This is a genomic window from Streptomyces amritsarensis (assembly GCF_001953875.1).
Classification (GTDB): Bacteria; Actinomycetota; Actinomycetes; order Streptomycetales; family Streptomycetaceae; genus Streptomyces; species Streptomyces amritsarensis.
Genome location: NZ_MQUR01000065.1, coordinates 1 through 45,611, shown reverse-complemented (window position 1 = coordinate 45,611; position 45,611 = coordinate 1). Strand labels below are relative to the sequence as shown.

Below are 45,611 nucleotides of genomic sequence, written 5' to 3'. Positions count from 1 at the left end.
CCGGCTCGTGGACCCGCCACAGCGGCTCGTCGGCCGCGAGCCGGTCCAGCGCCTCCAGCCCGAGCGCGTACTCCCGCAGGGCGAGCGAGCGCTTGTGTCCGAGGAACCGCTCCCGCAGGCGCTCCAGCTGCTGCGGACGCGTGTACTCCGGGCCGTAGATGATCCGCAGGTACTCCCGTCCGCGCACCTTGACGCCGGGCTGGACCAGCCGGCCCTTGCCGTCGCGGGCGTAGGCCTGGAGCGGCTTGACGACCATGCCCTCGCCGCCGGCCGCCGTCAGCTCCAGCCACCAGTCGGTGCCGGCGCGTACGGAATCCTCGTCGCCGGTGTCCACCACGATCCGGCCGGTGCGGCGCAGCAGTCCGGTGCCGCCGGGAGTGCCCGGGTCGTCGGCCTCGACCAGCCGGTCCAGCCAGGCCAGCTGCCGGTCGTGGGGTACGGCGGCCAGCGACTGCCCGGCCGCGGCCAGCACCTGGAACGGCGCGAACCGTACGCCCTCCAGCCCGTCGGTGGCCCAGCAGTAGCGGCGGTAGGCGTCGGTGAAGGCCGCCGCGTCGGCGGCCCGGCCGCGCTGGCGCTCCAGCAGGGCGCCGGTGTCGACGCCGCGGGCGGTCGCCGCCTCCAGGGCGCCGACGGCGTCCGGGAAGACGGCGCGCGAGGCGGCGCCCACGGCGGCGTACTGGCTGCGCAGCAGGCCGCCCGACTTCAGCGACCAGGGCAGGAGTTCGCCGTCGAGGAGCAGCCAGTCGGTGCCCAGCTCCTCCCACAGCCCGGCGCCGGTGACCGCCGCGCGCAGCCGCGCCAGGACCTCCTCGGTGACCTCGGCGTCGTGGAAGAAGGGCCGCCCGGTGCGGGTGTACACGGAACCGGTCGGGCCGTCCACGCCGAACCGCTCACGGGCGGCGCCGGCGTCCTTGCAGACCAGGACGGTGGCGCGGGAGCCCATGTGCTTCTCCTCGCACACCACCCGGTCGACGCCGTCCTTGCGGTACTGAGCGAAGGCCTCGGCCGGGTGCTCCAGGTAGCCGTCCTCGCGGGAGGTCGCGGTCGGCGCCATGGTCGGCGGCAGGTAGGGGACCAGCCGCGGGTCCACCGCGAAGCGGCTCATGACCTCCAGGGCCGCGGCGGCGTTCTCCTCGCGGACGCCCACGTTGCCCAGGTGCCGGGTCTCGACGACGCGGCGGCCGTGGACGTCGGACAGGTCCAGCGGACGGCCGTCGTTGCCGCCCGGCACCTCGGTGACGAGCGGCTTGACCGGCTCGTACCAGACCTTCTCGGCCGGTACGTCGACCAGTTCGCGCTCGGGCCAGCGCAGGGCGGTCATCCGGCCGCCGAAGACGGCGCCGGTGTCGAGGCAGATGGTGTTGTTGATCCAGGCGGTGTTCGGGACGGGGGTGTGGCCGTAGACGACGGCGGCCTTGCCCCGGTAGTCCTCGGCCCACGGGTAGCGCACGGGCAGGCCGAACTCGTCCGTCTCGCCGGTGGTCTCCCCGTACAGGGCGTGCGAGCGGACCCGGCCGGAGGTGCGGCCGTGGTACTTCTCGGGCAGGCCGGCGTGGCAGACCACCAGCTTCCCGCCGTCGACGACGTAGTGGCTGACGAGGCCGCGGATGAACTTCCGTACTTCCTCGACGAACTCCTGCGGCTCGTGGGAGAGCTGCTCGATCGTCTCGGCGAGGCCGTGGGTCTGCTGGACCTTGGAGCCCTTGAGGTAGCGGCCGAGCTTGTTCTCGTGGTTCCCGGGCACGCACAGGGCGTTGCCGGACTTGACCATGCCCATCACACGGCGCAGGACGCCCGGGCTGTCGGGGCCGCGGTCGACGAGGTCGCCGACGAACACGGCCGTGCGGCCCTCGGGGTGGACGCCGTCCTCGTAGCCGAGCTTGGCGAGCAGGGTCTCCAGCTCGGAGGAGCAGCCGTGGATGTCACCGACGATGTCGAAGGGGCCGGTGAGGTGGGTGAGGTCGTTGAACCGCTTCTCCAGGACGACCTCGGCGGCCTCGGCCTCCTCGACGGAGCGCAGCACGTGCACCTTGCGGAAGCCTTCGCGTTCCAGGCCGCGCAGGGAGCGGCGCAGGTCGCGGCGGTGCCGCTGGATCACCGCGCGGGGCAGGCCGGCCCGGTCGGGGCGGGTCGCGTTGCGCTCGACGCAGACCTGTTCGGGCATGTCCAGGACGATGGCGATGGGCAGGACGTCGTGCTCGCGGGCGAGCGCGACCAGCTGCCGGCGGGCGTCGGCCTGGACGCTGGTCGCGTCGACCACGGTCAGGCGGCCGGCGGCGAGTCGCTTGCCGGCGATGTAGTGCAGGACGTCGAAGGCGTCCCGGCTGGCGCTCTGGTCGTTCTCGTCGTCGCAGACCAGGCCCCGGCAGTAGTCGGAGGAGATGACCTCGGTGGGCTTGAAGTGCTTGCGGGCGAAGGTGGACTTGCCCGAGCCGGTGGCCCCGATCAGGACGACGAGGGACAGGTCGGTGACGGGAAGGGTGCGCTTGGTCGCGGTGGTCATGCTGCCTCGCCCTCCTTCGGGGAGTCGGTGGTTGCGGTGGTCGCGCCGGGGGCGGTGGTGGCGGCGCCCGTGGCGTCGGTGGCGGTGGCGCCGGGTTCGGTGGCGGCCCCCTGGGTGAAGACGGCCATCTGGGTCGGCGGCCCGACCTCGGGGTCGTCATCGCCCACGGGGACGTATGCGACCGTGTAGTCGAAGCGCTCGGCGACCTGGCCGGCCCAGGCGCGGAACTCCTCTCGGGTCCACTCGAAGCGGTGGTCGCCGTGCCGGACGTGACCGGCCGGCAGGGTCTCCCAGCGGACGTTGTACTCCACGTTCGGGGTGGTGACGAGGACCGTGCGGGGACGGGCCGAGCCGAACACCGCGTACTCCAGCGCGGGCAGCCGCTCCAGGTCCAGGTGCTCGATGACCTCGCTCAGCACGGCCGCGTCGTAGCCGGCCAGCCGCTTGTCGGTGTAGGCGAGCGAGCCCTGGAGCAGCGTGACGCGCGACCTCTGCCGCTCGCCCATGCGGTCCAGCCGCAGCCGCCGGGCGGCGACGGTCAGGGCGCGCACGGAGACGTCCATCCCGACGATCTCGGTGTACGCCGGGTCCCCCAGCAGCGCCTGCACCAACTGGCCCTGGCCGCAGCCGAGGTCCAGCACGCGCTGGGCTCCGGCGGCACGCAGGGCGGCGAGGACGGCCTCGCGCCGACGCACCGCGAGCGGCACGGGCCGCTCCTGCGTGTCGCGCGTCTCGTCGACGGCGTTGTCGATCTCCTCGACCTCGCTGCCGTCGGACTCGGCGAGACGGAGCAGTTCCAGCCGCTCGACGGCGTCCTGGGTCAGCCGCTTGTGGCGGGCCAGGTAACGGGAGCTGATCAGCGCGTTCTCGGGGTGCGCGGCGAGCCAGCCGTCCCCGGCGCGCAGCAGCTTGTCGACCTCGTCGGCGGCGATCCAGTAGTGCTTGGCGTCGTCGAGGACCGGCAGGAGCACGTAGAGCTGGCGCAGGGCGTCGGAGAGGCGCAGCTCGCCCTCCAGCACGAGGCGTACGTAGCGGGAGTCCCCCCACTCGGGGAACTGTTCGTCGAGCGGTACGGCCTCGGCCTGTACGAGGTCCCAGCCGAGGGGGTCGAACAGCCGGTGCACCATCGCGGCGCCGCCGCGCGCGGGGAGTACGGGGATCTCGACGCGCAGCGGGCGTACCTGGTCCGGGAGTTCCGGGCGCAGGACGCAACTCCCCTTGAGGGCGGTGCGGAACACCGCGCCGAGCGCGACCGCGAGCAGCGAGGAGGCCGCGTACGGACGGTCGTTGACGTACTGCGCGAGTGCGGCGTCGGGCGCCCCGCCCCGGCCCTTGCCCTTCCCGCGGCGGACGAGCGCGACGGGGTCCACCTCCAACAGCAGGGCCGCCGTGCACCGCTGGGCGGTGGCCTCGGGGTAGAACACGTGGGCGGTGCCGTGGGACTGGTTCTCCACGCGGACCCGGTCCGGGTGCTTGTGCAGGAGAAAGCCCAGGTCAGTCGCCGGAGTCTCGGCCGTCCCGGTGGTGGTGATCGTAAGGAACATGCGGTTCAGCATGACTGCCGGATCATCCTCGGGCCAATGGATTTCAAGCGAAAACAAGTACGATCTTCAACCTTCTGGATAGGCTCGCGCGCTCCGCACCGGTTCGGCCTCCAGGAGCGCTCCATGTACCCGCCCCCGCACGCCTACGCACCCTCAGCCGCGCCCAGGCCGCCGCGCCGCTGGTGGCAGCACCCCGCCCTGATCATCGCGGCGCTCGTCCTCCTGCCACCCGCCGGAATCGCGCTCGCCTGGACGAGCCGGTGGGAACGGACGCGGAAGGTCCTCGCCAGCGTCCTGTCCGGCATCTGGTTCCTGATACCGCTGCTGTCCGACCCGCCGAAGGAGGCCGGGGCCGAGGCCAAGCCCCAGGCAGCCGCGGCGTCCTCCGCCTCGCCCACCCCGAGCGCGAGCCCGACTCCGACTCCGCCGGCTGCGGCGCCCGCGCCGAGCGCCGCACCGCAGATGCCGTCGGCCGTCGGGTGGCCCTATGCGCAGGCGGAGAAGGCGGTGGAGGAACTGATCGACGGCGAACTCAGTGCGTCGAGCGCCTACGCCGACGTCACCCTCCCGGCCGACCACGGGACGTGGCTCGTCTGCTTCCAGGACGTCGCGGCCGGCACCGGACTCGTGCCGCAGAGCGCCGCTCCGGTCGTACACCTGGTGGCGCCGGGCACCGCCTGCCCCGCGACGCCCGGCACCGACCTGCGCCCGAAGCCGCCCGCCCCGGCGCCCGCGCCGCCCACGACCGCCCGCACGACCGCCCCGGCACCCGACGACGACGCGACGGGCGGGAGCGGGGGCGGGAACGTCTCGTACGCGAACTGCGCCGCCGTGCGGGCGGCGGGCGCGGACCCGATCCGCCGGGGGGACCCGGGGTACGGCCGACACCTCGACCGCGACGGTGACGGCGTCGCCTGCGAACGCTAGACGAGTCATTCCGAAGTGATCAGTGGTCGTAGGCGATCAGGGACCGTCTGATTAGCTGTCCGGTCTTGTGGTGGCGGTTGCGGCGACGACCGCGTGTCCCTGTCCGGCCCGAAACTGCCCGGCCCCCGTCCATGTCCATGCCATCGATGTCATAGTCTGACGTTGTGTGGACAACGCTTGCGCCGCTCATCGGCGTCCTGCTCGGCGGGCTCATGTCGATACTGACCCAGCGCTCGGCAGGACACGCCTTGGAACGCGGCGAGGCACGCCGCAGTGCTCGTGAACTTGCCGAGGCGCGCCGTAGCGAGCGTCTCACTCACCTCATCGAATTTCTGTCTGCGGTGCAGGAAGCAGAACGAGTCGCGGTGGATCGGCATCACCACAACCTGGCTGACGAACAGTGGCAGGCCCGGGCACGGCAGGTCCTTGACAGGGTGTGGGTGACGCAGAAGACGATCCACGTACTGTGCGCGTCCGAGGTCAGCGAAGCGGCACGCAGCCTCGCCTGGGCAGTACAGGAGGTGGTCAGAAAGGGCCCCGAAGACCCGGAAGATCCGCAGGACGAGAAGGTCTGGGCGCACATACATCCGAGCCGACAGGCATTCCTTGATCTCGTGCGCGACCAGCTGAATTGAACCACGGGAGGGATTCAGCAGCTGTCGGGAGCGGCCCGGGACAAGCAGCACCGGCTCCGGCCTCCATTGTGCGGCGAGCGTCACCGAGCAGGGCTCCGGGTACGTGGGCGACGGTCACTCCGCGGCGGGCGGCGAGGCCGGCCAGGGTCTGGGCTCGTTCCCGGGCGGACTGCAGGCGGCGCTGGGCGGCCCGCAGTCTGGCCTGGGGGGAGGTCGCGATGATCAGGGCGAGGATGAGGACCACGACGACGGCCGCGGCACCGGCACCGCCGGCCGCGAACGCCGCGCCCCCTGTGAGCAGGGTCAGGCATCCGAAGCCCGAGGTGTTGCGGCCGCCCATGGCCCGCTCCTGCGCGGCGCGGACCTCGGCGTCGGAGGGTTCGGTGTAGACGGGCGGGCTCTGGGCGTCTCGGTGCGCGGGAGGTTCGGGGGGCGGGACGAACTCCCAGCCCCAGCGTTCGTCGCCGCTGAAGACGCGCAGGGCCAGTTCGGCGCCGGCCCGCTCCTCGGGGTCCTGGGACTGTCCCGGCTTGCCGTGGGCGTCCTGGGCGTCCTGGGCGCCGGGGCCGCTCGGGTCGGCGTCCGGGCCTTCGAGCTCGGTTGTGTTTTCGGCAGCGCTCATCACGACCCCCGTTCAATGTCGGAGCATCGTGCCCGCCCTGGTGGCACCTGTCAGCTCCCGCACCTGGAGGGAAGCCGCGTTGGCCGGAACTTTACGTAAAATGACGTGAGTTGACGCTTCGTCACATGATCGATTCGCCTGGTGGGGCGGTCTCGCGGGCCAGGTCCGCGATGCGGTCGGGGCCGATGCGGCAGCAGCCGCCGACGAGGCGGGCGCCGGTGCGGCGCCAGGCGGCCGTCGGCCAGGGTGGCATGGCGGCGGGGGTCCGCCAGGTGCCGGTGGCCGCCTCCCAGACGGAGCCGTCGTTGGGGTAGGCCAGCAGCGGTTTCGCGGTGACGGCGGCCGCCGCCTCCAGGGCCGGGAGGACGTCGGCGGGGTCGCAGCAGTTGACCCCGACGGCGATGACCTGAGGGGCCTGCGCGGCGAGGGCGAACGCTTCGGGCAGCGGGTGCCCCGACCGGGTCCGGCCTGCTGCCACGGTGTAGCTCAGCCAGGCCGGGGCGCCTGTCTCCGCGAGGACGGTGAGGACGGCCTCGGCCTCGTCCGGGTCGGGGAGGGTCTCCACGGCCAGGACGTCGGGGCCGGCGGCGAGCAGGGCCTCGATGCGGGGCCGGTGGAATGCCGCGAGCTCGCGCACGCCCAGCCCGTACCGGCCGCGGTACTCGGAGCCGTCCGCGAGGACCGCGCCGTACGGGCCGACGGAGGCGGCGACCCACACGTCGTGGTCGGCGGCCTCGGCCGCCCGCGCGGCGAGTACGACGCTGCGGTGCAGCAGCGCGGTGGTGGCGTCGCGGTCGCGGCCCTGGGCGGCGAAGGCCTCGTAGCCGACCTGGTAGCTGGCGGTGATCAGCACCTCGGCGCCGGCCCGGGCGTACGCCGTGTGGGCGGCCTCGACCTGGACCGGCCGCTCGTCGAGCACGCGGCCGGTCCACAGGCCTCCGGTCAGGTCGCAGCCCTGGGCGGCGAGCTGGTTGCTGAGCCCGCCGTCCAGGACGACGGTCCGGCGGGCCAGGGCCTCTGCGAGCGGGGCGGTTGCGCGGGGCATCGCTTCTCCCGGCCGTCAGGAGAGCTGGGAGAGCACCTGGGAGGAGATCAGCTCCAGGTGGTCCAGGTCGTCGAGGTCGAGCAGCTGGAGGTAGACGCGAGAGGAGCCCGCCGCGCCGTAGGCGCCGATCTTCTCCACGACCTGGGCCGGCGAGCCGGCCAGGCCGTTGGCCTTGAGTTCGTCCACGTCCCGGCCGATGGCGGCGGCCCGGCGGGCCACCTCGGCATCGTCCTTGCCCACGCACACCACGAGGGCGTTGGAGTAGACGAGGTCGTCGGGCCGCCGACCGGCCCGTTCGGCGGCCTCCCGGACCCGGCCGAACTGCCGCTCGCTGTCGGCGATCGACGCGAAGGGCATGTTGAACTCGTCCGCGTACCGCGCGGCGAGCCGCGGCGTGCGTTTGGTCCCGTGGCCGCCGACGAGGACGGGGATCCTGGCCTGGGCGGGCTTGGGGAGGGCGGGTGAGTTCTCCACGCGGTAGTGGTCGCCGGCGTAGTCGAAGGCGGCGCCGGGCGCGGTGGCCCACATCCCGGTGACGATGGCCAGTTGCTCTTCCAGACGGGCCATCCGGTCCGCCGGGAAGGGGATCCCGTAGGCCTTGTGCTCCTCCTCGAACCAGCCCGCGCCCAGACCCAGCTCGATGCGGCCGCCGGACATCTGGTCGACCTGGGCCACCTGGATGGCGAGGACGCCGGGCAGCCGGAAGGTGCCCGCCGTCATCAGGGTGCCGAGACGGATCCGCCGGGTCTCGCGGGCCAGTCCCGCCAGGGTGATCCAGGCGTCCGTGGGGCCGGGCAGGCCGTCGGCGGCTCCCATCCGCAGGTAGTGGTCGGAGCGGAAGAACGCATCGAAGCCCAGGTCCTCGGTGGCCTTGGCGACGGTCAGGAGGGTGTCGTAGCTGGCACCCTGCTGCGGCTCGGTGAAAATGCGAAGATCCATACCTCCCATCCTGCCCCTCCCGCCCCGCCAGGGTGAATCTTCGTCAACCGGACGTGTCGGGGCCCGGGGCGGCCAGTGACCGGCCCGGACGGGGATCGTTTGCCCGGACGGAGCCGGACCGCCCGGCCCGTGCGCCGGCGGCTTCCCGCCGGTGCGTCCACCGCCCCTTCCCCCCGGGAAGGGCCAGGGCCGAGGAGGCCGCCATGTCCCACGAGGCCGTGCCGGAGACCCCCCGACAGACCGGCTGGACCGGACAGGCAGCACACGACCCCGCACAGCGGGAGTCCGCCGCGCCCGCCCGCAGCGGCGGCGCTCCGAAGGGCCTGCTGCAGCAGATGGAGGAGCTGATGGCCGCGCTGAACGCCGACCTCTCCCAGCTCGACGCAGATCTGCAGTCCTCCGCGGACCGCACCACCGACGCCGAGAGTGAGCGCCCGGCCCACCGGTCCTCCTGACCGTACGGGTCCCGCCGCGCACGGCGGGACCCGGCCCGTGCCGCCCTCCGTACCGCCTGCGCCGCCCGGGCCGGGGCGCGCCCGGCTCAGGCCACGCCCGAGGCGGAGCCCCGCTCGCGCACCGCCATGCGGCGCAGGATCGCCCGCACCCGGTCGCTCGACTCGTCAGCGGCGTCGATCGACTCTATGCACTGCCAGTACAGGGCCTCGTCGTCCGTGCCGCAGGCCACTCCGACCAGGGCTATCCCCACTTCGCCCAGCAGCGCCTGGAGTCCGAGCAGCGCCTGACGGACATCCGCCACCACGCTCAGCTGTGCGGCTCGCGGCGGGTACTCGGGCGCGCTGCCCTCGCCGCGCAGGGCCGCCCGGTCCAGTACCCCGCATCCTCTGCCCCCCGCTTCCCCCAGTCCCCGTGCCTCCGGTCTCAGCTCCGGCGGCCCGGTGACCGCCAGCCAGCTCCCGATCCCCTGTGCGAGCGCCTGTGCCTGCCAGGCCTCGCCCACGATGTGCCACGCCGCCCCGCTCTGTGCCAGAGCGTGCCGGCCGGCCGCGATGAGCCGTACCGCATCCATATGCCGTCCCCCGTCCGCACGACACCCCGCCATCCTCACCACTACCCAGAGTGAGGGCAACGAGTCAGTAAAGCCAGGGGTATTCGGAAAATGTGGACAGAAACGTGATTGTTGAGGAGTCCATCACTCCGAAGAGTGACGATTCGGTGTCGGACCACCCGTTAGAGGGAAGCGCAGTTCATTCCTCTCGATCTTCGCGGCGAGCGCATCCAGCACATCCACCCCGAGAACCTCACAGAACTGCAGCAGATACGCGAGCACGTCGGCGACCTCATCGGCCACGCGGTGGGCGGATTCCGGCTTCTCCATGACCTTCGCCGACTGTTCCGGCGTCAGCCACTGGAAGATCTCGACCAGTTCGGCCGCCTCCACGCTCAGCGCCACCGCTAGGTTCTTGGGCGTGTGGTACGGCTCCCAGCCGCGCGCCGCCGCGAACTGCGCGAGCCTGCGTTGCAGCAGGTCCAGCCGTTCCTCGGGCCGCCGCTCGGGCTGCCGGGGCTCCTGCGTCTCGTTCATGGCGACAGGTCTACCACCGACACGCCCTCGATGCGGCGGGCGGCGGCCGCGGTCCCCTCCCCCACGGCCGCCACCAGCCGGACGTGGCCGCGGCCGCAGGACAGCATTGCCAGCCGCAGCAGTTCGCCGCCCTGCCTGCCGTCGAGGCCGCGGTCGAGGCCGTCGGCCAGCACCGTCAGCGCCTGCTGCGCGGAGAGCAGCTCGGCGGCGGGGTCCATGTCCAGCACCCCCGGGCCGGTGAGCAGGACCAGCGCCAGTGCCAGGAAGCGGAGTTCGCCCGCGCCGAGTCGGGCCAGCTCGGTGGCAGGCCGGCCGGGTCCGCGGTCCAGGACCGCGGCGACGGCGCCGCCCTCCGGGGCTCGTACGTCCAGGGCGGCGACGGGCCCCGCGCAGCCTGTACGGGCGGCCTCGGCCAGCAGCGCGTGGCGGGTTCCGCATTCGTGGCGGGTCCGGCGCAGTACGTCGGCCAGGTTGGCGCAGTCGCCCAGCAGCCGGCCGTCGCCCCGGGGGACGGGGGCGCGCATCCGGTCCGGGTGGGGGTCGCAGGAGAACACCGAGCGCAGGGCCACGACCACCTGTTCCGCGGCGGTCAGCACCTTGCGCTGGCCGGCGGTGGAGCCCGCGACCCGCAGCGGCAGCAGCGCCGTGCCGAGGCGGTCGTCGGGCAGCGGGGCCCGGGTGACACCGACGGCCCCGCCGGTCAGCCAGGCGGCCTGCACCGAACGCCGGCCGGGGTCGCGCAGGGCGGTGGCGAACAGGATCTGCCCGTCCTGCGACAGGCGTTCACCGGCGATCCGCAGGGCGGGTTCGGCCTGGACGGCGAGGTCGAGCCGGACCGGTCCGGCGGGGCCGTCGACCGTGCAGCCGAGGCGGAACCCGCGCCGCCGCTGGGCGTCGGGCAGGGCCATGTCGGGGATGCGGGCGCCGGGGTCGGGGAAGGCGTCCTCGAGGGTGGCGCCCGCGCCGAGCCCGGCCAGGGCCTCGTAGGCGGCCAGGACCTGGGACTTGCCGCTGCCGCTCGGACCGGCGAATAAGGTGACGGGCCCGATCGGGAAGGCGGCGCCACGGTGCCGCCCGAAGGCGGACAGCCGCAGTTCGGTGATCACGGGCCGCGCATGCGGCTGCCGCTGCGCGGGCTCGACGGGCCGGCCGGAGCCGCGGCGGGCCGCCTGGGCCGGCACGGCCGCCCCACCGGCCGCCCCGCCGGCCGCCACTGCCGGCGCAGGCGGAGCGGCGGCCGGCGGCGGGGTCGGGCCGGGGGCCGTCGGCGGCGCCGTCGCGGGACCGGCGGGCACCGCAGCCGCGGAGGCGACCCGTCCGCCGGACGGCGCGGGCACGGCCGGGTCCGGCGGTGGCCCGCCGGAGGGCCCGCCGGACGGTCCGGTCTCGGGGGAATCGGTACGGGCGTCGCCTAACGCGACGGCGGTGGCGGTGGCGTCCATGCGCCGGACGGTACGGGCCGCCGGGCCCCCCGCGGCCCCGGCGAACCGTTCCTTCGTACGGACCTTCCTACGATCGGGGGACGGCCGCGGCCGCGATCCCCTCGACCTCGGTCCCCACGGGCGCGAGCAGGAAGACGTTCCGGTCCACCCGGTGCATCCCGCTGCCCAGCCCGAAGACCACCCCGCTGCTGAAGTCGAGGATCCGCTTGGCCACTTCGCTGTCCGCGCCGGTGAGGTCGAGCAGGACCGGGATCTGCGCGATCAGGTACTCGGCCACCTCCCGGGCGTCCGCGAAGATCTGGACTCTGATCACCACGAAGCGCCGCTGCTCCGCCGCAGTCGCCCCGGGCGACTTGGGAATCGTGCGGTGGTCCACCCGGGAGGGCCATTCGTTGCGACTGCGCAGGGGTACCACCTGCGCGAGCCCCTCCCACTGTTCGTCGGTGACGTCGTACCTGCTCACCGGGCCGCCTCGGCCGCGCGCTTCATGTGCATCCCCCCATCCTCTCGTGTTTCACCCGTTCAGCCCAACAACGACACGAGTGGTGCCGGGTACTCTCCGGGACCAGGATGAGTTAGGTTAGGCATACCTAACCCACACGGACGATGGAGAGATCCGCATGCGCCTGTTCGGTGACCCCGCAACCTCGGCCGTCCTGCCCACCGCCGCCGAGCGGATCCGGTCGGTCCTGGCCGCCGCCCACTCCATGACGGTGGTCACCGACGGGCTGCGCCGCGAAGTCCGCCACCTCGACGGCGGCGACCCCATGGGCCGGCTGCACCTGCACCCCGCCGAGCCCGGCGGCCACGCCGAGCACCGGCCCGCGATCCGGCTGGAGTTCACCGACGTCGCACCCACCCCCGTACGGGACCGGGTGCGCGCCCGGGTCACCGTGCTGGGCCGGCTGCTCACGCCCTACTCGGACCTGTCCGCCGAGTCCGGCGCCGACTCCACCTGCATGGAGTTCGAGCGGGCCGAGCTCGAGACCGCCGAGGGCATCGCGTACGTCGGCCTGGAGGAGCTGGACGAGGCCGACCCCGACCCGCTCGCCGCGTACGAGGCGGGCATGCTCACGCACCTCCTCGACGAGCACCACGACCTCGTCACGCTGCTGCTGCGCCTGGTCCGGCCGCAGCCCGCGGCCGCGGTCGTGCGCGCCCTGCCGCTCGCCATGGACCGCTACGGGATCACGCTGCGGCTGGAGGAGCGGCGCGGCCACCGCGACGTCCGGCTGCCCTTCCCCTCGCCCCTCGACGACGTCGAGCAGTCGGGCGCGCAGATCCAGGCTCTGTTCAGCGCGGCGCGCAGGCGCTCGCACCGCAACACGCTGCCGGCCTGAGCGGTCCGGAACATCGGGAGCGGGAGCCGTGTTGGGGCGATCATGAAGGCCATCACATACAGCGCATACGGAACTCCCCCCTCCCTCACGGTCGTTGACGTGCCGCAGCCCAAGGTGGGGCCGGACGAGGTGCTCGTCCGCGTCAGGGCCGCCGGTGTCAACCCGGTCGACTGGAAGCTCGCAGCCGGCCACCTGGATTCCGTCCTCGAGGTCCGCCACCCCGTCATACCCGGCTGGGACGTGGCCGGTGTCGTCGAGGCCGTCGGCCCCGACACCTTCGACTTCGCCGTGGGCGACGAGGTGTACGGCTACGTCCGCAAGGAGTGGGTGGAGCTCGGCACGTACGCCGAACTGGTCGCCGCCCCCGTCCGCACCCTCGCCCGCAAGCCGCGCGAGCTGACCTTCGAGCAGGCCGCGGGCCTCCCGCTGGCCGGCCTGACCGCCTACCAGTCGCTGACCCGCGTCGGCGTCAAGGCCGGCGAGACCGTCCTCATCCACTCCGCGGCCGGCGGTACGGGCTCCTTCGGCGTGCAGATCGCGGTCGCGCTCGGCCTGCGGGTCATCGGCACGGCCGGCGCGCACAACCACGACTACCTGCGCTCGCTCGGCGCGGAGCCCGTGCTGTACGGGGAGGGGCTGGCGGACCGGGTCCGCGAGCTCGCGCCCGACGGCGTGGACGCCGCCCTGGACTTCTACGGGGACGGCGTCATCGAGACCCTCCAGTCGCTGGTCCGCCGGCACGACCGGGTGGTGTCCATCGCCGACTACGAGGCCGCCGCGAAGGGCGCACACCAGCTGTCGGTACGCCCGCACACCACCGACCTGGCCTTCCTCGCGGAACTGGCGGACACGGGGAAGCTCACCGTGAACGTGGAACACGCCCTGCCGCTCGCCGAGGCGGCCCGGGCCTGGGAGCTGAGCGCCGCGGGCCGCACCCGCGGCAAGATCGTCCTGACGGTCTGACCAGACCAGGCCGGATGCCGCCGGAGCAGCGGGCTCCGACGGCACGCGAGAGGCCGGCCTCACGGGCGCCGTTACGGGGCGCCGGGGGCGGGGTCCGTCACGAGGCGGTTCCCGCGTACCGGTTGGCCGGGCGGGGCAGGCCGTAGTTCTCGCGCAGGGTGCGGCCGGTGTACTCGGTGCGGAAGAGTCCGCGGCGCTGGAGGATCGGCACGACCTGGTCCACGAAGTCGGTCAGGCCGGTGGGCAGCACGGGCGCCATGATGTTGAAGCCGTCGGCGGCGCCCTGTGTGAACCACTGCTCCAGCTGGTCGGCGATCTGCTCGGGGGTGCCGGCGAAGACGCGGTGGCCTCGGCCGGCCCCGAGGCGGGCGATCAGCTCGCGCAGGTTGAGACCGTCACGGCGGGCGAGTTCGGCGACGAGCGTGAAGCGGCTCTTGTTGCCGTTGATGTCCCGCTCCTCGGGCAGGTCGGGGAGCGGGCCGTCGAGGGGCAGGCCGGTGAGGTCCACCCCCAGCATCCCGGAGAGCTGGGCGAGACCGTACTCCGGAACCTGGAGGTCGGTGAGCTCCTGCTCCAGGGCCTTCGCCTCGGCCTCGGTGGAGCCGATGACGGGGGCGATGCCGGGCAGAACGAGCAGGTCGTCCTCGGCGCGGCCGTACCGGGCCAGGCGGGACTTGAGGTCCTTGTAGAAGGTCTGGCCGTCGGCGAGGGTCTGCTGGGCGGTGAAGACGGCCTCGGCGTACTGCGCGGCGAACTCCTTCCCGGACTCGGAGGAGCCCGCCTGCACCAGCAGCGGGTAACCCTGCGGGGAGCGCGGGACGTTGAGCGGGCCCGCGACGCCGAAGTACTCGCCGCGGTGCGCGGCGGGGTGCAGCTTGTCGGTGTCGGCGTAGATGCCGGCCTCCTTGTCGAGGACGATCGCGTCGTCCTCCCAGCTGTCCCAGAGCTTGGTGGCGACGTCGAGGAACTCACGGGCCCGCTCGTAGCGCAGGCCGTGCTCCAGGTGCTCGTCCCGGTTGAAGTTGCGCGCCTCGTCGAGGGTGCCGGAGGTGACGATGTTCCAGCCGGCCCGGCCGCCGCTGATGTGGTCGAGGGAGGCGAACTTGCGGGCCAGGTTGAAGGGTTCGTTGAAGGTCGTGGAGACGGTGGCGATGAGGCCGATGTGCTCGGTGACGGCGGCGATGGCGGAGAGCAGGGTGAGCGGCTCGAACCCGCCGAGGGCGTTGTAGCGGGCCTTGCCCCACAGGGCGAGCCCGTCGGCGAAGAAGATCGAGTCGAGTCGGCCGCGCTCGGCGGTGCGGGCCAGTTCCTGGAAGTACTTCAGGTCGGTGACGCGTTCGGGGCGGCTCGCGGGGTGGCGCCAGGCGGCGTCGTGGTGGCCGGCGTTCATGAGGAAGGCGTTGAGGTGCAGGGTCCGGGGAGCGGTCATGGCGGGTCCTCGTGGTTCCGGAGTCGTGGCGTGGGGCGGGAAAGGCGTGCCGGCCCGCCCCGCCCGGGCAGGCCGGGCAGGCCGGGTGCGCGGGCGGGCGGGGCGGGCAGCGCGGGCCGGCAGGGCGACAGGGCGTCAGGGCGTCGGGACGTCAGGAGGGGACGCGCCAGGTGCTCAGGCGGCGTTCGATCGTGACCAGGAGCTGGTTGAAGGCCACGCCGATGGCGGAGATGGTGACGATGCCCGCGTACATCTGCGGGATGGCGAAGTTGAACTGCGAGGCGTTGATCAGGTAGCCCAGGCCCGCCTTCGCGCCGATCATCTCGGCGGCCACGAGGACGAGGATGGAGATGGCGCCGGCGAGCCGGATGCCGGTGAAGACGGCCGGTACGGAGGCCGGCAGGATCACCTTCTGGAAGAGCCTCGGGGTGGACAGGTCCATCGAGCGGGCCAGCCGGACGAGGGTGGGGTCGGCGTTCCCGACGGCGCTGATGGTGTTCAGCAGGATCGGCCACACGCAGGCGTAGACCACGATGGACACCTTCGAGGTCTCGCCGATGCCGAGCAGGAGCACGAACACCGGCAGCAGGGCCAGGGCGGCGGTGTTGCGGAACAGCTCCAGCAGCGGGCCGAGCAGGGCGGCGACGGGCCGGTACCAGCCGATGAGCAGCCCCAGCGGGACGGCCACGGCGACGGCGATGGCGAAGCCGCCGAAGGAGCGGACCAGGCTGGCCCAGGTGTGCCGGCCGAGTTGGCCGTTGCCCAGGAGCTCCCACCAGGCGGCGGCCACCTCGCTGACCGGCGGCAGGAAGGTCGGGTCCGCCAGGCCGAGCCGGGGCGCGGCCTCCCACAGGCCGAGCAGGGCGAGGACCGCCGCCGACCGCAGGGCGACGGCCCGCAGCCTGCGTCCCAGCGCTCTGAGGGGCTGCCGGGCGGCGCGTTGCGGTGGCCGGAGGTCGGGCACCGGACGCGGCGGGGGCGCGGAGTCCCGTACGTCCTCGGCGGGAGCCGGTGCGGCGGGCAGCACGGCGGGGGCAGCGGTATCGGTTCCGGTGCTCATACGGAGGCCTCCTCCTTCTCCAGTTGCTGGGCGCGGGCCACCTCGTCGTGGAGGAGGGTCCATATCTCGTGGCGGTAGCGGGCGAACTCCGGGCTGGACCGCAGGTCCTCGCCCTGCGGGCCGGCGGCGGACGCCGGGGCCGGGCCGGTGCCGTCTGCGGTGCCGTCTGCGGTGCCGTTTCCGGTGCCCGGGCGTTCGCCGAAGGTGACGGGGACGATCTCCTTGATCCGCCCCGGCCGGGAGGTCATGACCGCCACCCTCTGGCCGAGGTACACGGCCTCCTCGATGCCGTGCGTGATGAAGATGACGGTCTTCCCGGTGCGCTGCCAGATGCGGCGCAGCTCGTCCTGGAGGGATTCGCGGGTCTGGGCGTCGAGGGCGGCGAACGGCTCGTCCATCAGCAGCACGTCGGGGTCGTACGCCAGCGAGCGGGCGATGGCCACGCGTTGGCGCATGCCGCCGGAGAGCTGGTGCGGATGCCGGTCCTCGAAGCCCGTCAGGCCGACGAGGTCGAGGAACTCCCGCGCCCGGTCCTTGCGTTCGCGGCGCGGGACGCCGGTGGCCTCCAGGCCGAACTCGACGTTGCCGAGCGCCGTGCGCCACGGCAGCAGCGCGTACTGCTGGAACACGATGCCCCGGTCGAGGCCCGGCCCGGTGACCGGCTTGCCGTCGAGCAGGATCCGGCCGGCCGTCGGGGTCGACAGGCCGCCGAGGAGGTCCAGGAGGGTGGACTTGCCGCAGCCGCTGGGGCCGACGACCACGAGGAACTCGCCGCTGCGGATCTCCAGGTCGATGCCGTCGAGGGCCGTGAAGTCCCCGAAGGTCTTGCGGACGCCCTCGAACACGATCTTCGCCATGGCCGTCGTCACCCCTTCCCGTTTCCGTTGAACTCGTTGGTGTAGAGGTCGGTCGCCTTCAGCTGGCCCTCCTTGATGTCGCCGCGCTCGGCGAGCCAGTCCAGCCAGACCTGGAACTCCTTGTCGGATATCCGGCCGCCGGCCTCCGCGACGCCGTACGAGCGCCAGTACTTGAGGGTGGCGGTGTCCTCGTTGCGGCCGCGCTTGGTGACGATCTCCGTCATCCGGGCGGTGACCTGCTCGTGCGGTGTGGTGCGGGACCACTCGATGGCCTTGCCCACTGCGGTGACGAAGGTCCGGACGGTGTCGGGGTTCTCCTTGATGAAGCGCTTCGTCATCACGTAGCTGCCCGCGCTGAACGGGCCGAGCAGTTCGAAGTCGGAGAAGAGCGGGCGGATCCCGCCGGCGGCGAGGGCCTTGTCGCGCAGCACCCCGCCGAGTACGGCGACGTCGATCTGCTTCTGCCGCAGGACCTGTTCGGTGTTGACCGGCGGGACCACCAGGGATTCGACCTTGGCCGAGTCCGCCTTCGACACCCCGTTGCGCTTCAGGTAGATCTCCAGCATGGCCTGGGCGTGCGCCCCCAGGGTGTTCATGCCGACCTTCTTGCCGATCAGGTCGCGGGCGGTTCGCAGGGGGCTGTCCTCAAGGACGTAGTAGCCGCTGTAGGAGTGCTGGTCGGAGCCGTAGTAGGAGATGACGGAGGTGATCGGGGCCTTGCTGGCGGCCAGTTTGACCACGGCGCCGTTGAAGGCGCCGCCGAAGTGGATCTGGCCGGTGGCGGCGGACTGGATGTCCTGCGGGCCGCTGATGGTGTTGCCGATCCACTCCAGCTTGACGTCGCCGAGGTAGCCGAGGTCGGCGGCGAGTTCGGGGAGTGTGACGGCTCCCACGCTGCCCTGGTACTTGAGGGTGGTGACCTGGCTCGACGAACCGGAGCCGGATCCACCGCCGGCGGTGGCCGTGCCGCAGCTCACCGCGGCCGCCGAGATGCCGAGCAGGGTCAGGAACTGGCGCCGGGAGGTGGTGGTCGAGGTGAGGGCTGCGGGCATGACGGATCCTTGTCGGTACGGGTCGCGAGGGGCGGGGCGGGACTTACGGGGCGGCGGTGGCGGTGAGGGCGTCGGCCGCGGTCAGCGCGGGGGCGGGGGCCGGTGCGGTGGCGGGGGCCGGGGTGGTGGCCGGGGCCGGCGGGCCGGCGGCGGTCGGGGGGCGGCCGGCGACGCGCAGGGCATCCGCGAACTCGTCGACGGCCTGGAGGAGGTCGAGCTCCGCCTCGGGCCGCAGCCGGTCGGGGCCGGAGCCGCGCTCGACGGTGGAGTCCAGGACGAACCGGCCGGCGGTGACATGCCGGGCGCCCAGGGCGGCGAGCACGGGACGCAGCGCGTAGTCGATGGTCAGGACGTGGGCGAGGCTGCCGCCGGTGGCGAGCGGGAGAACCGCTTTGCCGACGAGGCCGTCCTGCGGCAGCAGGTCGAGGAAGGCCTTGAGCAGGCCCGTGTACGAGGCCTTGTAGACCGGGGTCGCGATGACGAGGCCGTCGGCCTCGGCGACGGCTTCGAGGGCGCGGCGGATCTCGGGCTCGCCGCGCCGGGCGGCCAGCAGGTCCGCGGCGGGAAGCTCGCGCACGGCGAGGCGGGCGGTCTCGAAGCCGGGATGGGAGCGGGTCAGGTGGCGCAGGGCGAGGTCGGCGACCACATCGGTGCGGGAGTGGGCGGAGGGGCTGCCGGTGAGGGCGAGCAGCTTGGGCACGGTGGCTCCTTGGGCGGCGTACGGTCTCTGCGGGATCGGGCCTGTGCCGGATCAGGCCTGTGCCGGATCAGGCGGCGGGGGCGTCGGAGGTGGACGCGCCCGAGGCGATGCCGAAGGCCGGGTCCGGGACGGTCTCCGGGCTGAGCAGGCGGGACGGGGCTCCGTCGGGGCCGACCGGGACGTCGCCGTCGACGGTGACGCGGCGCAGGGTGCGCTCGTGGTCGTCGGAGTCGTCCACGCCGTAGTGCTGGGTGGCGCGGTTGTCCCAGATTGCGACGTCGCCGGGCTGCCACTGCCAGCGGACGGTGTTCTCCGGGCTCTCGATGTGGGCCTGGAAGAGGTCGAGCAGCGCCCGGGAGTCGCGGCCGGTGAGGCCCTGGATCCGCTGGACGAAGTTGCCGAGCAGCAGGGTGCGTTCGCCGGTCTCGGGGTGGACGCGGACCACCGGGTGCTCCGTGAGGAACTTGGTGGAGGTGAACACCTCGCGGTACTGGGCCAGTGCCTCGGGGAGGGTGTCGGGCCGCAGGGCGGCGTAGTCGTACTCGTTGGAGTGGACCGCGCGCAGGCCGTCGGCGAGGGCGCGCAGCGGCTCGGGGAGGTGGGTGTAGGCGGTGGCCGTGTTGGCCCAGAGGGTGTCGCCGCCGTACGGGGGGATGGTCACCGCGCGGAGGATGGAGAAGGCGGGGTAGGCGGGGACGAAGGTGACGTCGGTGTGCCACTGATTGGCGCGGGCGCCGTGGTGGGAGTCGATGCCGAGGGCGTAGCGGCCGTCCGCGGAGGGAACGGTGGGGTGCGCGACCGGAGCGCCGAGCAACTCGGCGAAGGCCTCGTGGGAAGCCTCGTCGAGGTGCCCCTGGCCGCGGAAGAAGACGACCTTGTGGGCGAGGAGGGCGGCGCGGATGCCGGCGACGTCGGCCTCGGCCAGGTCGCCGCCGAGCCGGACGCCGCCGATCTCGGCGCCGATGCGGCCGCCGATCTTGGTGACGGTGAGGGTGGCGTGGGTGTGGGTGTGCGTGGCAGTGGCCATGGTGACTCCTGGGTGCGGCCGCGGTGGTTATTTCCGCAGCGGAAGAAATGGAGCGGTGAAGGACCGGACGACGGCTACGGGTACGGGGGTCGGTGCCCTGCGGCTACGGGGCGGGTGGCGTTCGGGCACGTGGGTTGGCAGTTGACGCGTACGGTCGGGGTCCGGGGCGTCGGACCGAGGTCGCGGAGGACCCCCGGTCCGGCGACCCGGCGGCCTGCGGGCCACCGGCCGGGCGACACAGACCGGCCGACCGGCCGGCCTCGGGCCGCAAGCCCCGGACCGACGGCTCACCGGCCCGGGCCGCTGGGGACGACGGTCCGGCCGCCGGCGGCCTACGGACCACCGGCGTGGACCCGCCGGGCCGGCCGGCCTGCGGGCCGTCGGGCCGACGGACCACCCAGCCGGTGGCCCCGCCGGGTAGCGCAGACCGGCCGACCGGCCGGCCTCGGGCCGCAAGCCGCGGGACCGACGGTCCGACGCCCTGCGGGCCACCTGCCTGGTGGGCCCGCCGGGTAGCGCAGACCGATCGACCTGCGGGCCGACGGATCACCGGCACGGGCCGCCGGGGACGACGGTCCGGCCGCCGGCGGCCTGCGGACCACCGGCCGGGGGCCCGCCGGGCGTCGCAGACCGGTCGGTCTGCGGGCTCCCGGGCTGCGGGGCTTCGGGCTCGTGATCCGGGGGCCATGGCCCGGGCCCGTCAACCGCCGCAGGCTGCGGACGGCTGACCGCGGTCGGTTCGACTGGCCGGCCGGTGGACGCAGGGCACGACCGCGGTCCGGCTCGGCAGCCGGCCCGTGCCTGCCGCCGGGCCGGTGACCCGGCGGTTTCGGCGGCCCGGGGGCGCGAGCGCCGTCGGTGAGGTCAGGGGCGACAGGGGGCCGGACAGCGGCCCGGACACTCGCCCGGCGTGGTGCAGGGGCCGGGGGTGCGGAGCCGCGGGGCGAGGAGTTCGTTCGCGGTCATGTCCCGGAGCGTGTCAGCGCCCCGGACCCCGGTCAACCCCCGTCCGCGGCCACCCCGCGCATGCCCCGCCGGCCTCCGCTTCCACCCCGTACACCCGCTCCGACCTGCCCTTTCCCTCGTACGCCGCCTCACCCGCCACCCACCTTCGGCGGCCGAAAACCGTGGCCGGATTTCACGGTGCCGCAACGCGGCAGCCACGCGTTCGCCGGGATCCGTACCGGAGGGCCCGCATACCGGACGGGCACCGGTTTCCGGCCCCGGCGTAGGGGCCCGGGCCAAGGCCCGGGGCAGGCACCCGGCCCGCCGACCCGCGCAGAGAGTCCGGCACGGGAACCCGGCGCCCTCCGGGACCCTGCCGTGCCGCTGCTGGTGGACGCGGCGGCGGCCGGGGACCCGCGCGGTGGGCCGTGCGGCGTCCCTTCTGTCGGATGTCTTCAATCCGGCGGTCATGGTCGTGACCGAGCCGGCGAGTGTCCTGCACGCGGGCCGCCTGGAGGAGCTGCGGGCCGCCGCGCCGGAGCTCTCGCACGTCTGCGACGACCCCGAACGGATCGTGGTCCCGCACGCGGGTCCGGCCGGGCTCCCGGAGGCCGCCGCAACCGTGCTGCTCAGCCGGGTGTTGCAGGACTCTCTCGGTACGGTCCGAGAGGGGGAGATCACACCCGTCGGTATGGTGCCACCTGAGCGCGCTCCCCTACATTCGAGCCATGACGGTCCTGCCTGACGACGGGCTCTCCCTGGCCGCCGAGTTCCCTGACGCGACGCATGAGCAGTGGCAGCGCCTTGTAGAAGGCGTACTGCGCAAGTCGGGCAAGGAAGCATCCGGCGAGGCCGCAGAAGATGCGCTGTCCACCCGACTCGAGGACGGGCTCACCACCCGCCCGCTGTACACCGCGCCGTCCGACGGGACGGTGCCCGACACCGGTTTTCCCGGCTTCGCCCCCTTCGTCCGCGGAGGCAGGCCGGAAGGCACCACCGCGAACGGCTGGGACGTGCGCCAGCGCCTCGCGGGCACCGATCCGCAGCGCCTGAACGAGGCGGCCCTCGCCGACCTGGAGAACGGGGTCACCTCCCTCTGGCTCACCGTGGGCGGCGGCGGCATCCCGGTCGACGGCCTCGCCCGGGCCCTGGACGGGGTCTACCTGGACCTCGCCCCGATCGCCCTGGACGCCGGCGCCGACTACGCCGGCGCCGCCCGTGCGCTGCTGGACCTGTTCGCCGAGCGCTCGGTGGCTCCGGAGGCCGTGCGGGCCTCCCTGGGCGCCGACCCGCTGGGCCACGAGGCGCGGACCGGCGAGGCGCTGGACCAGGCCGCCGCCGTGGAGCTGGCCCGGGAGGCCGCCGCCGGCCTGCCCGGGGTGCGGGCGCTGACCGTGGACGCCCTGCCCTACCACGAGGCCGGCGGCAGCGCCGCCGAGGAGCTGGGGCTGTCGCTGGCCACCGGCGTCGCCTACCTGCGCGCCCTCTCCGCAGGTGGGCTGGGCGTCGAAGCCGCGCTCGGCCAGCTGGAGTTCCGGTACGCCGCGACCGCGGACCAGTTCCTCACCATCGCCAAGTTCCGCGCCGCGCGCCGGCTGTGGGCCCGGATCGCCGAGGCCTCGGGGGCCCCGGAGGCGGGTGCCCAGCTCCAGCACGCCGTCACCTCGCCGGTGATGATGACCCGCCGCGACCCGTGGGTGAACATGCTGCGCACCACCGTGGCCTGCATGGCCGCGGGTGTCGGCGGCGCCGACTCGGTCACGGTGCTCCCCTTCGACAACGAACTGGGGCTGCCGGACGCCTTCGCGCGCCGCATCGCCCGCAACACCTCCACGATCCTGCTGGAGGAGTCCCACCTGGCCCGGGTGATCGACCCGGCGGGCGGTTCGTACTACGTCGAGCGCCTCACCGACGAACTCGCCCACGCCGCCTGGGAGTTCTTCCGGACGGTGGAGAAGGCCGGCGGCCTGGCCGCCGCCCTGCGCTCCGGCCTGGTCGCCGAACGCCTCGCCGCCACCTGGGCGGAGCGCTCCAAGAAGCTGGCCAAGCGGCGCGAGCCGATCACCGGGGTCAGCGAGTTCCCGCTGCTGTCGGAGAAGCCGGTCGTCCGCGAGCCGGCGCCCGCGGCTCCCACGGGCGGGCTGCCGCGCGTACGGCGCGACGAGGCCTACGAGGCCCTGCGGGCCCGCAGTGACGCGCACCTGGCGGCGACCGGCGCCCGGCCGAGGATCTTCCTCGCCGCGCTGGGCCCGGCGGCCGCGCACACCGCGCGCGCCACCTTCGCCTCGAACCTGTTCCAGGCGGGCGGGATCCAGTCCGTGCACGATCCGGTGTCGGTGGACGCGCAGACGGCCGCCGAGGCGTACGCGGCGAGCGGCGCCGACGGCATGGCCGTGCTCTGCTCCAGCGACGCGCTGTACGAGGAGCAGGCCGCGGCGGTGGCCGGGGCGCTGCGCGCCGCGGGCGCCACGACCGTCTTCCTCGCCGGCCGGCCGGGCACCGCAGAGGCTTCCGTGGACGAGTACGTCTTCGCCGGCTGTGACGCCGTCGCCGTGCTGTCCTCCGTACTCGACCGGATGGGAGTGCCCGCATGAGCATCCCCGATTTCTCCGAGCTGGCGCTCGGTCCCACCGCCGCCGCCGGGGTCTCGGAGGAGCAGTGGCGCTCCTCGGTGAAGGAGTCCACCGGCACCGCGGCCGCCGACCTGCTGTGGGAGACGCCCGAGGGCATCGGCGTCAAGCCGCTCTACACCGGGCGGGACGTGGAGGGCCTGGACTTCCTGCGCACGTACCCGGGCGTGGCCCCGTACCTGCGCGGCCCGTACCCGACGATGTACGTCAACCAGCCGTGGACGATCCGGCAGTACGCCGGCTTCTCCACGGCCGAGGAGTCGAACGCCTTCTACCGGCGCAACCTGGCGTCCGGTCAGAAGGGCCTGTCGGTGGCCTTCGACCTGCCCACGCACCGCGGCTACGACAGCGACCACCCGCGCGTGACCGGTGACGTCGGCATGGCGGGCGTGGCGATCGACTCGATCTACGACATGCGGCAGCTGTTCGACGGGATCCCGCTGGACAGGATGTCGGTGTCGATGACGATGAACGGCGCGGTGCTGCCGGTCCTCGCGCTGTACATCGTGGCGGCGGAGGAGCAGGGGGTCTCCCCCGACAAGCTGGCCGGGACCATCCAGAACGACATCCTCAAGGAGTTCATGGTCCGCAACACCTACATCTACCCGCCGAAGCCCTCGATGCGGATCATCTCCGACATCTTCGCGTTCACCTCGCAGAAGATGCCGCGGTACAACTCGATCTCCATCTCCGGCTACCACATCCAGGAGGCCGGTGCCACGGCCGACCTGGAGCTGGCGTACACCCTCGCGGACGGTGTGGAGTACCTGCGGGCCGGACAGGCGGTGGGGCTGGACGTGGACGCGTTCGCGCCGCGCCTGTCGTTCTTCTGGGCGATCGGCATGAACTTCTTCATGGAGGTCGCCAAGCTGCGGGCGGCGCGCCTGCTGTGGGCGAAGCTGGTGAAGCAGTTCGACCCGAAGAACGCCAAGTCGCTTTCGCTGCGCACGCATTCGCAGACGTCGGGCTGGTCGCTGACGGCGCAGGACGTCTTCAACAACGTGACGCGCACGTGCATCGAGGCGATGGCGGCGACCCAGGGCCACACCCAGTCGCTGCACACCAACGCCCTCGACGAGGCGCTCGCGCTGCCGACGGATTTCTCGGCGCGCATCGCCCGCAACACCCAGCTGCTGCTGCAGCAGGAGTCGGGGACCTGCCGGTCGATCGACCCGTGGGGCGGCAGCGCGTACGTGGAGAAGCTGACGTACGACCTGGCGCGGCGGGCCTGGCAGCACATCGAGGAGGTCGAGGCGGCCGGCGGCATGGCGCAGGCCATCGACGCGGGCATCCCGAAGCTGCGCGTGGAGGAGGCCGCGGCCCGTACGCAGGCCCGGATCGACTCCGGCCGCCAGCCGGTGATCGGCGTCAACAAGTACCGCGTGGACAGCGACGAGGCGATCGAGGTCCTCAAGGTCGACAACTCCTCGGTGCGCGCCCAGCAGATCGCCAAGCTGCGGCGGCTGCGCGAGGAGCGCGACGAGGCGGTCACCCAGGACACGCTGCGGGCGCTGACGAACGCGGCGGAGCGCGGCGACGGCAACCTCCTCGCGCTGGCGGTGGACGCGGCGCGCGCCAAGGCGACCGTGGGTGAGATCTCGGACGCACTGGAGAAGGTGTACGGGCGGCACGCGAGCCAGATCCGTACGATCGCGGGTGTGTACCGAAACGAGGCGGGCGAGTCCCCGTCGGTGGAGCGCACCCGTGCGCTGGTGGACCGGTTCGAGGAGGCGGAGGGGCGGCGTCCGCGGATCCTGGTCGCGAAGATGGGCCAGGACGGGCACGACCGCGGCCAGAAGGTGATCGCGACGGCCTTCGCCGACCTGGGCTTCGACGTGGACGTCGGCCCGCTGTTCCAGACCCCGGCGGAGGTGGCCCGCCAGGCCGTCGAGGCGGACGTCCACGTGGTGGGCGTGTCGTCGCTGGCGGCCGGCCACCTGACCCTCGTCCCGGCGCTGCGTGAGCAGCTGGCGGAGGAGGGCCGCGAGGACATCATGATCGTCGTGGGTGGGGTGATTCCGCCGGCCGATGTCCCGACGCTGCTGGAGATGGGCGCGACCGCGGTGTTCCCGCCCGGCACGGTCATCCCGGACGCGGCCCACGACCTGGTGACGCGGCTGGCCGCGGACCTGGGCCACGAGCTGTAGGCGGGCGCCGGTGCCGAAGATCGACATCGAGGCGTACGCGAAGGGGGTGCTCGACGGGAAGCGCGCGTTCATCGCGCGGGCGATCACCCTCGTCGAGTCCACCCTGCCCGCGCACCGGGCGCTCGCACAGGGCCTGTTGACGGAGTTGCTGCCGCACTCGGGCCGGGCGCGCCGGATCGGCATCAGCGGGGTGCCCGGGGTGGGCAAATCCACCTTCATCGACGCTTTCGGCACGATGCTGACGGGGCTCGGGCACCGGGTGGCGGTGCTCGCGGTGGACCCGTCGTCGACGCGCACGGGCGGCTCCATCCTGGGTGACAAGACCCGGATGGAGCGGCTGTCGGTGGATCCGGCGGCGTTCGTTCGGCCGTCGCCGTCGGCGGGGACGCTGGGCGGGGTCGCCAAGGCCACCCGCGAGTCGATGATCGTGATGGAGGCCGCGGGCTACGACGTGGTCCTCGTCGAGACGGTCGGCGTGGGCCAGTCGGAGACCGCGGTGGCGGGGATGGTCGACTCCTTCCTCCTGCTGTCGCTGGCCCGTACGGGCGACCAGCTGCAGGGCATCAAGAAGGGCGTCCTGGAGCTGGCCGACGTCCTGGCGGTGAACAAGGCGGACGGCCCCCACGAGCGGGACGCGAAGGCCGCCGCGCGGGAACTGTCGGGTGCGCTGCGGCTGATGCACCCGGTGGACGCGGCCTGGACGCCGCCGGTCCTGACGTGCAGCGCCCGGGAGTCGACGGGCCTGGACGAGGTGTGGAGGCGCCTGGAGCAGCACCGGACCCTGCTGGACGCGGGCGGCCGGCTGGCGGCGAAGCGGGCGGCGCAGCAGGTGGAGTGGACCTGGTCGATGGTCCGCGACGAGCTGCTGGAGCGGCTGCGCGCCGACCCGGCCGTACGGGAGCTCGCGCCGGACCTGGAGGACGCGGTGCGGGCGGGCTCGCTCACCCCGACGTCGGCGGCGGACCGCATCCTGTCGGCGTTCGGCGGCTGACAGCGGCGGACCGGGCGGCACCCCGGCAGGGGGGCCGTCCGGTCACTCGCAGAACACCGCGGTGGTCGAAGGCAGTCGCTCGGCGCCCCGGACCCGGCCGCGGCCCGCGAGGACGTGGACCTCCTTCAGGTCGGGGAGTGCGGCCATCGGCCCGATGTCGATGCCGAGGTCGCCCTCCGCGGTGAACTTCCCCAGGAAGCGGCATGCGCGGAGCCCCGGGAACGCCAGGGGCAGTCGGCGGACCACCATGCGCAGGACGGCGTCCGCCGCCTCGATCGGGGCCATGCCGGCGGGCATTACCCTCCCGGGCGTCACCGGCCTCACCCTCGACGGCGGCTGCGGGGAGAAGTGCGCGGGGCCCGGCCGCCGTGGCCGCGGCTACGCCTGGACGAGTACCGGGCTCTGCGGGGTCAGGGCCTCGCGGAGGATGCGGGCCTGTTCCGCGGCGTCCTCGGTGGCGAGGAGGGCGGAGAGGACCGCGATGCGGGCCTGGCCGGCGCGGAGGGTGCCCGTGGGGACGGCGCCGGCGGCGACGAGGTCGACGGCGCCGCCGTGCGTGTAGATCTCGGTGACCGGTCCGGCCATGACCCGGGTGGTCAGGGCGACCAGGACCCCGCGCGCGACGGCGGCCCGGACCGCTTCGGCGATCTCCGGGGTGGCGTTGCCCGCGCCGGTCCCGACGAGGACGATGCCGCGGGCGCCGGCCTCGACGGAGGCGTTCAGGAGTACGGGGTCGGCGTCGGCGTGGTGCATGACGACGTCCACGCGGGGCGGGAGTTCGGGCATCGCGGGCAGCGGGAGCGCGGCCGGGCGCTGGGGGGTGCGCAGGACGGTGACCTTGCCGAAGCCGATCTTCCCGAGCAGTTCCTTGGAGGGGTCCGCGAACGCGTCCAGCTCCACGGCCTGCGTCTTCACGGTGCCGCGGGCCGCGTGCACGCGGCCGGCGAAGGCGATGAGGACGCCGAGTCCCCGGGTGGTGGCGGCGGTGAGCAGTGCGTCGTACAGGTTTCCCGGGCCGTCGCCGTCGGCGGTGCCCATGGGCCGCTGCGAGCCGGTGAAGACCACGGGGCGCGGGTCGTGGTGGTGGAGGTCGACGAGGAACGCCGACTCCTCCAGGGTGTCGGTGCCGTGGGTGACGACGACGCCGTCGACGCCGGGGTCGGCGAGGACCTCGTGCACGGTGCGCAGGAGGGTGAGCTGGTGGGCCGTGGTGAGGCGGGGGCTGTTCACGCTGTAGAGGTCGACGACCTCGACGGTCATGCCCTCGGGCAGCGGGGCCGTGGCGATGACCTCCGTGCCGTCGGCGTCCGCCGCGAATCCGGAGCCCTGCCAGCGGCTGGCTATCGTGCCGCCGGTGCTGATGACGACGATCCGTCCCATGCTGCGTGGCCACCCTTCACTCGCACATATGTACTCAAAGCAGCAATGATAGAGCGATTGGGACGCAATATGCTTGCGTCTTCCACCGCGTTGACCGGGACTCCGTGGGTGATAATTGCGCCATGGACGCCATTGACCGCGATATCTTGCGCGAGCTTCAGTCCGACGGGCGGCTGAGCAACCAGGAGCTCGCCCAGCGGGTGGGCCTGACGCCGTCGCCCTGCATGCGGCGGGTGCGCCAGCTGGAGCAGGACGGGGTGATCCAGGGCTATCGGGCCGTGATCGATCCCGAGGCGGTGGAGCGCGGCTTCGAGGTGCTCGTCTCGGTGGAGGTGCGCCGCGACCGCGAGGCGGTCGAGGCTTTCGAGGCCGCCCTCCAGGACATCCCGGACGTCATCGAGGCCTACCGCCTCTTCGGGAGCCCCGGCTGCCTGCTGCGGATCGCCGTCGCGGACCTGCGCGCGTACGAGCGGCTGTGGATCGAGAAGCTGACCGCCCTCACCGGCATCACCGAGGTCAACTCGCAGATCATCATGAAGCGCATCAAGGAGCCGACCGGCCTGCCCGTGGACCACTGAGCCGCATGCCGGCCGACACGCCGGGTCGGGGCGTATGGCTGTCGGGGCCTGGGGCCCGCTCCTGCTCGGGCCGGTCCGGCACGCCGGCCAGGTCGAGCGGGGCCGGTCGGCGAGCGGTCCCGGCGCAGCGGGGCGGCGGGGGCCGCGCAGACGCCCGTACCCGGCGGCAACAGGGCCGTCGGGTACGGGCGTCCGGGTCGTGCGGCGGGGGTCAGCGCAGGGCGCCGGCCTCCTGCCCGCGGTGCTGCTGGGCGGGCACGGCGGGAGCGGTGCGGCTCAGCTTCTCGCCCTCGACGTCCATGTTGGGCAGCACCCGGTCGAGCCAGCGGGGCAGCCACCAGGCCGAGCGGCCGAGCAGGGCGAACAGGGCGGGCACGAGGGCCATGCGGACCACGAAGGCGTCGAAGAGGACGGCGATGGCGAGGCTGAAGCCGACCATCTTGACGAAGACGTTGTCCTCCATGATGAAGCCGGAGAAGACGCTGACCATGATGATCGCGGCGGCGCCGACCACCCGGCCGCCGTAGCGGAAGCCGGTGACCACCGCCTCCTTGGGCTGCGCCCCGTGGACGTGGGCCTCCCGCATCCGGGTCACGAGGAAGACCTCGTAGTCCATCGCGAGGCCGAACACCACACCGATCATGAAGATCGGCAGCGTGCTCATGATCGGGCCGGGCTGCTCGACGCCGAAGAAGTCTCCGAGCCAGCCCCACTGGAAGACGGCCACGACCGCGCCGAGGGCCGCGCTCACGGAGAGCAGGAAGCCGAGGGCCGCCTTGAGCGGGACGAGCAGCGAGCGGAAGACGAGGACCAGCAGGAGGAAGGCGAGTCCGACGACCAGGCCCAGGTAGGGCAGCATCGCGTCGTCGAGGGTCTGGGAGAAGTCGATGAACAGGGCGGTCTGGCCGGTCACCAGGATCTCGGCGCCGCCGTTGCCCGCCCCGAGGGTGCCCGCGGCGCCCCGGATGTGGCCGACGAGCTCCTCGGTCTCGGTCTCGGTGGGTCCGGTCTTCGGGATGACGGTGAGGACCGCGGTGTCGCCCTTGTCGTTGGGCGTGGCGGGGGTGACGGTGGCGACGCCCTCGATCTTGGCGAGCTCCTTGCCCACGCCGGCGGCGGCGGTAGCGGCGTCCTTGGCCTGGACGGTGACCATCAGCGGCCCGTTGAACCCGGCCCCGAAGGACTCCGACAGCATGTCGTAGGCCTTGCGCTGGGTGGTCTCCGGGGCCATGGTGCCCTCGCCGGGCAGGCCGAGCTGGAGGCTCGCGGCCGGCACCGCGACGGCGCCGAGGCCGACGACGCCGAAGAGGAGGACGACGAGCGGGCGGCGGACCACGAACCGCGCCCAGCGGGTGCCCAGGTTCGGCTTCGGACCCTTGGCGGCCCGCTTGTCGGCCTTGCGCTGCTGGCGCTCGGTGAGGGGCTTGCCGCTGTACTGCTTGCGGTCCCGGCGGGGCATGACCTTGACCGGCGCGAAGCCGAGGAGGGCCGGAACGAAGGTGACCGCGATGAGGACGGCGACGGCGACGGTGCCGGCCGCGGCGAGGCCCATCTTGGTGAGCATCGGGATGTTCACCACGGTGAGGCCGGCGAGGGCGACGATGACGGTGAGGCCGGCGAAGACGACGGCGGAGCCGGCCGTGCCCACTGCCCGTCCCGCCGCGTCCTGGCGCTCACGGCCCTCGGCCATCTCGGAGCGGTAGCGGGAGACGATGAAGAGGGCGTAGTCGATGCCGACCGCGAGGCCGATCATCAGCGCGAGGGTGGACGTCGTGCTGGACAGGCCGAGGGTGCTGCCGAGCGCGGTGATGGCCGCGCCGCCGATGGCGACGCCGAGGATGGCCGTGAGCAGCGGCATGCCCGCGGCGATCATCGAACCGAAGGTGAGGACCAGGACGATCGCGGAGACGAGGATGCCGATGCCCTCGGCGCCGCCGCCCGGCGCTCCGTCGACCTTGACGGCGTCACCGCCGGCCTCGACGACGAGACCGGTGGCCCGGGCGTCCGCGAGCGCCTTGTCGAGGCCGTCGTGGGCCTCGTCGGTCAGCTTGAGCGCGGTCAGCTTGTAGGTGGCGACGGCGTAGGCCGTGGTGCCGTCCTGGCTGATGGCGTTGGTCTTGAAGGGGTCGGACGCGGAGACCACGTCCGGCGCCTTGGCGAGAGCCCCGACGAGGGTCTCGACCTTGGCCTTCTGGGCGGGGTCGGAGAGCTTCTCGCCGCCGGGCGTACGGACCACCACGCGGGCGGTGGCCCCGTCCACGCTCATGGCCGGGAACTTCTCCTTCAGCAGGTCGAAGGCCTTCTGGGACTCCGTACCCGGCATCGAGAACGTATCGGCGGGCGGAGCCGGCGCGGTGGAGGCGGCGAACCCGACCCCGACCAGAACGGCGACCCACAAGAGTGCGACCAAACCGCGTCGCCGGAAGGCGAATCGTCCCACTTTGTAAAGGAAGGTGGCCATAGCGAAAAGAACTCCTGTTTGAATCGGTGGTGCGAGCGGGGTGATTCCGGTCAGGGCGGTCGGCGCGGCCGGCCAGGGGCCTGGACCCGGGGCGGGCCGGTGGGGCGAAGTCCGTGACGGCGGGATCAGGGAAGGCGGGTCGGGGTGGCGGCGCCGGGATCGATCGGCGCCGCTTCCGTGACGCCATCATGGCACATCCATGGCGCCACTGTCGCGCCATTTCTGAGCCACGTGGCGGGAGCGGCTGAATAGAGTCGGTTGCGCGACGTCCGGACGGGGCGCTCGGCGGCGCCGCCCGGACCGCACCGACCTGGGCGTGCGAGGCCGCGGACGGACCCGATTCCGGTGACCGGCCGGGCGCCGCAGGGTGGTTGGTATCGGCCACGCTCCCTCACGGGCCCCTGCCCCACAGGGTGGCGCCGGGTGAAGCCATGAGGAGCCACAGTGGCGCCACCATGGCGGGCCGGTAACCGGTCCCGAGCGGCCGACCCGCTCACAGCCGCATCCCCGCGCGGTCCCGATCCGCCCGATCCGCCCGGCCCGGCTCCGGGGTCGGCTCCGGGGCCGACTCCGGCTCCGGGTCCGGCACGATCACCGTGCCCACGCCCTCGTCCGTGAACATCTCCAGCAGGACCGCGTGCGGTACCCGCCCGTCGATCACGCGTGCGGTGCCGACACCGCCCCGCACGGCGTGCAGGCAGCCGGTCATCTTGGGGACCATCCCGTCGGCGAGCTCCGGCAGCAGCTTCTCCAGCTCGCGGGCGGTGAGCCGGGCGATGACCTCCCCGCCGGCCGGCCAGCCCGCGTACAGGCCCTCGACGTCGGTGAGCATCACGAGCGCCTGCGCGCGCAGCGCGGTGGCCAGTGCGGCCGCCGCCGTGTCGGCGTTGACGTTGTAGACGTGGCCGTCCTCGGCGCTGCGGGCGACGGAGGAGACGACCGGAATGCGACCGTCCGCGAGCAGTGCCTCGATGGCTCCGGTGTCCACCCGGGTGATGTCGCCGACCCGGCCTATGTCCACCGGTTCGCCGTCGACCCACGGCACGTGCCGGACCGCGGTGAGGGTGTCGGCGTCCTCGCCGGTCATTCCGACGGCCAGCGGACCGTTCGCGTTGATCAGTCCGACGAGTTCGCGCTGGACCTGCCCGGCGAGCACCATCCGGACGACGTCCATCGCGGGAGCCGAGGTGACCCGCAGGCCCGCCTTGAACTCGCTCGCCAGGCCGCGCCGTTCGAGCTCGGCTCCGATCTGCGGGCCGCCGCCGTGGACGACCACGGGCCGCAGCCCGGCGTAGCGCAGGAAGACGACGTCGCGGGCGAATGCGGCGGTCAGCTGCTCGTCGACCATGGCGTGCCCGCCCAGCTTGATGACGACGGTGCGGTTCTGGTGGCGGGTCAGCCAGGGCAGCGCCTCGCAGACGGACCGCGCCTTCTCCAGGGCGGTCCACCGGCTGGGCATCGTGAGAACCTCGTGCGCAGGGGGAAGAGAACGGCCGGCCGCGCTGGCGACGCTCATCGGCACCACTCCTTCTGTGGAGGACTCGGTTCCCGGGGACGTGAAGGACCACGGCACGGGGCCGTGGTCGCCCGTCCAGCATTGCGCGCGAGAAGCCGCGAAAGGAAGCCCGTTTCCCGGAACTCAGGCAGAACGCCGGAAATTTGGGGCAGGGTGTTCGGAGCCGTCCCGTCAACAGGACGGCGGGCGAAGCGCATCGACGGGACCGGTGGGTGCCGCAACGGCACACCGGTCTCCACGGGGCGCCCGAAAGGTGCCATGATCGGGCACGGCGGTCTCGCCAACTCCATCCCCATTAATGGATGACGGTCCGTTTCCCGTCCGGGAATCGGAGCGTGAACGGCTTGAATTGGAGTGGATGCATGAGCAGCAACCCGTTCGACGACGCCGACGGCCGGTTCTACGTCTTGGTGAACGACGAGGAGCAGCATTCGCTGTGGCCGTCGTTCGCCGAGATCCCCGCCGGCTGGCGCGTCGTATTCGGCGAGGAAAGCCGCCAGCTGTGCCTGGAGCACGTCGAGGCGAACTGGACCGACCTGCGGCCGAAGAGCCTGCGCGAGGCAATGGCCGCGGACCGGGTTTCCGCCGACGCCGCATGAAGTGAATCCGGTGTTCCGCGCATTGCGCGGAAGGGCCGGTGAAAGCCGAAGGGTGGGCCCCGGTGCTGGACGGACAGCACCGGGGCCCACCCTTCGGCCGTGCCGGGGGAGAATCCGGTCAGGCCCGGACCGCCGCGCCCGCGGCCTCGACGGCTCGCTCGCCGGCCAGTTCCTGCTCGGCCCTGCGCAGGACGATGGAGTCGGCGATCTCCCCGCTGCGCACGGCAATGTTCGACAGCAGGGACGACGACAGGCCGTGGGTGTGCTCGGTGCCGCCCTGAAGGTAGATCCCGCAGGTCAGCCCCGACGCGGTGACGAGGCGGTAGTCGCGCTCCACCCGGTGCCGGCCGGCCTCGTCCCGCAGGAAGTGCCGGTCGAAGTCGCCGAGCAGGCCGGCCGGGTCCATGCCCTCGTAGCCGGTCGCGAAGACGAGCGCGTCGACGTCCAGCTCCTGCGGCTCGCTGTCGAGCAGCGACGTGAGGGTGAGCCGCGTCTCGTTGCCGACCCTGGCGACGTCGGCCACCCGGGTCAGGTTGAGGAAGTGCAGCCGCTTGTGGCCGCGCACCTCCTCCTCGTACGAGCGCTGGTGCAGGTCGCGGATCACCTCGTCGTCGACGACGGAGTAGTTCGTGTTGCGGTGGTAGTGCCAGAAGGCCTCCCGCGCCTGGTCGGTGCCGAAGTAGTACTCGTCGACGGCGGCCGGGTCGAACACCTGGTTGGCGAAGGGTGTGTCGTCCGCGACGGAGTAGCCGTAGGACGGGATGACCGCGCTGACGCGCGCGTGCGGGAGCATGTCGTACAGGAACCGGGTGATCTCGGCGGCGCTCTGGCCGGCGCCGACCACCGCCACGCTCTTGAGCTCGTTCGGGTCCAGGCCGCGGAACCGCTCCAGGAACTCGGAGCTGTGCCAAACCCGTTCGTCGGCGCTCACCCCGGCCGGCAGGCGGGGCACCAGGCCGGTCGATATGGCCACGTTGCGCGCCCTGACCACCCTGACGCCGCCACCGGCGCCCCGCACCTCCAGGAGGAGGTGGTCGGGGGATCCGGACCCGGTGTCCCCGGCGGGCCGGATCGCGGTGACCTCGGATCCGTAGGACACGCGGTCGGCGAGGCCCGCCGCCGCCCATTCCAGGTACTGGTGGAATTCCTGCCGGGTCGGGAAGAAGTCCTGGTTGTTGACGAACTGCACCAGTCGCCCGGCCGCGTGCAGATACGAAACGAAACTGAACCTGGACACCGGATTGCGGAAGGTGGCCAGGTCCTTCAGGAACGAGATCTGCATGGTCGTCGACGGCAGCAGCATATTGCGGTGCCAGCCGAACGACGCCTGGCGCTCGAAGAACGCGGCCTTGACCGGACGGTCCGGAACGTTGGCCCGGTGCTCTTCCAGAGCGATTGCGAGCGACAGGTTGGACGGGCCGAAGCCGATGCCCACCACGTCGTGAATCTCGTGTTCATGCGTACTCGTTGTACCCATAGACAATTCTCCCGCTAGCGTCTTGGAATCTCGACCGGTGTTCCGGGAGACCTTTATTCAGTATTGCGCCGGAGAACGTCCCGGCGCCAACCTGAAGTCACCAACAAAGCAATCCGAACGGCCTTTGCGCGAACCGAATACCGAAGACCCGTGTCCCGGTGACAGGACGGATGTACGGTCGGTCCGGATTTCCATGTGTTCGCGCGCGGCGCCGACTGAAAGGGTGAATCCCGGATGTTCGTCCCCAGTAACTACCGTGAACCGGACCGTTCATGGATGACAGATCTGATGCGCGACAATCCCTTGGCGCTGGCGGTGATCAACGGGACCGCCGAGGACGGCCCGTTCGCCACGCATCTGCCGGTCATCGCCGATCCGAGGGCGAACGAGGAATGGGCGCCGGACCTTTCGGGTGCCAGGCTGCTCGGACACATGAACAAGGCCAATCCGCACTGGGCGGCCATGAAGACCGGCGGCGTCGTCCTGCTGACCTTCACCGGCCCGCATTCCTATGTCTCCCCGACGGTGTACGAGAAATCACCGGCGGCCCCGACGTGGGATTTCACCTCGGTGCACGTGCGCGGTGTGGTGGAGAAGATCGAATCGAGCGAGGAGACGATGGACGTCGTGCAGTCCACCGTGCGCGCCTTCGAGGAGGCGAAGTTCGGTTCGGGCTGGGACATGACCGACTCGATCGGCTACTTCCACCAGCTCCTGCCGGCCGTGGGCGCCTTCCGGATCACGGTGACCGGAGCCGAGGGCATGTTCAAACTCAGCCAGGAACAGCCCGCCGAGGTGCGCGGGCGGGTGCTGGACTCCTTCACCCACAGCGGGTGCACGCGCCAGCGCGACACGGCCGACCTCATGCGGCAGCTGCCCTGACCGGCCGGACGGGGCCCGGGGGCCTCGGCTCCCGGGCCCCTCAGGGCCCGCACTCCCCCGCGGAGTGCGGGCCCTGCGGGCCGTGCGGGCCTGCGTCGTGCGCGCGGTGCTCAGGCATCGAGGGCCGGTCCTTCGCGCTCCCCCGTCCCCGCGGGCGGCTTCGGCCCTTCGATCTCCAAGGGCCCCCCGGTCCCCGGCCGCCCGCCGGACGCGGCCGCAGCCATGAGCTCCGCCGGCCCGTCCGCGGCGGCCTCCAGCCTGCCGAGCTCCGCCAGGGCCTGCTTCGCCGCGCTGTCCAGGGTGACGAGCACCCACCGCTCGAAGTCGACGCCCGCCTGCTCGGCCGCCTTGTGCCACCACTCCAGGCGGCTGCCCGGCACTTCCAGCCTGCGCGTCGGCTCCGCGGGGACCCGGACCCGGTCCTGGCTCTCGCGCGCGGCACGGATGGCGCTGCGCAGCTGCTTGGTGGTCCACCGGCGCTGCTCGGCGCGATCGAGCCAGGTCTCCTGCTCGTCGTGCGGCAGGGACGCCAGCTCCGCGTGGTGCTGGAAGCTGAGGGAGCCCCGCCGTCGGCTGAAGTCGAACCGGCGCGAGACCCAGGCGTAGTTGCGCAGGGTCTGGTACTGGAGCCCCGCGGCCCGGATCCCGCGCTGGTAGCGGTCGGTGTAGTGGTCCTTCCCGTACACGAGCCAGTCGCCCAGCCACCACGAGGAGGAATCCACGATTCCGGACAGTTGGCGGCCGGCCTTCTCCCAGTCGTCGAAGGACATCCCCGCAGGCATCTGCAGTCCCACCTTGGTGGTCAGCACCTGGCCGCGCCGCGGATCCTCGCCCACGCCCCTGCGCGCCCTCGGTGTCGCCTCGGGGCCCGTAGGGGGCCGACCCGTTCTCGATCCCTCGATGTCGCCGACCTGAATCGCCATCGTGCCTCCACGTGAAGGGGCCAACAGAACAGGTGTGGAGGCTCGCAGCACGTGCTAAAGGCGCGCCAAAGCCGCCCGCGCCGCACCTCGCCGCGCCCTTGCCGTCCCGTCGACGGGACGGGAACAAGCGACCCATCGAACAACTGAACAGCCTTTGTCCGCTGTCGGTTGCCGTTCTGTTCTCCGCCTCCCGGGCGGCAGGTATGTTCATTCTCGGCCAGAGTTTCTCCGCAGCGGCTCGGCAGAATTCCCATCGCCGCCGGCTCGGCTTTCCACGAGGCACCAGAGGTAAAGCGGAACGGCTACGGCCATTTTCTCCGCGTCCGCACTGCGCCTCCCTATTCATCTCATTCAGTCGATTCGGCATGAGCAGGAGGATCGGAAATGACGCACTCACGGGCCCACAGGCCGCCCGTCTCGTCGCGTGCGGCGAGGCTCAAGGGCAGCGGGCTGACCGAGGTGTTCATGCTGGCGCGGACCCGCGACGCCGTCGATCTGGCGGTCGGCACCCCCGGCCATCCCGAGACCTCCGCGGACATGATCGAGGAGGCGGCCCGCGCCATGCGGGCCGGCCACAACCAGTACGAGCACCCCAACGGGGACGCGGCGCTGCGGCAGCGGATCGCGGAGTCCCTCGGCGGCCCCACCGACCCGGACACCGAGATCACCGTCACCGCGGGCGCGACGGAGGCCCTCTTCGTCGCACTGCTGGCGACCGTCGATCCCGGCGACGAGGTCGTCCTCCTCGACCCCGGCTTCGACCACTTCACCGCAGCCGTCGAACTGACCGGGGCCGTACCCCGCTACGTACGGCTGCACGCGCCCGAGTGGCGCTTCGACCCCGCCGAGCTGGCCGCCGCCTTCTCCCCCCGGACCCGGGCCGTCGTCCTGAACACCCCCGGCAACCCGACCGGACGCGTCCTCACCCGCCAGGAACTGGGCGAGATAGCCGAGTTGTGCGAGCGGTGGGACGTCACCGTGATCTCCGACGAGGTCTACCGCGCCTTCGTCTTCGACGGCCGCACGCATCTGTCCGTGGCCGACGTACCCGGGCTGGCCGAGCGCAGCATCGTCGTCGGATCCCTGTCCAAGAGCCACGCCGTCAGCGGATGGCGCCTGGGCTTCCTGCGCTCCGACCCCGTGCGCACGGCTGCCCTGCGCCAGGTGCACGAGCTCACCACGCTGGGCGCCGCGGTCCCCCTCCAGGTGGCCGCCGGACGCACCGCCCACGGCATCGACCTGGCGGTCGCCGCGGCCGAGATGGCCGACCGGCGCGACCTCGCCCAGGACGTCTTCTCCCGTGCGGGCATGAAGTTCACCCCCGCGGAGGGCGGTTGCTTCCTCTTCGCCGACATCTCCCCGCTCACCGGCGGCCGGCAGGGCAGCCTCGGCTTCGTCCGCGAACTCCTGGACCGCACGGGGGTGCTGGTGGTGCCCGGGACACCTTTCTTCGCCGACCCCGCCGCCGGTGAGAGCTACGTGCGCATCGCGTTCAACCGGCCGATCGCGGTGCTGCGCGAGGCCGAGCGCCGGCTTTTGAGCACCTGACCGCCGACCACAACGGGGAGGAAAGGCATGAAGCACCGCAGCGCTGGCCCGCTGGGCCCGCTTCCGGAGTTCCTCGGTCAGTACGTGGCCGCGGAGGGGCACGTTCCGGACGGCATCGACGTCGTCCCGTTCTTCACGCCCGCCGGCGACAAGATGTGGCTGGTGTGCGACTACGCGCTGGCCCGCCGGGTCCTGACGGACAGGAGGTTCAGCCGTGCCGAGGCCGTCGCGCCGCAGGCGCCGAAGCTCAACGACGCCCAGCCCGTGCCGAATTCCATGATGAGCATGGACGGAGCGGATCACTCCAGGCTGCGGCGCGTCGTGACCAAGGCGTTCACCACCGGCCGCACCGCCGCCATGGCACCGGCCGTCGAGGAGCTCGCCGACCGCCACCTCGACGCCCTGGAGGCGTCGGGCCCCGGCACCGACCTCATCGAGGCGCTCGTCGCACCGCTGCCGCTGGCCGTCCTGTGCTCGCTGCTCGGCGTACCGCCCGAGGACGCCACCCGCTTCCGCGACTGGGTCGAGGTGCTGTTCGACATCTCGGCCAGCACCCCGCAGGAGAAGGCCCGCCGCCGCCTCGAACTCATCGACTACATGGCCGACCTGATCGACCGCAAACGCCGCCGCCCGCAGGACGACCTGCTCACCTCCATGATCGCGGCGCACGAGCAGGGCGACCTGTCCATGGGAGAGCTGCTCACCATGGGGCTCACCCTGCTGATGGCCGGCTACGAGACCGTCGTCGGGCAGCTCGGCCTGTCCGTGCACGCCCTGCTCCACGACCCGGCCGCGTACGGGGAGGTGTGCGGGCAGCCCGACCGGCTGGCGCCCACGGTCGAGGAGCTGCTCCGGCTGACCCCTTCCACCCCGATCAGCTTCCCCCGGGTGGCGGTGGAACCCGTACCGCTCGGCAGCGTCACCGTCCAGGCCGGGGAGGGCGTCATCGTCTCCCTGCTGCACGGCAACCGCGACGGCAGGACGTTCCCGGAGCCCGGGCTGCTGGATCCGCAGGGGCGCGACGCCGCCCACCTGACCTTCGGCCACGGCGTCCACCGCTGTCTCGGCGCCCCGCTGGCCAGGCTCCAGCTGCAGATCGTGCTGGGGCGCCTCACCCGGCGGTTCCCGACCCTGCGGACGGCCGCGGGGCCCGACGCCGTGGTGTGGAAGGACGGCCTCGGCACGCGCGGTCTGGCCCGGCTGCGCGTGGAGTGGTAGCCGCCGCGCGCGGTCCGGTCGTACAGGCGGGTCGCCTCCCGGGTGTTCCGGGCGGCCCCCTCGAAGTGCTGCTCCCCGGAACACCTTTGGACTTGGAGTGAGGATCCGCATGTCTGTCGAGACCACCCGCCGCGAGGCCGAGTTCGCCGGGACCGCCGGGACCGGTGGGACCACCGGGGAGCCCGTCGCCGTCATCGGGCTGTCCTGCCGCATTCCGGGAGCGGGCGGGCCCGCCGAGGGCTTCGACCCGGCGTTCTTCGGCATCGGACCGGAGGCGGCCGCATCGGTGGACGCGCGGCAGCGGTCCCTGCTGGAACTGTGCTGGGAGGCTCTGGAGGACGCCGGGATCGTACCGGCCTCGCTGCGCGGGGCCGCCGGTACGGGGCTCTTCCTCGGCCCGGACGACGAGGGCGGGGCCGGGGCCGAGTGCCTCGCCGGGAAGGTCGCGGCCGTGTTGGGCCTGGACGGTGTGCACCGGACCGTCCGTGCGGGCGCCGCGTCCGCGCCGGAGGCAGTGCACCTCGCGGCCGAGAGCCTGCGCTGCGGGGAGAGCACGATCGCCCTCGCGGGCACCGCGGACGGCACGGTCGTCGTCCTCAGGCCCCTGCCCCGGGCGCAGGCGCACGGCGACAGGATCCTCGCCGTCCTCGGCGCCACCGGCCCGGCGCCCGATGCCGACGCCGGCCCGGAGGCCGGATCCGGGACCGCTGTCCCGGGCCGGACGGTCACCGAAGGCGAGGAGGCCCACGGACCGGACGCCCCGGGCGCGGGCCCCGCCGAGCTGCCCGGTACCGAACTGCCCGCAGCCGAGCGGCCCGCAGCCGACGGTGACGGCGGCCCCGCCACGACCGCAGCGGGAGCCGGCGGCGCCGGGACCCGGCTCGGCGAGGTGGTGCGGGCGGCCGCGGCCGGGCGGGCCGGGCTGGTCCGGGCGGTCGACGGGGACGGGGTGGTGTGGGCCGTGGAGGTCGGCGTGACGTCCGGCGGCGGTGCACGCGAACGGCTCGCCGACCGGCCGGCCGCCTTCCGGGCCGGTGTGCTGCCGTGGGTGGTCTCCGGGCACACCGCGCAGGCCGAGCGCGCCCGGGCGGGGCAGCTCCTCGCACAGCTCGCCGAGGGCGCCGGCGAACACGCCGACGTCGCCGGCATCGGCCACTCGCTGGCCGTCTCGCGCACCGCGTTCGCCCACCGCTCCGTCCTGCTGGCCGCCACCGGCGCGGAGTTCACGCAGGAGCTGGCCGCGCTCGCCGAGGGCCGCCGCGGACCCGGACGCGTCGGCGGCACCGCCGTGCCACGCGACCGGGCCGTGTTCGTCTTCCCCGGACACGGCGCGCAGTGGCCCGGCATGGCCGCCGACCTGCTCGACGCCTCGGACGTCTTCCTCGCCAGTGTCCGGGCCACCGCCGACGCGCTCGCCCCGTACGTCGACTGGTCCCTGGAGGACGTGCTGCGCGGGGCGCCCGGCGCGCCCGCGCTCGACCGCGTCGACGTCGTCCAGCCCGTCCTGTTCGCGACCTCCTTGGGCCTGGCCGCCCTCTGGCGCTCCTTCGGCATCGAGCCGGCCGCGGTCGTCGGCCACAGCATCGGGGAGATGGCCGCGGCCGTCGTCGCGGGCGGACTGACCCTGCGGGACGGCGCCCGCACCAGCGCGCTCTGCGGCAAGGCCCAGGCCCGGCTCACGGGCCGCGGCTCCATGCTCTCGATCCTGCTGCCCCTCGACGAGGTGCGGGCGAGGATCGCCCCGTACGGCGGACGGCTGGCCGTCGCGGGCGTCAACGGGCCGCGCTCGATCACCGTGGCAGGCGACCTGGACGCCGTCGAGCGGCTCCAGGAGGAGCTCACCGCCGAGGGCGTGCGGGTCAGGCGCGTCGCCATCGACTACGCGGCGCACTCCGCGCACGTCGACGAGATCCACGAGGAGCTGCTGACCGCGCTGGCCCCGATCCGCCCGCGCAAGGGCGGCATCCCCTTCTACTCGGCGCTGACGGGCGCGCTGCTGGACACCCGCTCGCTGGACGCCTCGTACTGGTTCCGCAGCCTGCGCGAGACCGTGCTGTTCGAGAGCTCGGTCCGGTGCGTGGCCGACCACGACCTCTTCGTGGAGATCGGCCCGCACCCGGTGCTGACGCTGCCCCTCGAACAGACCCTGGAGGCAGCCGGGTCCACCGCCGCCGTGGTCGGTTCGCTGCGGCGCGGCGCGGACGGCCCGCACCGCTTCCTGTCCTCCGCGGCCGAGGCGTACGCGCACGGCGCCCCGGTGGACTGGAGCCCCGTCTTCCCCGCGGACACACCGGTCGTCGCCCTGCCCACGTACCCCTTCCGGCTCGACGACGCCGCCACCGGGGCCCCCGCCGGGGCCGGCGGGGGCCCCGAGCGCACGGCCCGGTTCCTGATGGACCTGGTGCGTGCCGAGGCGGCCCTGGTCCTGGGCCGCGGCTCGGGCGCGGACATCGACCCCGTCCGCACCTTCCAGGAGCTCGGGTTCGACTCCGCGACCGCGGTGGAACTGCGCAACCGGCTCGTCGCCGCCACCGGGCTGCGCCTGCCCACGACCCTGCTGTTCGACCGGCCCACCCCGGAGAAGCTGGCCGCCCGGCTCGCCGAGCTCTCCGGGACGGCGCCCGCGCAGCGGCCCGCGTCCCGTGCTGTCGCGCGCCGGGACCACGGCTCCGACGAGCCCATCGCGATCGTCTCCATGGCCTGCCGCTTCCCGGGCGGGGTGGAGTCTCCCGAGGACCTGTGGCGGCTGCTCGTCGAGGAGCGCGACGCCGTTTCCGAGTTCCCCGGCAACCGCGGCTGGGCGCTGGAGACCCTCTTCGACGGGGACCCCGACCGCGCGGGCACCTCGTACACCCGCCGGGGCGGGTTCCTGCACGACGTCGACCGGTTCGACGCCGAGTTCTTCGGGATCAGCCCGCGCGAGGCCACGGCCATGGACCCGCAGCAGCGCATGGTGCTGGAGACCGTGTGGGAGGCCGTGGAGCGCGCCGGGATCGATCCGGCGGCGCTGCGCGGCAGCGGTACCGGCGTGTACGTCGGCGCCATGGCGCAGGACTACGGTCCGCGGCTGCACGAGGCGGGCGAGGGCGTCGGCGGCTACCTGCTGACCGGCACGTACACGAGCGTGGTCTCCGGCCGCGCCTCCTACACCCTCGGCCTGGAGGGCCCGGCCGTCACCGTCGACACGGCGTGCTCGGCCTCGCTGGTGGCGCTGCACACGGCCGCCCAGGCGCTGCGGGCCGGCGAATGCGAACTGGCCCTGGCCGGCGGTGTGACGGTGATGGCGACCCCCGGCATGTTCGTGGAGTTCAGCCGCCAGCGCGGACTGTCGGCGGACGGCCGCTGCAAGTCGTTCGCGGAGGCCGCGGACGGTACGGGCTGGGGCGAGGGCGTCGGCATGCTGCTGCTGGAGCGGCTCTCCGACGCGCGGCGCAACGGACACGAGGTCCTCGCGGTCATCCGCGGCTCGGCCGTCAACCAGGACGGCGCCAGCAACGGACTCACCGCCCCCAGCGGCCCCTCCCAGGAGCGGGTCATCCGTGAGGCGCTCGCCGCCTGCGGCCTGTCGGCCGCGGACGTCGACGCGGTCGAGGCGCACGGTACGGGCACCCGGCTCGGCGACCCCATCGAGGCCCAGGCGATCCTGGCCACCTACGGCCAGGACCGTGCCCCCGGCCGCCCGCTGTTCCTGGGCTCGTTGAAGTCGAACATCGGGCACACGCAGGCCGCGGCCGGCGCGGGCGGTGTCATCAAGATGGTCATGGCGATCCGCAACGGCCTGCTGCCGCGCACCCTGCACGTGGACACCCCGACCTCGCACGTGGACTGGTCGAGCGGCGCGGTGTCGCTGCTGACCGAGGCCACACCGTGGCCGGAGGCCGACCGGCCTCGCCGCGCCGGCGTGTCCTCGTTCGGTGTCAGCGGCACCAACGCCCACCTCGTGCTGGAGCAGGCCGAGGAGCCGCAGGCGCCGGAGCCGGAGCCGGGGTCGGAGCCGGGTTCGGAGCCGGGGTCGGAGCCGGGGTCCGCCGAAGCCTCACCCGTCCCCTTCCTCGTGTCCGCGAAGACCGACCAGGCGCTGCGGGCGCAGGCCGGCAGGCTGCTGGACCACCTGCGCGACAACCCCGGCGTCCGGCTCACGGACATCGGCCACTCCCTCGCCGTGGGCCGCGCCCACTTCGACCGGCGTGCCGCGGTGGTCGCCGGCGACCGCGCGGAGCTGGAGCAGGGTTTGCGGGCACTGGTCGACGGCGCCACCGCCCGTGGCGTGGTCACCGGGCAGAGCCGGCCGGCGGCCCGCCCCGTGTTCGTCTTCCCGGGCCAGGGCGCACAGTGGGTGGGCATGGCGGCCGGCCTGCTGGAATCCTCCCCGGTGTTCGCCGACCGGATGGCCGAGTGCGCGGCGGCCCTGGAGCCGCATGTGGACTGGTCGCTCCTGGACGTCGTGCGGGGCGCGCAGGGGGCTCCCGGTTTCGAGCGCGTGGACGTCGTACAGCCCGTCCTGTGGTCCGTGATGGTGTCCCTGGCCGCGGTGTGGCGCTCGCTGGGGGTCGAACCGGCCGCGGTGATCGGCCACTCGCAGGGCGAGATCGCGGCGGCGTGCGTGGCCGGGGTCCTGAGCGTCGAGGACGCGGCCCGGGTGGTGGCGCTGCGCAGCCGCGCGCTGACCGTGCTGTCGGGCCGCGGCGGCATGATGTCCGTGGCCCAGCCCGCCGCGTGGGTTCGCGAGCGGATCGGCGCCTGGCAGGGCAGGATCTCCGTCGCCGCGGTCAACGGCCCGGCCCAGACCGTGGTCTCCGGGGATCCGGAGGCCCTGCGCGAGTTCCTCGCCCAGGCCAAGGAGCAGGGGGCGCGGGCCCGTCTCGTCGACGTGGACTACGCCTCCCACTCGGCCCATGTGGAAGAGCTGGAGGCTGAGCTGGCGCAGCTCCTCGCCGGGATCGAGGCGGGTCCGGGGGACGTGCCGGTCTACTCGTCGCTGACCGGTGCGCTGCTGCTCGACGCGCGTGTGATGGGCGCCGGGTACTGGTACCAGAACCTGCGCGAGACCGTGCAGTTCGAGCAGGCGGTCGGGGAGCTCCTCGCCGCCGGGCACCACACCTTCATCGAGGTCAGCCCGCACCCGGTGCTCACCATCGGGGTGCAGGCGGCCCTCGACGAGGCGGGTGTGCGGGGCACGGCCCTGGGCACGCTGCGCCGCGACGAGGACGAGGCCGGGCGGCTGCTGCTCGCGCTCGGCGAGGCCCACTGCCACGGCATCGCGGTGGACTGGTCCGCCGTGTTCGCCGGTACGGGCGCCCGGCGGGTCCAGTTGCCGACGTACGCCTTCCAGCGGACCCGGTTCTGGCTCGACACCCCGGTCACGGCGGAGGATCCGTCCGGGCTGGGCCTCACCCCGGCGGAGCACCCGCTGCTGGGTGCGGTGACCAGCCTCGCCGACCGTGAGGGCGTGCTGTTCACGGGCCGCGTGTCACGCCGTACCCACCCGTGGGTCGTGGACCACGCGGTCGTCGGCACGGTCCTGCTGCCCGGCACCGCCCTCGTCGACATGGCCGTCTCCGCGGGCGACCGCTTCGGCCACGACCGGCTCCAGGAGCTGGTGCTGGAGGCGCCGCTGCTCGTCCCCGAGGACGGGGGCGTCCACCTCCAGGTCGCGCTCGGTCCGGCCGGGGAGTCGGGCACCCGGTCCGTCACCGTCCACTCCCGTCTTGAGGGCGCGGGCGACGCGGAGTGGACCCGGCACGCCTCGGGCGTACTGGCCGCCGGCGAGCACCCCGTCCCGGCGGCGGCGCCGGTCTGGCCGCCGCAGGGCGCGCGGCCGGTCCCGCTCGACGACGTCTACGAGCGCCTTGCGGACCGCGGTTACGAGTACGGGCCGGTCTTCCAGGGCCTGGGCCGGGCCTGGCTGGCGGGCGAGGAGCGGTTCGCGGAGGTGTCCCTCACACCGGAACAGCACGCCGACGCCTCGGCCTTCGCCATCCACCCGGCGCTCCTCGACGCGGCCCTGCACGCGATGCTGCTCGGTGACGGCACCGAGCTGACCATCCCGTTCTCCTTCAGCGGGGTCACCCTGCACGCCGCGGGTGCGACCGCGCTGCGCGTGCACGTGGTTCCGGTCGACGCGAACACCGCCTCGCTGACGGCGACGGACCCCGAGGGCCGGCCCGTCGTCACGATCGACTCGATCACGCTGCGTCCGGCCGGCGACCTCCGTGCCGCGCGGAGCACGGGCGCGGGGCAGGGCTCCGGGCTGCACCGGCTGGTGTGGAAGCCCGTCCCGCAGGCGTCCGTGGAGACTTCGGCGGGGCTGTGGGCCGTGCTGGGGTCCGACCCGCACGGGCTGGCGGCGGCCGTCTCGGGCGACACGTACGCCGACGTCGCCGAACTGCGGACGGCTCTGGGCGACGGCGCCCAACTGCCCTCGTTCATCGCCGTGTCGGAGAGCTTCGCGGACGTGCACGAAGCGGTCCAGGACACCCTCGCCGTCCTCCAGGAACTCCTCACCGACACCACCCTCGACTCCACCCGGATCATCATCCTCACCCGCCGAGCCACCGCCCTCACCACCGACGAAGACATCCACGACCTCCCCGCCTCAGCCCTCACCGGCCTCATCCGCACCGCACAGAACGAATACCCCCACCGCATCACCCTCCTCGACATCGACGACACCGACCACCTCGCC

At 73.2% G+C, this 45,611-nt stretch carries 36 protein-coding genes; 14 read left to right on the top strand and 22 right to left on the bottom strand.

What is annotated here, in order from left to right; genetic code table 11:
- Both AVW11_RS24500 and AVW11_RS24495 read right to left on the bottom strand, forming a co-directional pair.
- Positions 1-2,506 (bottom strand): polynucleotide kinase-phosphatase (locus AVW11_RS24500; protein ID WP_076045928.1); only part of this gene is annotated, 2,506 nt, incomplete at its 3' end.
- Positions 2,503-4,050: a 3' terminal RNA ribose 2'-O-methyltransferase Hen1 gene (locus tag AVW11_RS24495; RefSeq protein WP_076045936.1), complete on the bottom strand. Its 1,548-nt coding sequence runs from the start codon at positions 4,048-4,050 to the stop codon at positions 2,503-2,505. The genes AVW11_RS24500 and AVW11_RS24495, both read right to left, overlap by 4 nt.
- 123 nt (positions 4,051-4,173) lie before the next feature.
- Between AVW11_RS24495 and AVW11_RS39340 the strand changes: the two genes are divergently transcribed.
- Positions 4,174-4,977, top strand: coding sequence for an excalibur calcium-binding domain-containing protein (locus tag AVW11_RS39340; RefSeq protein ID WP_060180535.1), 804 nt, complete (start codon positions 4,174-4,176; stop codon positions 4,975-4,977).
- 149 nt (positions 4,978-5,126) lie between these two features.
- Here the strand turns inward: AVW11_RS39340 and AVW11_RS24485 are convergent, their stop codons facing one another.
- From AVW11_RS24485 to AVW11_RS24470, 4 genes are all read right to left on the bottom strand, one after another.
- A complete protein-coding gene (locus AVW11_RS24485) occupies positions 5,127-5,438 on the bottom strand; it encodes a hypothetical protein (protein ID WP_143568891.1) in 312 nt (103 codons plus the stop codon).
- Between the two features lie 64 nt (positions 5,439-5,502).
- Complete coding sequence (locus AVW11_RS37195) at positions 5,503-6,234, bottom strand: hypothetical protein (protein WP_143568890.1); 732 nt, start codon at positions 6,232-6,234, stop codon at positions 5,503-5,505.
- Between the two features lie 121 nt (positions 6,235-6,355).
- On the bottom strand, positions 6,356-7,279 hold the full coding sequence (mmuM, locus tag AVW11_RS24475) for a homocysteine S-methyltransferase (RefSeq protein ID WP_076045922.1): 924 nt from the start codon (positions 7,277-7,279) through the stop codon (positions 6,356-6,358).
- A 15-nt stretch (positions 7,280-7,294) separates the two neighbouring features.
- On the bottom strand, positions 7,295-8,218 hold the full coding sequence (locus AVW11_RS24470; RefSeq protein ID WP_076045920.1) for an LLM class F420-dependent oxidoreductase: 924 nt from the start codon (positions 8,216-8,218) through the stop codon (positions 7,295-7,297).
- 203 nt (positions 8,219-8,421) lie between these two features.
- Here AVW11_RS24470 and AVW11_RS24465 point away from each other — a divergent pair, with 203 nt between their 5' ends.
- Positions 8,422-8,673, top strand: coding sequence for a hypothetical protein (locus AVW11_RS24465; protein ID WP_037833666.1), 252 nt, complete (start codon positions 8,422-8,424; stop codon positions 8,671-8,673).
- Between the two features lie 86 nt (positions 8,674-8,759).
- Here AVW11_RS24465 and AVW11_RS24460 read toward each other — a convergent pair whose 3' ends face one another.
- The 4 genes from AVW11_RS24460 to AVW11_RS24445 form a co-directional block, all read right to left on the bottom strand.
- Positions 8,760-9,245 carry a DUF6099 family protein gene (locus tag AVW11_RS24460; protein WP_030849462.1) on the bottom strand — a complete coding sequence of 162 codons (486 nt, stop codon included), beginning with the start codon at positions 9,243-9,245 and terminating at the stop codon, positions 8,760-8,762.
- Between the two features lie 123 nt (positions 9,246-9,368).
- Complete coding sequence (locus tag AVW11_RS24455) at positions 9,369-9,761, bottom strand: nucleotide pyrophosphohydrolase (protein WP_076045918.1); 393 nt, start codon at positions 9,759-9,761, stop codon at positions 9,369-9,371.
- On the bottom strand, positions 9,758-10,942 hold the full coding sequence (locus AVW11_RS24450) for an AAA family ATPase (RefSeq protein ID WP_420856396.1): 1,185 nt from the start codon (positions 10,940-10,942) through the stop codon (positions 9,758-9,760). The genes AVW11_RS24455 and AVW11_RS24450 overlap by 4 nt, the downstream gene beginning before the upstream one ends.
- Before the next feature lie 328 nt (positions 10,943-11,270).
- The gene (locus tag AVW11_RS24445) at positions 11,271-11,666 is read right to left on the bottom strand and encodes a cell division protein SepF (RefSeq protein ID WP_030651331.1); all 396 of its coding nucleotides are present in this window, start codon (positions 11,664-11,666) and stop codon (positions 11,271-11,273) included.
- A gap of 157 nt (positions 11,667-11,823) precedes the next feature.
- On the opposite strand from AVW11_RS24445, the gene AVW11_RS24440 reads away from it, so the two are divergent.
- Complete coding sequence (locus AVW11_RS24440) at positions 11,824-12,543, top strand: DUF2470 domain-containing protein (protein ID WP_030849454.1); 720 nt, start codon at positions 11,824-11,826, stop codon at positions 12,541-12,543.
- A gap of 42 nt (positions 12,544-12,585) precedes the next feature.
- On the top strand, positions 12,586-13,506 hold the full coding sequence (locus tag AVW11_RS24435; protein ID WP_076045916.1) for an NADP-dependent oxidoreductase: 921 nt from the start codon (positions 12,586-12,588) through the stop codon (positions 13,504-13,506).
- Positions 13,507-13,603: 97 nt separating this feature from the next.
- Here the strand turns inward: AVW11_RS24435 and AVW11_RS24430 are convergent, their stop codons facing one another.
- From AVW11_RS24430 to AVW11_RS24400, 6 genes are all read right to left on the bottom strand, one after another.
- Positions 13,604-14,935, bottom strand: coding sequence for an LLM class flavin-dependent oxidoreductase (locus AVW11_RS24430; RefSeq protein ID WP_060180547.1), 1,332 nt, complete (start codon positions 14,933-14,935; stop codon positions 13,604-13,606).
- Positions 14,936-15,086: 151 nt separating this feature from the next.
- Positions 15,087-15,995 carry an ABC transporter permease gene (locus AVW11_RS24425; RefSeq protein WP_225884950.1) on the bottom strand — a complete coding sequence of 303 codons (909 nt, stop codon included), beginning with the start codon at positions 15,993-15,995 and terminating at the stop codon, positions 15,087-15,089.
- Positions 15,992-16,852, bottom strand: coding sequence for an ABC transporter ATP-binding protein (locus tag AVW11_RS24420; protein WP_076045930.1), 861 nt, complete (start codon positions 16,850-16,852; stop codon positions 15,992-15,994). The genes AVW11_RS24425 and AVW11_RS24420 overlap by 4 nt, the downstream gene beginning before the upstream one ends.
- Positions 16,853-16,860: 8 nt before the next feature.
- Entirely contained in the window at positions 16,861-17,904 is a 1,044-nt protein-coding gene (locus tag AVW11_RS24415; RefSeq protein ID WP_030849439.1) for an ABC transporter substrate-binding protein, read from the bottom strand.
- A gap of 43 nt (positions 17,905-17,947) precedes the next feature.
- Positions 17,948-18,604 carry an NADPH-dependent FMN reductase gene (ssuE, locus tag AVW11_RS24405; RefSeq protein WP_234362377.1) on the bottom strand — a complete coding sequence of 219 codons (657 nt, stop codon included), beginning with the start codon at positions 18,602-18,604 and terminating at the stop codon, positions 17,948-17,950.
- A gap of 67 nt (positions 18,605-18,671) precedes the next feature.
- Positions 18,672-19,631, bottom strand: a complete 960-nt coding sequence (locus tag AVW11_RS24400; RefSeq protein WP_076045914.1) for a TauD/TfdA dioxygenase family protein — start codon at positions 19,629-19,631, stop codon at positions 18,672-18,674.
- A 1,414-nt stretch (positions 19,632-21,045) separates the two neighbouring features.
- On the opposite strand from AVW11_RS24400, the gene AVW11_RS24395 reads away from it, so the two are divergent.
- The 4 genes from AVW11_RS24395 to meaB are packed head-to-tail and all read left to right on the top strand — an operon-like array spanning position 21,046 to position 26,344.
- Entirely contained in the window at positions 21,046-21,321 is a 276-nt protein-coding gene (locus AVW11_RS24395) for a hypothetical protein (RefSeq protein ID WP_143568889.1), read from the top strand.
- Positions 21,305-23,170: a methylmalonyl-CoA mutase small subunit gene (gene mutA, locus AVW11_RS24390; RefSeq protein WP_076045912.1), complete on the top strand. Its 1,866-nt coding sequence runs from the start codon at positions 21,305-21,307 to the stop codon at positions 23,168-23,170. The genes AVW11_RS24395 and mutA overlap by 17 nt, the downstream gene beginning before the upstream one ends.
- Positions 23,167-25,353 (top strand): methylmalonyl-CoA mutase, encoded by a 2,187-nt coding sequence (scpA, locus tag AVW11_RS24385; protein ID WP_030849424.1) that lies wholly within the window; start codon positions 23,167-23,169, stop codon positions 25,351-25,353. Before mutA ends, scpA begins: the two co-directional genes overlap by 4 nt.
- A 10-nt stretch (positions 25,354-25,363) precedes the next feature.
- Positions 25,364-26,344 carry a methylmalonyl Co-A mutase-associated GTPase MeaB gene (gene meaB / locus AVW11_RS24380; protein WP_030849421.1) on the top strand — a complete coding sequence of 327 codons (981 nt, stop codon included), beginning with the start codon at positions 25,364-25,366 and terminating at the stop codon, positions 26,342-26,344.
- A 42-nt stretch (positions 26,345-26,386) separates the two neighbouring features.
- Here meaB and AVW11_RS24375 read toward each other — a convergent pair whose 3' ends face one another.
- Positions 26,387-26,629: a hypothetical protein gene (locus AVW11_RS24375; RefSeq protein WP_143568888.1), complete on the bottom strand. Its 243-nt coding sequence runs from the start codon at positions 26,627-26,629 to the stop codon at positions 26,387-26,389.
- A 93-nt stretch (positions 26,630-26,722) separates the two neighbouring features.
- Complete coding sequence (locus AVW11_RS24370) at positions 26,723-27,724, bottom strand: asparaginase (protein ID WP_030849415.1); 1,002 nt, start codon at positions 27,722-27,724, stop codon at positions 26,723-26,725.
- A 122-nt stretch (positions 27,725-27,846) separates the two neighbouring features.
- Here AVW11_RS24370 and AVW11_RS24365 point away from each other — a divergent pair, with 122 nt between their 5' ends.
- The gene (locus tag AVW11_RS24365; protein WP_030849413.1) at positions 27,847-28,302 is read left to right on the top strand and encodes an Lrp/AsnC family transcriptional regulator; all 456 of its coding nucleotides are present in this window, start codon (positions 27,847-27,849) and stop codon (positions 28,300-28,302) included.
- Positions 28,303-28,513: 211 nt separating this feature from the next.
- Here the strand turns inward: AVW11_RS24365 and AVW11_RS24360 are convergent, their stop codons facing one another.
- Together AVW11_RS24360 and argB are read right to left on the bottom strand one after the other, a co-directional pair.
- Positions 28,514-30,763: an MMPL family transporter gene (locus AVW11_RS24360; RefSeq protein ID WP_076045910.1), complete on the bottom strand. Its 2,250-nt coding sequence runs from the start codon at positions 30,761-30,763 to the stop codon at positions 28,514-28,516.
- 493 nt (positions 30,764-31,256) lie between these two features.
- On the bottom strand, positions 31,257-32,222 hold the full coding sequence (argB, locus tag AVW11_RS24355) for an acetylglutamate kinase (RefSeq protein ID WP_079250763.1): 966 nt from the start codon (positions 32,220-32,222) through the stop codon (positions 31,257-31,259).
- Positions 32,223-32,641: 419 nt separating this feature from the next.
- Here argB and AVW11_RS24350 point away from each other — a divergent pair, with 419 nt between their 5' ends.
- Positions 32,642-32,878 carry an MbtH family protein gene (locus AVW11_RS24350; protein ID WP_060180552.1) on the top strand — a complete coding sequence of 79 codons (237 nt, stop codon included), beginning with the start codon at positions 32,642-32,644 and terminating at the stop codon, positions 32,876-32,878.
- A 118-nt stretch (positions 32,879-32,996) separates the two neighbouring features.
- Here AVW11_RS24350 and AVW11_RS24345 read toward each other — a convergent pair whose 3' ends face one another.
- Positions 32,997-34,355, bottom strand: coding sequence for a lysine N(6)-hydroxylase/L-ornithine N(5)-oxygenase family protein (locus AVW11_RS24345; protein WP_060180553.1), 1,359 nt, complete (start codon positions 34,353-34,355; stop codon positions 32,997-32,999).
- A gap of 234 nt (positions 34,356-34,589) precedes the next feature.
- On the opposite strand from AVW11_RS24345, the gene AVW11_RS24340 reads away from it, so the two are divergent.
- Positions 34,590-35,237, top strand: coding sequence for an FMN-binding negative transcriptional regulator (locus AVW11_RS24340; protein ID WP_060180554.1), 648 nt, complete (start codon positions 34,590-34,592; stop codon positions 35,235-35,237).
- A 110-nt stretch (positions 35,238-35,347) separates the two neighbouring features.
- Here AVW11_RS24340 and AVW11_RS37820 read toward each other — a convergent pair whose 3' ends face one another.
- The gene (locus AVW11_RS37820; RefSeq protein ID WP_167389251.1) at positions 35,348-36,160 is read right to left on the bottom strand and encodes an LmbU family transcriptional regulator; all 813 of its coding nucleotides are present in this window, start codon (positions 36,158-36,160) and stop codon (positions 35,348-35,350) included.
- 384 nt (positions 36,161-36,544) lie between these two features.
- Here AVW11_RS37820 and AVW11_RS24330 point away from each other — a divergent pair, with 384 nt between their 5' ends.
- The 3 genes from AVW11_RS24330 to AVW11_RS24320 form a co-directional block, all read left to right on the top strand.
- Positions 36,545-37,708, top strand: a complete 1,164-nt coding sequence (locus tag AVW11_RS24330; RefSeq protein WP_076045908.1) for a pyridoxal phosphate-dependent aminotransferase — start codon at positions 36,545-36,547, stop codon at positions 37,706-37,708.
- Positions 37,709-37,735: 27 nt separating this feature from the next.
- On the top strand, positions 37,736-38,926 hold the full coding sequence (locus AVW11_RS24325; RefSeq protein WP_076045906.1) for a cytochrome P450: 1,191 nt from the start codon (positions 37,736-37,738) through the stop codon (positions 38,924-38,926).
- A 109-nt stretch (positions 38,927-39,035) separates the two neighbouring features.
- Positions 39,036-45,611, top strand: a 6,576-nt coding sequence (locus AVW11_RS24320) for a type I polyketide synthase (RefSeq protein ID WP_143568887.1), incomplete at its 3' end; no start/stop codon positions are given.

Excerpts from the sequence above, each read along its gene's own strand:
- AVW11_RS24365 (WP_030849413.1), top strand. The coding sequence starts at position 27,847 with ATGGACGCCATTGACCGCGATATCTTGCGCGAGCTTCAGTCCGACGGG.
- AVW11_RS37820 (WP_167389251.1), bottom strand. The coding sequence starts at position 36,160 with ATGGCGATTCAGGTCGGCGACATCGAGGGATCGAGAACGGGTCGGCCC.
- AVW11_RS24360 (WP_076045910.1), bottom strand. The coding sequence starts at position 30,763 with ATGGCCACCTTCCTTTACAAAGTGGGACGATTCGCCTTCCGGCGACGC.
- AVW11_RS24435 (WP_076045916.1), top strand. The coding sequence starts at position 12,586 with ATGAAGGCCATCACATACAGCGCATACGGAACTCCCCCCTCCCTCACG.
- AVW11_RS24330 (WP_076045908.1), top strand. The coding sequence starts at position 36,545 with ATGACGCACTCACGGGCCCACAGGCCGCCCGTCTCGTCGCGTGCGGCG.
- AVW11_RS24425 (WP_225884950.1), bottom strand. The coding sequence starts at position 15,995 with ATGAGCACCGGAACCGATACCGCTGCCCCCGCCGTGCTGCCCGCCGCA.
- AVW11_RS24415 (WP_030849439.1), bottom strand. The coding sequence starts at position 17,904 with ATGCCCGCAGCCCTCACCTCGACCACCACCTCCCGGCGCCAGTTCCTG.
- AVW11_RS24455 (WP_076045918.1), bottom strand. The coding sequence starts at position 9,761 with ATGAACGAGACGCAGGAGCCCCGGCAGCCCGAGCGGCGGCCCGAGGAA.
- AVW11_RS24460 (WP_030849462.1), bottom strand. The coding sequence starts at position 9,245 with ATGGATGCGGTACGGCTCATCGCGGCCGGCCGGCACGCTCTGGCACAG.
- AVW11_RS24465 (WP_037833666.1), top strand. The coding sequence starts at position 8,422 with ATGTCCCACGAGGCCGTGCCGGAGACCCCCCGACAGACCGGCTGGACC.
- AVW11_RS24440 (WP_030849454.1), top strand. The coding sequence starts at position 11,824 with ATGCGCCTGTTCGGTGACCCCGCAACCTCGGCCGTCCTGCCCACCGCC.
- AVW11_RS24420 (WP_076045930.1), bottom strand. The coding sequence starts at position 16,852 with ATGGCGAAGATCGTGTTCGAGGGCGTCCGCAAGACCTTCGGGGACTTC.
- AVW11_RS24370 (WP_030849415.1), bottom strand. The coding sequence starts at position 27,724 with ATGGGACGGATCGTCGTCATCAGCACCGGCGGCACGATAGCCAGCCGC.
- AVW11_RS24395 (WP_143568889.1), top strand. The coding sequence starts at position 21,046 with ATGGTCGTGACCGAGCCGGCGAGTGTCCTGCACGCGGGCCGCCTGGAG.
- AVW11_RS24345 (WP_060180553.1), bottom strand. The coding sequence starts at position 34,355 with ATGGGTACAACGAGTACGCATGAACACGAGATTCACGACGTGGTGGGC.
- AVW11_RS24470 (WP_076045920.1), bottom strand. The coding sequence starts at position 8,218 with ATGGATCTTCGCATTTTCACCGAGCCGCAGCAGGGTGCCAGCTACGAC.
- AVW11_RS24430 (WP_060180547.1), bottom strand. The coding sequence starts at position 14,935 with ATGACCGCTCCCCGGACCCTGCACCTCAACGCCTTCCTCATGAACGCC.
- AVW11_RS37195 (WP_143568890.1), bottom strand. The coding sequence starts at position 6,234 with ATGAGCGCTGCCGAAAACACAACCGAGCTCGAAGGCCCGGACGCCGAC.
- mmuM (WP_076045922.1), bottom strand. The coding sequence starts at position 7,279 with ATGCCCCGCGCAACCGCCCCGCTCGCAGAGGCCCTGGCCCGCCGGACC.
- scpA (WP_030849424.1), top strand. The coding sequence starts at position 23,167 with ATGAGCATCCCCGATTTCTCCGAGCTGGCGCTCGGTCCCACCGCCGCC.
- AVW11_RS24350 (WP_060180552.1), top strand. The coding sequence starts at position 32,642 with ATGAGCAGCAACCCGTTCGACGACGCCGACGGCCGGTTCTACGTCTTG.
- AVW11_RS24340 (WP_060180554.1), top strand. The coding sequence starts at position 34,590 with ATGTTCGTCCCCAGTAACTACCGTGAACCGGACCGTTCATGGATGACA.
- mutA (WP_076045912.1), top strand. The coding sequence starts at position 21,305 with ATGACGGTCCTGCCTGACGACGGGCTCTCCCTGGCCGCCGAGTTCCCT.
- AVW11_RS24375 (WP_143568888.1), bottom strand. The coding sequence starts at position 26,629 with ATGGCCCCGATCGAGGCGGCGGACGCCGTCCTGCGCATGGTGGTCCGC.
- AVW11_RS24400 (WP_076045914.1), bottom strand. The coding sequence starts at position 19,631 with ATGGCCACTGCCACGCACACCCACACCCACGCCACCCTCACCGTCACC.
- AVW11_RS39340 (WP_060180535.1), top strand. The coding sequence starts at position 4,174 with ATGTACCCGCCCCCGCACGCCTACGCACCCTCAGCCGCGCCCAGGCCG.
- AVW11_RS24495 (WP_076045936.1), bottom strand. The coding sequence starts at position 4,050 with ATGTTCCTTACGATCACCACCACCGGGACGGCCGAGACTCCGGCGACT.
- argB (WP_079250763.1), bottom strand. The coding sequence starts at position 32,222 with ATGCCCAGCCGGTGGACCGCCCTGGAGAAGGCGCGGTCCGTCTGCGAG.
- AVW11_RS24325 (WP_076045906.1), top strand. The coding sequence starts at position 37,736 with ATGAAGCACCGCAGCGCTGGCCCGCTGGGCCCGCTTCCGGAGTTCCTC.